The organism is Streptomyces sp. NPDC048352 (assembly GCF_040651895.1).
In the GTDB taxonomy this organism is placed as follows: Bacteria; Actinomycetota; Actinomycetes; order Streptomycetales; family Streptomycetaceae; genus Streptomyces.
The window spans coordinates 1-55861 of record NZ_JBEZKZ010000047.1 but is presented as its reverse complement, the minus strand read 5'-3'; the positions used below and the strand labels follow the sequence as shown (position 1 = coordinate 55861).

Sequence of the window (55861 nt, the reverse complement as noted above, 5' to 3'; positions counted from 1 at the left end):
CTGCTTCACCCGGGAACGGGCCCTGGCCCTGCGCGCATCCCTGCGGGCCTGGTGCGACGAGAACCACGTCGACTTCGTCGACATGTGGGAGCCCCTGCGCGACAAGCCGGACCTCCTCCTCGACGGCATCCACCCCACCCCGACCGGTCACCAGGCCCTGTACCACCACCTCACCGCCCACACCCGCTGACCGGCCCCTGACCCCTCGCCTCGTCCCTGAGGGACCCGCTCCTCGGACCTGTCCCTGGTGACCGTTCTTTTGGGGGCTTCCCGGCAGTCTTTCGGCTTTCCGGGGCGGGTCGGTCGGTCAAGGGTGGCCGAAGGCCATCGCGTAGCGACGCGACCGAAGGGAGCGCCCTTGAGGGACCGGCCCGACACGGAACGACGATGGGACTGACGGGAAACCCCCACACCAGCTGTGATGCGGTCCAGGGTCAGCCGGCCGCCGTGACGCCGCCGAGGTGTGGGGCTGTTCAGGTCAGGCTTGCCATCTGCCTTCTGATGAGTTCCACACTCTGCTGCGCTGGAAGGGCCTCGCCTTCGAGGTCTCCAAAGGCTCGCACCGCATCTCGCACGTCCTCCGGTTCCGTGATGATCCGTGCCGTGCGGTAAGAGTCGATGCACACGGACTGCACATGCGTCGGGGAAGTCAGGATGGATAGAGGGACATCGATCAACAGGTTCGGTTCCGCGTTCAGCGGCAGGATGCGGATGCTCGTGGTCGGCCGCTCGCTGTGGGAGACGAGGGCTGCGAGTTGCTCCCACATCTCCGGAGCCGGTACGAAGCGTCGGAGGATCACCGACTCGCACAGCACGACGCGGAGGTGGGGCGGGCGGGGACCCTGCAGTATTTCCTGGCGGGCGAGACGGGCGCGGGTCATGGCCGTCAGCTGCTCCTCGTCTGCGACAGGAGCGCCCACCCTGAGCAGGGCGCGGGCGTAACCGCTGGTCTGAAGCAGGCCTGGGACGAGCGTCGGGGACCACTCCCACACGGCGGACGCAGACCGTTCCACTTCCCTCCTTCTGCGGTGGATGGCTCGGGACGACCGGATGGCCATCTCCTCGTCCAGCCGCCTGAACACCCCGTCCGTGCCGAAGATCTGGTCCAGCACCGCCGGCAGCTCCGGTGGGATCGGTCCCTTGCCCGACTCCAGGCGGCTGATCGTGCTCTTCGAGGTGCGCGCCAGGCGGGCCAGGTCCGTCTGGGTCAGGCGGCGTTCCGGGTACAGCTCCCGGGCGCTCTTGAGTTCCTCGGCGAATCGGCGGCGTGGATCCGAGTCCACAGACGCCCCCCTTCCCAGTTCCCATGCTGTTGGTCACGGCCGGATTCCGGGGCGTTCTCGCAGGTCACGCGGGCCGGAATATGCCACGCCGACCAAAGCGCAGATCGGTCCCCCAAGCGCTTTCGATCGTAGCTCCGTCTCCGTAACTCTGGCCTCACGGAAGGTGATTGAGCACTCGAACGAATGGTGGAATGTCATGCATGACGCGACGGGCGCCCCCGCCGACGACGACACGGAGTGGCTCGCCGGTGTACTCCCCCAGCTCGGCCGGGCCTGGGGGGACCTGGTGACCGGGCTGGATGCCGCCCTGCGCGGGTTCGTCTTCGTGCAGCGGTTCAGCGCCACCCCGCGCGGGGCGCGCCTCGCGCGGCATCTGGCCCTCGTGCAGCTGCACGCCTGGGGGGTTCCGCACGGGAGCCGGGACGCCGACGACGTCGGGCTCGTCATCGCCGAGCTGGCCGCGAACGCGGTGACGCACGGGCGGGTGCAGGGGCGGGACTTCGAGCTGCGGGTCACCCGCCTCGGCGAGGTGGTGCGCGTCGAGGTGTCCGACGGGCGGGGGGACCGGCGGCCCCGGGTGCGGGCGGGCGGGTACGGGATGCCCATCCTCGGGGCCGTCGCCGCCGCCTGGGGGGTGGCGGACCGGGTGGTCGGCAAGACCGTGTGGGCCGAGTGCGTCCTCAGGGGGTGAAGGCCTCCCGGGCCGCCGTCAGGAAGGTGCGGATGGTGTCGCGTTCGGTGGGGGAGAGGGCTGCGAGGGCGTCCAGGACGCCGTTCAGCATGGGGCCGAAGAACTCCTGGCCCAGGCGGACCGCCTCCGGGCTGACCCGGAGCAGGACGCGGCGGCGGTCGCCGGGGTCGCGGGTGCGTTCCACGTGGCCGAGGCGCTCCAGGCGGTCGATCGCCGCCGTGGTGCCCGCCGAGTTGAGGCCGAGCCGGGTGCCCAGCAGGCCCGCCGTGGCCGGTTCGCCGGCGCGGGCCGCGTCGAGCAGGCAGACCAGGGCCCGTACGTCGGTCGGGTGCATGCCGTTGGCGGCGGCGAACTCCGCCTGCCGGAGCCCGAATTCGACGGTCACCGCGCGCAGCAGGTGCACCAGTCCAAGGTTGTCGTCCACATCGCCTCCGGCCTAAGATCCCTCGCTCAGCGAGATTATCGCCCAGCGAGGCATTGGAGCCAGCCATGTCCCGGACGTCTTTCCGCGCCGCCTACGACGGGGTCCTCGACCGGTGGCCCGGTCCCGTCGAGGCCGTCGAGGTGCCCACGCCGTACGGAGTCACCCGCGTCAACAGCGTCGGTCCCGCCGGGGCGCCGCCGCTGGTGCTGCTGCCCGGCGGCGGGGCCACCTCCACCGTGTGGGGTGCGTGTGTCGCGGCCGGGCCGGCCCGGAGCCGGCGGGTGCACGCCGTTGACCTGGTGGGAGAGCCCGGGCTCAGCGTCCCCGCGCCCGGGCGGGCGGTGCGGTCGGTGGGGGACCTCGTGGAGTGGTTCGACGCGCTGCTCGACGGCCTCGACGCCCCCGGCGGCGGGCCCGTCACCCTCGCCGGGCACTCGTACGGGGCCTGGATCGCCGCCCACCTCGCCGCGCGGCGGCCCGGGCGGCTGGACCGGCTCGTCCTGCTCGACCCCACGCAGGTGTTCGCCGGGCTGCGCCCCGGCTACGTCCTGCGGGCGCTGCCGATGCTGGTGCGGCCCACCCCGGCGCGGATCCGGTCCTTCCTGGCCTGGGAGACCGGCGGGGTGCCGCTCGACCCCGCCTGGACGCGGCTCCAGGCGGAGACGGCCCGCTTCCCCACCGTCCGGCCGGTCACCGGCCCGCGGCCGGACCTCGCCGGGCTGCGGGAGCTGCCGGTGGAGGTGCTGTTCGCCGGGCGGGCGCGCTGCCACGATCCCGCCCGGGCGGCCCGGGTCGCGCGCGAGGCCCTGCCGGGCGCACGGGTCGGCGTACTGCCCGGCGTCTCGCACCACGCGCTGCCGCTGACGGCGGCCCAGGAGATCGCCCTCCGGCTGGCTCCCTGACCTCCGGCCGCAATTGCCTCGACCGCGCCGCCGCAAGTCCCTAGCCTCGATCTCCATGAGCAACGTGCAGACGATCAACGACGTGCCCGTCCTGCTGTGCGACCCGGAGGGGGAGCCGATCGGCGGTGAGGGTGACGTGACCGACCTGGTGGGCAACGCCGCCTGGTCGGGCGCCCAGTGGGTCGTCATCCCCGTCGAGCGGTTCGGCGACGACTTCTTCCGGCTGCGGACACGGGTCGCCGGCGAGATCGTCCAGAAGTTCGTCACCTATCGCGTGGGGCTCGTGGTCCTCGGCGACATATCCGCCCACGAGGAGGCCAGTCCGGCCCTGCGGGACTTCGTCCGTGAATGCAACCGCGGGCGCCAGACCTGGTTCCTCACCGACCTCCGGCAGCTGCGGGAGCGGCTGGCGGGCTGAAGGCCCGTACCCCCCCGCGGCCGGCCCCGTGCTACGCGGGCCCGGCCGTGCGGGAGAGGGCGTCGCGGACGGCCTCCTCCGAGCGGGCGACCACGGCCGTGCCGTCCTCGGCGGTGATGATCGGGCGCTGGATGAGCTTCGGGTGGGCGGCCAGGTGGGCGATCCAGCGCCCGCGCGCCTCATCCGTCGCCTCGCGCGGCAGGTCCCGTACGCCGGTCTCCTTCGCCAGGGCGTCGGAGGTGCGCGTGATGTCCCACGGCTCCAGCCCGAGGCGGCCCAGCACCGCGCGGATCTCGTCCTCGGACGGTACGTCCTCCAGGTAGCGGCGGACGGTGTACTCGGCGCCCTCCGCGTCCAGCAGGGTCAGCGCGCTCCGGCACTTGGAACAGGCGGGGTTGATCCAGATCTCCATGCCCGCAAGCGTAGCCAGACTCCGTCTGGCCAGGGGCTTCTGTCAGTGCCCCCCGGTAAAATCGAGGGAGAACGACAGGAAGCCAACTACCGTTTGGGAGGCTGTAGATGGCCGCTGCCGCGATCATTTCGATGCCCAAGAAGAAGCCGCTGCCGGCGGGCCTGCCCCGCGAGTGGTACGAGAGCCACAACCGCCGTCTGAAGGCGATGCGGCTGGCGATCTCCCTGCTCGACACGGGGACGTACGACGCCAAGCGCGCCACCAACCGCAAGATACGGACGATGGCGGTGCGCGTGGGGATCCACCGCCCGTCCAACCTCACCTGCCGGATGGTCCGCGCCTTCATCACCGCCCACGCCGGCTGACGCACCGGCAGGACGGCCGGCCGGCCCGCGCGCCGGCCGGCCCCGCTCAGGCCTCGTCGAAGGTGATCTCCTCGACCGGTCGCGTCATCCGCACGGTCTCGCCGTCGGTGACCACGATGCCCTGCAGGCCGGTGAGCCGCTCGGCCGTCCCCTGGAGGTAGTACGTGTCACCGGCGCCGGCGAGGAAGGCGGGCAGGCAGGCCAGGGGCGCGCCCTCCAGGTGCAGGTCCAGGTCCAGGTAGTCCTTCAGTCGGCGGAACAGCTTCGGGAGGATCACGGCACCGTCGTCGGCGGTGAGCGAGGCCATGCCGGTCACCTTGAACCCCGAAGTGGTCACGTCGGCGTCCCAGACGCCCCTCTTCCCGGGCGGGGCGCTCTTCGCCTCCTGAGCGGCGACGGCCAGCGCGTTGCGCAGGTGGTCGGGGAAGCCGCTGTAGAAGGCCGGGTAGGCCAGTCCCTGCCTGACCAGGTGGTGGTTGGCGGTCTTGGTCAGCTGCTCCACGTCCACGTCGATCTCGTAGCCGCCCAGCACCGGCGGCCTGCCGCGGCCGACCAGGGCCACGCACCGGCCGTAGACGTCCGTGCCGCGGGTGAGGATGTAGCCGGGCACGGTCTCGGGAACGCAGAGGACGACGCTTTCCCGGTCGCTCTCCTTCGGCGCCTTCTCGTCACGGTGGAAGTCCTTGAAGTTGAGCCACTTCAGCAGCTCGTCCGCGGCCCGGTGCGCCAGACCCAGGGGCTGGTGCTGGACTCCCGACTCGTCGTCGCCGTAGTGGGTCTCCAGCGCGTCGATGCCCTCCAGGCGGACGGACGCGCGCCCGTCGGCCTTCGGCAGGACCTGGTGGGCGCCCGGGACGAGGCGCCAGTCCGCCACGTCGTCCGGGGTGAAGGCGATGGTGTCGCCGTCCGGCTGGAGGTCCTTTGCCCTGAACGTTCCCCTGATGATCAACATGGACATGATCGCTCCTACGGATCTCGTGCGTCCAGTGACAGCAGCAGCAGCGCCACGTCGTCGCCCGGGCCGCCCCGGGTGAAGGCCGCGAGGTCCCGCCACACCGCCGGGACCAGGCCCTCGGGGTCGTTCGCCAGCACCGGCACCCGGACGGCCAGCGGGTAGAAGTTCCCGGCCGTGTCCCGCGCCTCCGTGACCCCGTCCGTGTGGGCCAGCAGCCGGTCGCCCGGCAGCAGCGGGAGCTCGGCCACGGCCGGAAGGGCGGGCCCCGTCAGCCCCAGACCCAGCGGAGGCCCCGGCTCCACGGCCAGCTCGGTGGCCGCGAAGTCCCGCAGCAGCAGCACCGGCGGATGCCCGCACGACACGACCCGTACGAGGTCCCGCTCCGGCGGGAACTCCAGCAGCAGGGCCGTCGCGAACAGCTCCGGATGCGCCACGGACTCCGCGGCGGCGTCCGCCGCCAGCCTGCGGTCCAGCCGGGCCGCGACCGCCGCCAGCGCCGGGTCGTCCAGCACCGCCTCGCGGAACGCGCCGAGCAGCGAGGCCACCGTCCCGACCGCCGCCAGCCCGTGCCCCTGGACGTCCGCCACCACCGCCCGGACCCCGTACGGCCCGGCCCGTACGTCGAACAGGTCGCCGCCGACCAGCGTGCCCCGCTGGGCCGCCCGGTACAGCCCGGAGCAGCGCACCCGCCCCACCCGCTCCGGGACCGGCGGCAGCACCGCCATCTGGGCCGCCTCGGCGACCGTGCGCACGCTGACCAGCTGGGCGTCCCGGCGCCGCCGTACCCAGGCGATGACCACGCTGAGCAGGCCGACGGTGGCCACGGTGGCCAGGTCGGTCCCGCGGGCGTTGCCCACGCCGAGCTCGGGGATGCCCAGCAGGAGCAGCACGAGCGCCCCGAAGACGGCGGTGCCGGCGGCCCCGTACGAGAAGGCCGCCACGGCGGGCAGGGCGGCCAGGAAGTAGCCCAGCTCCTCCGTGCGGGTGGTCCACTGGGTCAGACACAGCGCCACCATCGCCACCGCGGGCGCGATCCGGGCCCAGCGCGGTGGCGGCGCCCCCTGCAGCCAGCCCGGCTCCTGCCGTCCGCGTCTCACCCCTCCACCCTGGTACGGCGGCCCGGGCCGCGCACGCCGGGTGGCCCCGGCGGCCGCGGACCGCGACAGTGGACCGGTGACGGATACGCAGAGCGCGGCGATCAGCACCCGGCTGAACTGGCTGCGGGCGGGAGTGCTCGGCGCCAACGACGGGATCATCTCCACCGCGGGCCTGGTCGTCGGTGTCGCCGGCGCCACCACCTCGCGCGCCGCGATCCTCACGGCGGGCGTGGCCGGACTGCTCGCGGGATCGCTGTCGATGGCGGCGGGGGAGTACGTGTCGGTCAGCTCCCAGCGCGACTCCGAGCGGGCGGCCCTGGAGCTGGAGCGGCGGGAACTGGCGCAGGAGCCGGAAGCGGAACTGGACGAGCTGACGGAGCTGCTGGCCGCGCGCGGCCTGAGCCGGGACCTGGCCCGGGAGGCCGCCGAACAGCTCACGGAGCGGGACGCGCTGCGGGCGCACGCGCGGGTGGAGCTCGGCATCGAGCCGGACGAGCTGGCGAACCCGTGGCACGCGGCGTTCGCCAGCCTGGTCGCCTTCACGGCGGGGGCGCTGCTGCCGCTGCTGGCGGTGGTGCTGCCGGGGGCGTCGGAGCGGGTGCCCGTGACGGTGGTGGCGGTGCTGGTGGCGCTGGCGCTGTGCGGGGTGGTGAGCGCGAGGCTGGGCGGGGCGCCGCCGCCGAGGGCGGTCCTGCGCAACGTGGTGGGCGGGGCCCTCGCCATGGGGGTCACGTACGCGGTGGGCACCTGGCTCGGCCGCTGACCCCGCCCCGCACCACGAGGGGGAACACTGGCCCCATGCGGATCGCCATCACCGGAGCTTCCGGACTCATCGGACAGGCCCTCGTACGCTCCCTCCACGCCGACGGGCACCACACCGTCCGCTTCGTGCGGCGCGCCCCCGCCGCCCCCGGCGAGGCGCGGTGGGACCCCCGCGCCGGCTACGTCGACCCCGACGGGCTGCGCGGGTGCGACGCCGTCGTGCACCTCGCCGGGGCCGGGGTCGGGGACCACCGGTGGACGGACGCGTACAAGAAGGAGATCCGCGACAGCCGGGTGCTCGGGACCGCCGCCGTCGCCCGGGCGCTCGCCGCCCTCGACGCCCCGCCGCCCGTGCTGGTCTGCGGCTCCGCCGTCGGGTACTACGGCGACACCGGCGACCGGCCCGTCGACGAGTCCGCGCCCGCCGGCACCGGCTTCCTGGCCTCCGTCTGCGTCGAGTGGGAGGCGGCCGCCGCCCCCGCCCGGGAGGCAGGGATCCGGACCGTGTTCGCCCGCACCGGGCTGGTGGTCGCCCCCGGGGGCGGGGCCTGGGGGCGGATGTTCCCCCTCTTCCGGGCCGGCCTCGGCGGCCGGCTGGGCAGCGGCCGCCAGTACTGGTCGTTCATCTCGATCTACGACGAGGTCGCCGCCCTGCGGCACCTCGTCGACACCCCCACCCTCTCCGGCCCCTTCAACCTCACGGCCCCCGAGCCCCTGACGAACCGTGAGGTCACCGCCGCCATGGGCCGCGTGCTGCGCCGCCCGACCCCGTTCGCCGTCCCCGCGCCCGCCCTGCGCCTGGTGCTCGGCGAGCTGTCCCAGGACGTGCTGGGCAGTCAGCGGGCGCGGCCCGCCCGGCTGCTGGAGTCGGGGTTCGCCTTCCGGTACCCGGGCATCGAGGAGTCGATCAGAGCGGCCCTCGCGTAACCGCAGGCGCACCGGATCGACCGTGTGCGACCGTTCGTGACCCGTGTGCGACCGCTGTGCGACCGGAGTTGTGCGCAATCCCCACCCGGACTCGGGTTCTCCCGGAGCCGGTTGGGGGAAGGAGGAACCCCACACAGCCGCGCCGACCTCGGGGAGGGGCACGTGCTCAGCAGCTCACACCATGCCGCACATCACGCGGACGTCGTCATCGTAGGAGCCGGAGTCTCAGGACTCGCGGCAGCGCAGCACCTGATCGCGGCAGGGGTCACCGTCAGCGTCCTGGAGACCGCCGACGACCCCGGCGGCCGCATGGCCACCGCATCCGCCGACGGGTTCCGGCTCGACCGGGTCGGCCAGCTCCTCAACACCTCGTACACCGAACCCGCCCGCACCCCGGGCCTCGGGGGGCTGGCCCTGCGCCCCTTCGCCCCCGGCGTGCTGGTGCACGGCGCCGACGGCAGGCAGCAGCGGGCCGGGGCCCTCACCCCCGCCCGCGCCCTCGCCAGCGGTTCCCTCGACCAGGCCCGCTTCAGCGCCGCGCTCGGCCGGCTCGCGGCGCTGCCCCTGGAACGGGTGCTCGCCCGGCCCGAGCGCACCGCCCTGGCCGCCCTCGGCTCCCGGGGCCTGCCCCCGCGCACCGTGTCCGGCGTCCTGCGCCCCCTGTTGTCCACCCTGCTCCGCGACCCGGACCTCACCACCTCCAGCCGCGTCGCGGACCTCGCCCTGCGCACCTTCGCCCGGGGCCGCCTCGCCGTGCCCGAGGGCGGCGCCGCCACCCTTCCGGACCTGCTCGCGGCCGCCCTGCCGCCCGGCACGATCCGCACCGGCATCCGGGTGCGCTCGGTGGCGACCAACCTCGTCACCACCGAGGAGCACGGGGACTTCGCCTGCCGTTCCGTCGTCCTCGCCACCGGCGCCCGGGCCGCCGCCGAACTCCTCCCGGGGCTGCGGGTGCCGGCCTTCCACGAGGTCACCGTCATCCACCACGCGACCCCCGCGCCCCTGCCCTGGGACGGCTCGCTGCTCCTGGACGCCGATCCGAAGTGGCCGCTGGCCCACACCGCCGTGATGAGCGCGGTCGACCCCACCCGGGCACCCGCCGGCCGCAGCCTGGTCACCACCACCGTGCACGGCCCGCCACCGCCCGCCCGGACGGTCGCGTCCCGCCTGGCCCGGCTCTACGGGACCTCGACGCGGGACTGGGAGCTGCTGGCCGTCCATCACACCCCCGAGGCCGTCCCGGCCATGCCCCCGCCGCACGACCGGCAGCGGGCGGTACGGGTCCTGGCCGGGCTCTACGTCTGCGGGGACCACCGCGACTCCAACACCGTCCAGGGCGCCCTGCACTCCGCCCGCCGCGCCGCCACCGCTCTGCTGCGCGACTTCGGCATCCCGCTCCCGGCCCAACCGGAGGAGGTCCTTCCGGCGGCGGCCTGAACGCCGGGGCCCGGTCCCCGCGGACCGGGCCCCGCCCCTGCCTGCCCGGCGCGCCGGAGCCGCCCGGCTGCGCCCGAGCCGCCCGGCGCCGGAGCAGCCCGAGCCGCCCGGCGCGCCGGCGTCAGCTCAGTGCCGACACCCGGTCCCGGTACGTCCGCACCGCCGCCGCGTCCCGGTACGGCTCCAGCCGCCGCTCGAAGTCCCGTACGTACTCCACCGCGCGCACCGACCGCATCTCCATCGCCTGCTGCGCCGCCTCCGCCCCCAGCGCGCACGCCTGGTCCAGCTCGCCCAGCCCCAGCCGGGCGGTGGCCAGCACCACCCGGCAGAACAGCCGCGAGCGCGCGAAGCCCGGCGCCCGCAGCTGGAGGGAGCGCTCCGCGTGCTGGGCGGAGGCCCGGTACTGCTGGAGGTCGCGGTGGCAGTGCCCGAACTCGTCCGCCAGCTGCCCTTCGTCGAACAGCCGGGCCCAGTGCGGTACGTCGTCGCCCGGCCTGGCCGCGCCCAGCGCCCGCTCGGCCCGCACCAGCGAGGCCGTCGCCGCCCGCACCTCGCCCAGCACCGCGTGCCCCCGCGCCTCCGAGGCGTGCAGCAGCGCCTGCACCACCGGCGGCGGCCCCGAGCCCACGCCCTGCTGGGCGACCCGGGCCAGCTGCACCGCCTCCCGGCCGTGCCCGAGGTAGACGGCCTGGCGGCTCATGGTGATCAGGACGTAGGACCCGTACTGCCGGTCCCCGGCGGCCTGCGCCAGGCGCAGCGCCTGGACGAAGTACCGCTGGGCGAGGCCGTGCGCCGCGATGTCGTACGAGGTCCACCCCGCGAGGCGGGTCAGGTCGGCGGCGGCGGCGAACAGGCGCCGCCCGGTGGTCTCGCCGTAGGTGCCGCGCAGCATCGGCTCCGCCTCGTGCTCCAGGTACCGCACCAGGGCCTGCCGGGCGTGCCCGCCGCCGTAGGTGTGGTCCAGGGTCCGGAACAGGTCGCTCACCGAGCGCAGCGCGGCGATGTCCCCGCTGGTCACCCGCTGCCCCGGCCCCCGGTCGATCTGCCGCTGGCGGGGCACGGTGGCGCGGCCCTGGGCGGGGACCCGGTGGGCGGCGGGGTCGGCGCCGCGCCCCACGCGTTCGTCGGGCCGTCCGATGAGCCAGTCCCGGCTGGGCACCACGAGGCCGGCCGGGGTGAAGGCGATCTTGCGCAGCTCGGCGTGCGAGCCGGAGTCCTTGCGCCACAGCCCGCTCGCGATGTCCACGGCCTCCTCCGGGGTCGCCGCGAACTCCAGCCCCGCGTACACGGGCGCGCACGCGTCGAGGCCCAGATCCTGCGCCGACAGCCGCCGCCCCAGGCGCCGGGTGAAGACCTCCGCGATCAGCGCCGGGGTGGTCCCGCGGGGCTGCTGGCCGCGCAGCCAGCGGGTCACGGACGTCTTGTCGTACCGCAGGTCCAGACCGTGCTCCAGCCCGAGCTGGTCGACACGGCGGGCGAGCCCGGCGTTCGAGAACCCGGCTTCCGCGATCAGTGCCGCGAGCTGCCGGTTGGGGACACGCTGGGCAGGTCGTTCGGTCATCGGCTCCACGGTTTCCGTACGTGACGGACCGGAGTCCCGGCCCTGTGAACGGCGTGAATGTAGCGGCCAACTCCCCTCACACCGCCCTCTCTGCCCCACATTCATCCGATCGTGTGCAGAATGCGTAGGGCTCTTTACGGACCGACCCACCCGGTCCGCGTACGCTGCGCCCCATGACCCGCCGGCCCCAGGGGACCCACGTCCCCCACCCGTACGCGCCGTCCACCGCTCCGCTGCCCGCTCCGGAGCTCACCGAGGCGGAGTGCCGCCGCTGCGGCACCCACATCGCGGGACTCGACGGGCGCTACGCGTGCGGCGTGTGCGGCTGGGTCAACGACCACTCCGAGGGCCACCGCGAGCTGCCGGGGGCCGACCAGGACCCGGACCGGCCGCCCGCCGGCCGCAGGCGCCCCCCGCAGCTGCCGGGGCCGCTCCCGGAGCCGGGCAGGTAGCGGGCTCATGGGCCCGCTGCCGGGGGCCCGGGGGGCCGCGCGCGGGCGGCCGTACTCTTGACCGGGTGCGATACGTGCACACAGCAGGTTCAACGAGGAGGCGCTGCGGTGACTGAGCTTCGGTTTGTCCATCTGGGCTTCGGGCCGGAATCCGTCGAGTACACCGAGGCCTGGGAAGAGCAGCGCCGGGTGCACGCGGCCCGCTTCGCCGACGAGATCGGCGACACCTGCCTGATGGTGGAGCACGAGCCGGTCTACACGGCCGGCCGGCGCACCGACCCCAGCGAGCGCCCCCTCGACGGCACGCCGGTGATCGACGTGGACCGCGGCGGCAAGATCACCTGGCACGGCCCGGGCCAGCTGGTCGGCTACCCGATCATGAAGCTGCCCCGCCCCGTCGACGTGGTCGCCCACGTACGCCGCCTGGAGGACGCCCTCATCCGCACCGCCGCCGACTTCGGTCTGGAGACCACCCGGGTCGAGGGCCGCTCCGGCGTCTGGGTGCTCGGCGACCCCGTGGAGGAGCGGCCGAAGATAGGCGGCCTCTCCCTGGACTTCGACCCCCGCCTGCACGACGAGGAGTTCGACGCCCGACTCAACGGCCCCGAGTACGCCCCGTCCAACGCCGGCCAGCGCCGCGAGGACCGCAAGCTCGCCGCCATCGGCATCCGCGTCGCCAAGGGCGTCACGATGCACGGCTTCTCCCTGAACGTGAACCCGGACGCCACCTGGTTCGACCGGATCATCCCCTGCGGCATCAGGGACGCCGGTGTGACCTCGCTCTCGTACGAACTGGGCCGCGAGGTCACCATCGCGGAGGTGCTGCCGGTCGTGGAACGGCACCTGAAGGACGTGCTGGAGCACGCCGAGCTGAGGCCGCGGGAGATCGAAGCCGCCGGGGCCTAGCCGCGCGCGGGAATGCGTCCGGCCGGCCCCCGGTTGGCGGACGTAAGAGCGTACGAATTTACGGGCGTACCCTGGTGGACGCCGAAGAATCGAAGTCACAGGGAGCCGGTCGTGTCCGCAGTCGCACCCGACGGACGCAAGATGCTGCGCCTGGAGGTCCGCAACAGCCAGACCCCCATCGAGCGCAAGCCCGAGTGGATCAAGACCCGGGCGAAGATGGGTCCCGAGTACACCAAGATGCAGGCCCTGGTGAAGGGCGAAGGACTGCACACGGTGTGCCAGGAAGCCGGCTGTCCGAACATCTACGAATGCTGGGAGGACCGCGAGGCCACCTTCCTCATCGGTGGCGACCAGTGCACCCGGCGCTGTGACTTCTGCCAGATCGACACGGGCAAGCCCGAGGCCCTGGACCGGGACGAGCCCCGCCGCGTCGGCGAGTCCGTGGTCACCATGGACCTGAACTACGCCACCATCACCGGCGTCGCCCGCGACGACCTGGCGGACGGCGGCGCCTGGCTGTACGCGGAGACCGTGCGCCAGATCCACCAGCAGACGGCCGGCCGCGAGGGCGGCCACACCAAGGTCGAGCTGCTGGCCCCCGACTTCAACGCGGTCCCGGAGCTGCTGGAGGAGGTCTTCGCCTCCCGGCCCGAGGTCTTCGCGCACAACGTCGAGACCGTGCCCCGGATCTTCAAGCGGATCCGCCCCGGCTTCCGCTACGAGCGCTCCCTCGAGGTGATCACCAAGGCCCGCGCGTACGGGCTGGTCACCAAGTCGAACCTGATCCTCGGCATGGGCGAGGAGCGCGAGGAGGTCTCGCAGGCCCTGAAGGACCTGCACGAGGCCGGCTGCGAGCTCATCACCATCACCCAGTACCTGCGGCCCTCGCCCCGCCACCACCCCGTGGAGCGCTGGGTGAAGCCGGCGGAGTTCGTGGAGCTGGCGAAGGAGGCCGAGGAGATCGGCTACTCCGGCGTGATGTCCGGCCCGCTGGTCCGCTCCTCGTACCGGGCCGGACGCCTGTACAACCAGGCCATGGAGAAGCGCGCCGCCCTCGGGTCCGGCGCCGCCGGCTGACTCTGTGTGCGTGTGAAGTCACGCACAATACCTACCAATCGGTAACACCGCGTCGACGCGGCCCCTAGGCTCTTTTCGTGTGAGGAGCCCGGCGGGCCGCGCCGTTGTTTGCAACGTGTCCATCACATTTGACCGACCGGCCACACCCTGGTAACACCAGTCAGTGACGCTGGATCCACGCACCGCACACGTCCTTGATGCGAGCAGTGAGAGTAGGGGTCGACATCATGCAGGCCGCGCCAGTCCGCGCCATCGCCATCCCGTCCTTCAGTGAGGCCTTCCGCGGCCTGGAATCGCTGCTCATGAGCGGTGCCCGGCGCAACGCCTGGACGGCCGTCCTGGAGGACCGCCGCCGGGCGAAGGACCGCGTGGAAACCGAGCACGTACTCGAGGCCGCGGCGACCCGGACCCCGCAGGACACGTAAACTTCGCCCTATGGCGAGGAAGTCAAACGCAGAGACTGCTGCGAACCCCGGGCGACTGAAGCAGATCGCCCTGACGTACAAGATGACGCGCAAGGCCGACCCGAAGGTCGGTCTGATCGTCGCGGGCGTGGGAATCGTCGCTTTCGGCGTACTCCTTGCGATCGGCTTCCTGATCGGCCACCCGGTCTACCTGGGCATCCTGGGCCTCCTGGTGGCGTTCCTCGCGATGGCGATCGTCTTCGGGCGGCGGGCCGAGCGGGCTGCCTTCGGGCAGATGGAGGGGCAGCCGGGCGCGGCCGCGGCCGTACTGGACAACGTGGGACGGGGCTGGACGACCACCCCGGCCGTCGCGATGAACCGGAACCAGGACATCGTCCACCGGGCCGTCGGCAAGGCGGGCGTCGTCCTGATCGCGGAGGGCAACCCGAACCGGGTCAAGACCCTGCTCGCGGCCGAGAAGAAGAAGCTGGCCCGGATCATGCCCGACATCCCGGTCCACACCTTCATCGTGGGCACCGGCGAGGGCGAGGTGCCGCTGAAGAAGGTCCGCACGACGCTGCTGAAGCTGCCGCGCGTCCTGACCGGCCCGCAGATCACCCAGGTCAACGACAAGCTCCGGGCCATGGGCGACCTCATGAGCAACATGCCGGTCCCGAAGGGCCCGATGCCCAAGGGCATGCGCATGCCGCGCGGCGGAAAGATGCGCTGACCGCACTCCTCGTACGCACCAGGGGCGCCCCCGATGCCATCCGGCTCGGGGGCGCCCCTGTGCGTATACGGAGTGGGTGTGCACGCGCATGTGTATACGAGACGGGGTGCGCGGGACGGCTTCCGCCTCCGGTGCCCGTCCGTACGCCCAGCCGCTCGCGGGCCGCTAGAGCCGGACCTGCACCGCGCCCGCCAGGCGGTCGTGCAGCCCGCGCCCGTCGCGGTCCCAGACCAGCGCGGGGACGACCAGGGCCAGCAGCAGGGTGCGGAGCATCACGCGCAGGATCCCGAGGCGCCCGCCGTCCTGCGCGATCACCCGGAGGCCGAGGATCCGCTTGCCGGGGGTGAAGCCCACGGTGCCCACGGTCAGCAGGGTCAGGGACAGGAACAGCACCAGCGTCCAGTTCCCGGCCGCGGCCAGGTCGCCGTGGGTGATGAGCCCGTACGCGATCAGCTGGCAGCCGATCCAGTCGATGACGACGGCGCCGAGCCGGCGTCCGAAGCGGGCCGCGGAGCCCGGGCCCGACCGGGGCAGGCCGAGCCGCTGGCCCGGATAGCCGAAGTCGACGCCCATCTCCTCGGCGGCCGCGCGGGGCCCGGAGAGCCAGGAACCGATTGCTTGCCTGTTGTCCACTCCACCACGGTACCGGTGCTCCTCCACGGCACCTGGACCGGACCCTGGTTAACTTGTGCGAAACAAATGGGTCATGCTTGGGAAATCCCGTCTGCTTATGGTCGGGTCAGCGTGCGGCACCGCACTGACGCACCACGAGCTATAAAGCCCGTCCCTGCCCCGGGACCGGGAGTAGGAGGAGTTGGATGTTCAAGAACGCCGACGAAGTGAAGCAGTACATCGAGGAGAACGACGTCAAGTTCGTCGACGTCCGCTTCTGCGACCTGCCTGGTGTGATGCAGCACTTCACCATCCCGGCGCGAGCGTTCGACCCGGCGGAGGAGCTCGCCTTCGACGGTTCCTCGATCCGCGGCTTCCAGGCGATCCACGAGTCCGACATGGCGCTGCGTGCCGACATCACCACCGCGCGCCTGGACCCGTTCCGCAAGGACAAGACGCTCAACATCAACTTCTTCATCCACGACCCGATCACGGGTGAGGCCTACAGCCGCGACCCGCGCAACATCGCGAAGAAGGCCGAGGCCTACCTCGCCTCCACCGGCATCGCCGACACCGCGTTCTTCGGCCCCGAGGCCGAGTTCTACGTGTTCGACAGCGTGCGCTTCGCGACCTCCGCGAACGAGGGCTTCTACCACATCGACTCCGAGGCCGGCGCCTGGAACACCGGTTCCGAGGAGAACAACCGCGGCTACAAGGTCCGCTACAAGGGTGGTTACTTCCCCGTAGCCCCGGTCGACCACTTCGCCGACCTGCGCGCCGAGATCTCCCTCGAGCTGGACGCCCAGGGCCTCCAGGTCGAGCGCCAGCACCACGAGGTCGGCACCGGTGGCCAGGCCGAGATCAACTACAAGTTCAACACGCTGCTCGCCGCGGCCGACGACCTGATGCTCTTCAAGTACATCGTGAAGAACGTCGCCTGGCGCAACGGCAAGACCGCGACCTTCATGCCGAAGCCGATCTTCGGTGACAACGGCTCGGGCATGCACGTCCACCAGTCCCTGTGGGCCGGCGGCGAGCCGCTCTTCTACGACGAGGCCGGTTACGCGGGCCTGTCGGACACCGCCCGCTACTACATCGGCGGCATCCTCAAGCACGCCCCGTCGCTGCTCGCCTTCACCAACCCGACGGTGAACTCGTACCACCGCCTGGTGCCGGGCTTCGAGGCGCCGGTCAACATGGTGTACTCGCAGCGCAACCGCTCCGCCGCCATGCGCATCCCGATCACGGGCTCGAACCCGAAGGCCAAGCGCGTCGAGTTCCGCGCGCCGGACCCGTCCTCGAACCCGTACCTGGCCTTCTCGGCCCTGCTCCTCGCGGGCCTCGACGGCATCAAGAACAAGATCGAGCCGATGGAGCCGATCGACAAGGACCTCTACGAGCTCTCGCCCGACGAGCACGCGAGCGTCCCGCAGGTCCCGACCAGCCTCGAGGACGTCCTCAAGGCCCTGGAGGAGGACCACGAGTACCTCCTCGCCGGCGGTGTCTTCACCCCGGACCTGATCGAGACCTGGATCGACTACAAGCGGACCCACGAGATCGCCCCGATCGCGCAGCGCCCGCACCCGCACGAGTTCGAGCTGTACTTCGACCTGTAAGAAGTCCAGGTCAGCACAGGCAGGGGAGGCCCCCGCCGCTCTCTTCGGAGAGGGGCGGGGGCCTTCTGCTTTTGACAGCCCGGGTTGGCCGCGCAACGGTTGATAGGGAAGTAAATGCCCGATAAGCCAGACATGTTCGGAGGTGCATGGAAATGCGCCGTAGGATCGTTGGAGCTGTTGTCGCCGGAGCCGCGGGGCTCACGCTGGGTCTGCTGCCGGTCGCCAACGCCTCCGCCCACGATGGCGGCGGCGGCTGGGACTCGCGCTCGGACCACCGGCACTCCAGCAACTGGAACCACGACGACGACTGCGGTGGGAACGGTCGTTGGCACGACCACGACCACGGCTGGAACGACAGCGACTGGGGCAACTGGGACAACGCCGGCTGGCACGACCACGGCGACTGGGGCGGTTGGCGCTGACCCGCCGCACCTCAGGCCCTCCACCGATGCCCCTGCCCCGCGTCTCAGCGGAGCAGGGGCATCGCGCCGGTGAGCTCGCGCAGGGCGCGGACGGCGAGGTCCGCGGGGGAGCCGGGACCCGAGACCGGGCCCTCGCCGGCGGACCACAGCTCCAGTGAGACGCGGATCGCGTCCGTGGCGGCCGCCGCGAGCAGGCGTACCGACATGGGGTCCGCCTCCGGGCCGGCCAGCCGGGCCACCACCGGGACCAGCCGCTCCTCGGAGTCCTGGTTCACCCGGTACCAGACGGCCCGCAGGGCCTCGTCCGAAGCGGCCGCGCGCAGCAGGCCGCGGGTGACCTCCAGCCCCTCCTCGACGGCCTTGGAGTCGCTGAGGGAGCGGGTCACCGCGCGCTCCAGGGCCTCCGCGAGCGGTGTGCCGGGGTGCTCCTCGGCGAGCAGGGCGCGCCACGCGTCGCCGCCGCCCGCGAGCAGCGGGGCCACGGCCTCCTGCTTGTTGCGGAAGTAGCGGTAGAACGTGCGCAGTGCGACCCCCGCGCGGTGGGCGATGTCCTCGGCGGTGGTGCCGTCGGGTCCGTGCGCGGCGAAGAGCTCGCAGGCGGCGCGGGCGATGTCCAGCTGGGTGGCGGCCTTGCGGCGCTCGGTCAGCGACTGGGTTCCGGGGCCGCTCTGCGGGGAGTACGGGCGAGGTGATCTCACGGGGGAAGCCTACCGCCAGGGCTCGCTGGCGATTGCAATTGATGCCAGTCTGGCAAAACGTGTCACGTACTCGGTACGCTCCCCCCATGAACCGTTACGAAGGACGTCGCGTCCTCATCACCGGTGCCGGCTCGGGCATCGGCCGGGCCACGGCCCACCGCATTCTCTCCGAGGGCGGCCGCGTCCACGCCGTCGACGTGAACGAGGCCGGCCTGAAGGCCACGGCCGAGCAGGCGGCCGCCGACGGCCATGGCGCCCGCCTGACCACCGCCGCCCTGGACATATCCGACGAGGCAGCGGTCAAGGCGGGAGTCGCCGCCGCCGTCGACGCCCTCACCGGCATCGACGTGCTGGTCAACGCCGCGGGCATCCTGCGCTCCGGGCACACCCACCGGACCACGCTCGACCTGTGGAACCAGGTCATCGCGGTCAACCTGACCGGCACCTTCCTGATGATCCGCGAGTCGCTCCCCGCGCTGCTGGCCGGCGAGCAGCCCGTCGTCGTCAACTTCAGCTCCACCTCGGCCAGCTTCGCGCACCCCTACATGTCCGCCTACGCGGCCAGCAAGGGCGGCATCCAGTCCATGACCCACGCGCTGGCCGCCGAGTACAGCAAGCAGGGCCTGCGCTTCGTGGCCGTGGCCCCCGGCTCCATCGAGAGCGGCATGACCACCGGCACCGGCCCCGGCCTGCCCGAGGACACCGACTGGAGCCTGTTCGCCAAGCTCGCCCCCGCCCTGGGCCAGGGGTTCGCCGGCCCGCAGACCGTGGCCGGAGTCGTCGCCATGCTGGGCTCCGAGGACGGCGCCTTCATCACCGGCACCGAGATCCGCATCGACGGCGGCACGCACTACTGACGGAACCGCTCCCAGAGCCGGGGGAAGCGCTCCGCCAGCACGGCTTCGTTCTCGAAGTCCAGCGGGGTGCCCTCCGGCTCCTCCGCCTGCAGCGGGACGCCCAGATCCGGGGCCACCGCCCCGGTCAGCTGCTCGTACGCCTCGTCGGCCGCGTATCCCAGCTCCTCGCCGTCCCCGTCGATCTCCTCGTCGAACTCCCCCAGCAGCTCCGCCAGCTGGTCCGGGTCGTGGACCCCGCCCTCGAAGACCTCCCGGCCCTGCCCGATCAGCCAGCACCGGAAGTAGTCGAACGCGTCGTCGCTCGCGCCGTCGAGCAGCACCCACGCGGCGCCCCACAGGTCCCAGGTGTACGCCCGGTTGTACCGGGACTCGAAGTGTCGCGCGAAGTCCAGCACGGAGTCGGGGTCGAGCTGCGCCAGCCGCTCCACGAGCAGCTCGGCGTGCTCCTCGGGGTCGCCCTCGGCGGCCTCGCGGGTACGGTCGACGATCTCCCAGAACTCCGTCTCGTCCATCACCGCTCCAGCATCACGGGTCGCCCCCCGCGCCGCCACCGCTCATACGGCCAAAGGCCGGTGTCCGACCCCTTTGGGGGGTGGGCACCGGCCTTCGGCGGGTTCGGTCGGTCGCGTACGGCTCAGAGGCCGTAGCGCTCCCGGGCCTCCTTGACGGCGGACGCCGGGACCTCGCCGCGGCGGGCGAGCTGGGCCAGCGCGGCCACCACGATCGACTGGGCGTCGACACCGAAGTGGCGGCGGGCGCCCTCGCGGGTGTCGGAGAGGCCGAAGCCGTCGGTGCCCAGCGAGGTGTAGTCCTGCTCGACCCACTGGCTGATCTGGTCCGGGACCTGGCGCATCCAGTCGGAGACGGCCAGCACCGGGCTGGTGACGCCCTCCAGCGCACGCGTGACGTACGGGGTGCGCACCTCGCCGCGCAGCAGCGCCTCGTCGCACTCCAGCGCGTCCCGGCGCAGCTCGCCCCAGGACGTGGCGGACCAGACGTCGGCGGCCACGTTCCAGTCGGCGGCGAGCAGCTGCTGCGCCTCCAGGATCCAGTGGATCGCCGTGCCGGAGGCCATCAGCTGGATCTTCGGGGCGTCGGCGGCCGGGGCCGCCTCCGCCAGGTCCGCCGCCGTGTTGAAGCGGTACAGGCCCTTGAGGATGCCTTCCTCGACGCCCTCGGGCATCGCGGGCTGCGGCTTCGGCTCGTTGTAGACCGTCAGGTAGTAGAAGACGTCTTCCGGCTTCTCGCCGTACATCCGGCGCAGACCGTCCTTGACGATCACCGCGATCTCGTACGCGAAGGCCGGGTCGTAGTTGAGCGACGCCGGGTTCGTGGACGCGATCAGGTGCGAGTGGCCGTCCGCGTGCTGGAGGCCCTCACCGGTCAGGGTCGTGCGGCCGGCGGTGGCGCCGACGATGAAGCCCTTGCCGAGCTGGTCGGCGAGCTGCCACATCTGGTCGGCGGTGCGCTGCCAGCCGAACATCGAGTAGAAGATGTAGAACGGGATCATCGGCTCGCCGTGCGTCGCGTACGACGTGCAGGCGGCGATGAAGTCGGCCATGGCGCCGGCCTCGGTGATCCCCTCGTTGAGGATCTGGCCGTCCTTGGCTTCCTTGTAGTACATGAGCTGGTCGCGGTCGACCGGCTCGTACGTCTGCCCCAGCGGCGAGTAGATGCCGGCCGACGGGAAGAGGGACTCCATGCCGAAGGTGCGGGCCTCGTCGGGGACGATCGGCACCCAGCGCTTGCCGGTCTCCTTGTCCCGCATCAGGTCCTTGACGAGGCGGACGAAGGCCATGGTGGTGGCCATCTCCTGCTTGCCGGAGCCCTTGAGCAGCGGGGCGAAGGAGCGGTCCGCGGGGGCGGGCAGGGCCACGTGGTGGACCTTGCGGGCCGGCGCGGGGCCGCCGAGGGCCGCGCGGCGCTCGTTCAGGTACTGCACCTCGGGGCTGTCCGCGCCCGGGTGGCCGTACGGGACCTGGCCGTCGGCGAAGGCGCTGTCCGGGATCGGGAGGCCGAGGAGGTCGCGCATGTCCTTGAACTCGTCGATCGTCAGCTTCTTCATCTGGTGGTTCGCGTTCTTCGACTCGAACCCGGCGCCCAGCGTGTAGCCCTTGACGGTCTGCGCGAGGATGACCGTCGGCGCGCCCTTGTGCTCCAGGGCGGCCTTGTACGCGGCGTAGACCTTGCGGGGCTCGTGGCCGCCGCGGGAGGTGTGGAAGCACTCGGCGATCTTCGCGTCGGAGAGCACGCCGGCCAGCTGCACCAGCTCGGCGTTGACGCCGAAGAAGTGCTGGCGGATGTAGGCCACGTCGCGGGTCGCGTACGTCTGGAACTGCGCGTCCGGTACCTCGCGCAGGCGGCGTACCAGGGCGCCCGTGGTGTCGAGCTGGAACAGCTCGTCCCAGGCGGAGCCCCACAGGGTCTTGATGACGTTCCAGCCGGCGCCGCGGAACTGCGCTTCCAGCTCCTGGACCACGCGGAAGTTCGCGCGGACCGGGCCGTCGAGGCGCTGCAGGTTGCAGTTGATGACGAAGGTCAGGTTGTCGAGCTGCTCGCGGGAGGCCAGGGCCAGGGCGGCGGTCGACTCGGGCTCGTCCATCTCGCCGTCGCCGAGGAAGGCCCAGACGTGCGAGTTGGCCGTGTCCTTGATGCTGCGGTTCTGCAGGTAGCGGTTGAAGCGCGCCTGGTAGATCGCGGAGAGCGGGCCGAGGCCCATGGAGACGGTCGGGAACTCCCACAGCCACGGCAGGCGCCGCGGGTGCGGGTAGGACGGCAGGCCGTTACCGCCGGACTCCTGGCGGAAGTTGTCGAGCTGCTGCTCGGAGATCCGGCCGTCGAGGAAGGCGCGGGCGTAGATGCCGGGGGAGGCGTGGCCCTGGATGTAGAGCTGGTCGCCCGATCCGTCGGCCTCCTTCCCGCGGAAGAAGTGCTGGAAGCCGGTCTCGTACAGCCACGCGGCGGAGGCGAAGGTGGCGATGTGGCCGCCGACGCCGTACTTGGAGCCGCGGGTCACCATGGCGGCCGCGTTCCAGCGGTTCCAGGCGGTGATCTTCGCTTCCATCTCCTCGTCACCGGGGAAGGCCGGCTCGGCGGAGGTGGGGATGGTGTTGACGTAGTCCGTCTCCAGCAGCTTCGGCAGGGCGAGGCCGGCGGCCTCGGCGTGCTGGAGGGTGCGGCGGAGCAGGTATTCGGCGCGGCGCGTACCGGCGGCCTTGGCGACGGCGTCGAGGGAGGCCGCCCATTCGGCGGTCTCTTCGGTGTCGCGGTCCGGGAGCTGGTCGAGCTCGCTCGGAAGCTTTCCTACGGGGTCGGACATCGGTGTGCGCCGCCTTCCGGACAAAGGAGAGGAGGTGGTGAAGAGAACCCTGACGGGCAGGACAGGGTCATTGGACCCGGGTGGGGTCCGCAGTGACTGTAAATCGCTGATCGATGATCGATCAAATAAAAGTGACGAATATTCGACGCCAGGGCGAAAGTCGGCACCCGGTGCCATGAACCCAGGCACCCGGTGCCTGCTTCATCAGTACACGCCAATACCCTGGCGATCCCCTGGAGGATCGCTCAAAACCGCAGGTCAGACACTACGCGGGGCGCAGCCCAGGACATGGCGCTTCACCAGCACCCCGATATCGGGGTCCTGGCTGCGGAACGCCGCGACCAGGGCCTCGTGCTCCTCCGCGTAGGACTTCTGGACCGTGCCCAGCCACCGGATGGACAGGGCGGTGAACACCTCGATGCCCAGGCTCTCCCAGGTGTGCAGCAGCACGCTGTTGCCCGCGGCCCGCACCAGCTCCCGGTGGAAGCCCACCGTGTGCCGCACCTGCGCCGTGCCGTCCTGGACGCGGTCGGCCTCCCACAGGGCCGCCACGTGCGGTTCCAGGGCCGAGCAGTCGGCCGCCAGCCGCGGGGCGGCCAGCTCGGCCGCGATCTGCTCCAGGCCGGCCCGGACGGGGTAGATCTCCTCCAGGTCGGCCGCCGAGAGGTTCCGGACGCGCACGCCCTTGTTCGGGGCCGACTCGATCAGCCGCAGCGTCTCCAGCTCGCGCAGCGCCTCGCGCACGGGCGTCTGGCTGACCTCCAGCTCCACGGCGATCCGGCGCTCCACGATCCGCTCGCCGGGCTTCCAGCGCCCGCTGACGATCCCCTCCACGATGTGCTCGCGGATCTGCTCGCGCAGCGAGTGCACGACGGGTGGGGTGATCATCGGCGCTTCAACTCCTGTGGGGGCGGGCACGCGGGGGCCTGATGCGTAACAATACGGCGGTCGTGGCCTGCTGCGATGGGTTCCGAGTCAGGGACCCAGGGTGAGGCTCGTTACAACGACGGCGCCCCCGCCCGGACGGATCCGGACGGGGGCGCCGCAGGCGGCAGCCGGGGCTGCGCGCGGGGCCTTACAGGCCGAGCTCGACCTCGAACTCGCCGGCCTCGAGGATCGCCTTGACCGCGCCGAGGTACCGGGCCGCGTCCGCGCCGTCCACCAGGCGGTGGTCGTAGGACAGGGTCAGGTACGTCATGTCGCGGATGCCGATGTTCGTGCCCTCGGCGGTCTCGATGACCACCGGGCGCTTGACCGTGGCACCGATGCCCAGGATGGCGACCTGGTTCGGCGGCACGATCACCGTGTCGAACAGCGCGCCGCGCGAGCCGGTGTTGCTGATGGTGAAGGTCGCGCCGGACAGCTCGTCCGGGGTGATCTTGTTGCCGCGGACCTTGGCGGCCAGGTCGGCGGTCGCCTTGGAGATGCCCGCCAGGTTGAGGTCACCGGCACCCTTGATGACCGGGGTCATCAGGCCCTTCTCGGAGTCCACGGCGATGCCGATGTTCTCCGAGTCGAAGTAGGTGATGGTGCCCTCGTCGTCGTTGATCCGGGCGTTGACGACCGCGTGGGCCTTCAGCGCCTGGGCGGCGGCCTTGACGAAGAACGGCATCGGGGACAGCTTGACGCCCTCGCGGGCGAGGAAGCCGGCCTTGGCCTTCTCGCGCAGCTTCATGATCTTGGTGATGTCCACCTCGACCACGGAGCTGAGCTGCGCCTGCGAGTGCAGGGCCTTCATCATGTTGTCGCCGATGACCTTGCGCATGCGGGTCATCTTGACCGTCTGGCCGCGCAGCTCCGACACCGCGGCCGGAGCCTTGGCGGCGGCCGGGGCGGCAGCGGCGGCGGGAGCCGGGGCGGCAGCGGCGGCCTTGGCGGCCTCGGCGGCGGCCAGGACGTCCTGCTTGCGGATACGGCCGCCGACGCCGGTGCCGGTGACCGCGGACAGGTCGACGCCGGACTCCGAGGCGAGCTTGCGCACCAGCGGGGTCACGTACGCGCCCTCGTCGCCGGAGACGGCGGCGGGAGAGGGAGCGGCGGCGACGGGAGCGGGAGCGGCGGCCGGAGCCGGAGCGGCCGGAGCCGGAGCGGCGACCGGGGCCGGAGCGGCGACCGGGGCCGGAGCGGCCACGGGGGCCGCCGGAGCCGGAGCAGCCGGAGCCGGGGCAGCGGCGGCCGGGGCGGCGGCGGCCGGAGCCGGAGCGGCGGCAGCAGGGGCCGCGGCCGGAGCCGCGCCCGCGACGCCGATGACGGCCAGACGGGCGCCGACCTCGGCGGTCTCGTCCTCGCCGACCAGGATCTCCAGCAGGGTGCCGGAAACCGGCGCGGGGATCTCGGTGTCGACCTTGTCCGTGGAGACCTCGAGCAGCGGCTCGTCGGCCTCGACGGACTCGCCGACCTCCTTCAGCCAGCGGGTGACGGTGCCCTCGGTGACGGACTCGCCCAGCGCGGGCAGCACGACGTCCGTGCCGGAGGCGGCGCCCGCCGGAGCGGCGGCCGGGGCAGCCGGGGTCTCGGCCGGTGCGGGGGCGGCCGGGGCCTCGGCGGCAGCGGGCTCGGCCGCCGGGGCGGCAGCGGGCTCGGCGGCCGGGGCGGCGGCCTCGGCCGGAGCGCCGGAGCCGTCGTCGATCACGGCCAGCTCGGCGCCGACCTCGACGGTCTCGTCCTCGGCGACCTTGATGGAGGCCAGGATGCCGGAGACGGGCGAGGGGATCTCGGTGTCGACCTTGTCGGTCGAGACCTCGAGCAGCGGCTCGTCGGCCTCGACGCGCTCGCCCTCGGCCTTCAGCCAACGGGTGACAGTTCCCTCGGTGACGCTCTCGCCGAGCGCCGGAAGGGTTACGGAAACCGACATGGTTTCAGTTGCTCCTAACGGAAGTGCGGAAGTGGTCGTCGCGCCCGTGACGATCAGTCGTGGTTGTGCAGCGGCTTGCCGGCCAGAGCCAGGTGGGCCTCGCCGAGGGCTTCGTTCTGGGTCGGGTGCGCGTGGATGAGCTGCGCGACCTCGGCCGGCAGGGCTTCCCAGTTGTAGATCAGCTGGGCTTCGCCCACCTGCTCGCCCATGCGGTCACCGACCATGTGGATACCGACCACGGCACCGTCCTTGACCTGGACGAGCTTGATCTCGCCCGCGGTCTTCAGGATCTTGCTCTTGCCGTTGCCCGCGAGGTTGAACTTCGCGGCGATGACCTTGTCCGCACCGTAGATCTCCTTGGCCTTGGCCTCGGTGATACCGACGGAGGCGACCTCGGGGTGGCAGTACGTGACGCGCGGGACACCGTCGTAGTCGATCGGAACGGTCTTCAGACCGGCCAGACGCTCCGCGACCAGGATGCCCTCGGCGAAGCCGACGTGCGCGAGCTGGAGGGTGGGGACGAGGTCGCCCACGGCCGAGATCGTCGGCACGTTGGTCTGCATGTACTCGTCGACCAGGACGTAGCCGCGGTCCATCGCGACGCCCTGCTCCTCGTAGCCCAGGCCCTGGGAGACCGGACCGCGGCCGATGGCGACCAGCAGCACCTCGGCCTCGAAGGTCTTGCCGTCGGCCAGCGTCACGCGGACGCCGTTCTCGGTGTACTCGGCCTTGTCGAAGAAGGTGCCGAGGTTGAACTTGATACCGCGCTTGCGGAAGGCGCGCTCGAGGATCTTCGAGCTGTTCTCGTCCTCGACCGGGACGAGGTGCTTGAGGCCCTCGATGACGGTCACGTCGGTGCCGAAGGACTTCCACGCCGAGGCGAACTCGACGCCGATGACGCCGCCGCCCAGGATGATCGCGGACTGCGGCACGCGGTCCAGGACCAGCGCGTGGTCCGAGGAGATGATGCGGTTGCCGTCGATGTCCAGGCCCGGCAGCGACTTCGGCACGGAGCCGGTCGCCAGCAGCACGTGGCGGCCCTGGACCCGCTGGCCGTTCACGTCGACGGAAGTCGGCGAGGAGAGGCGTCCCTCACCCTCGATGTAGGTCACCTTGCGGGAGGCGACCAGCCCCTGCAGGCCCTTGTACAGGCCGGAGATGACATCGTCCTTGTACTTGTGCACACCGGCGATGTCCACGCCCTCGAAAGAGGCCTTGATGCCGAACTGTCCGGCTTCGCGCGCCTGGTCGGCGATCTCACCGGCGTGCAGCAGAGCCTTTGTGGGGATGCAGCCGTTGTGCAGGCAGGTGCCGCCGAGCTTGTTCTTCTCGATCAGCGCAACGTCGAGACCCAGCTGGGATGCGCGCAGCGCCGCGGCGTAACCGCCACTGCCACCGCCGAGGATCACTAGGTCGAAAACGGTGCTGGCGTCGTTCGCCACGTCACGTCCTCCATGCATGTGCGCCGGGCACCGGTCCTCTGTGACCGGGCGGCGGCTGGTAATCGGCCGCTTGTTTCTTCGGCCCTGTGGTGGGGGCCCTGTCCTGCCGAGAACCCATCTTCGCATTTGTCGGGGGAACGCGGGACGCCGGGCCCCGGCTGTGCACCGTCGTTCTGCCCGAGATCCGGGTTACCCGTGCGTAGAAACCTACTGATTCCCGAGGTTTCTTCCAGGGCGAACGCGCCCCGGGACCCTGTCCGGGGTCCCGGGGCGCGGCGTGCGTCACAGAGGGCGTCTCACGGAGTGGTACGTGCGGCGCCGGTGCGAGGCGGGCGGTACGTCAGCCGAGGTCGCCGGTGGCGGTGCGCTCGGCCAGCCGCACCAGGGTGCGCACGGCGGAGCCGGTGCCGCCCTTGGGGGTGTAGCCGTACGGGGCGCCCTCGTGGAAGGCGGGGCCCGCGATGTCCAGGTGCGCCCAGGTGATGCCCTCGCCGACGAACTCCTGGAGGAAGAGGCCGGCCACCAGGCCGCCGCCCATCCGCACGCCCATGTTGGCGATGTCGGCGGTGGGGGAGTCCATGGTCTTGCGCAGCTCCTCGGGGAGCGGCATCGGCCAGGAGGACTCGCCGACCTCCTCCGCGATCTCGTGGATCGAGGTGCGGAAGGCGTCGTCGTTGGCCATGATCCCGAAGGTCCGGTCGCCGAGCGCCAGCACCATCGCACCGGTCAGGGTGGCGACGTCGACGATCGCGTCCGGGTTCTCCTCGGAGGCCTTGGTCAGGGCGTCGCCCAGGACCAGGCGGCCCTCGGCGTCCGTGTTCAGCACCTCGACGGTCTTGCCGCTGTACATGCGCAGCACGTCGCCGGGCTTGGTGGCGGAGCCGGAGGGCATGTTCTCGGCGAGCGCGAGCCAGCCGGTGACGTTGACCTTCAGGCCCAGCTTGGCGGCGGCGATGACGGCGGCGAAGACGGCGGCGGCGCCGGACATGTCGCACTTCATCGTCTCGTTGTGGCCGGCCGGCTTCAGGGAGATGCCGCCCGAGTCGTAGGTGATGCCCTTGCCGACGAAGGCGAGCGTCTTCTCCGCCTCGGCGTGGGTGTAGGAGAGCCTCACCAGGCGCGGCGGGTTCTCGGAGCCCTTGCCGACGCCCATGATGCCGCCGTAGCCGCCCTTGACCAGCGCCTTCTCGTCGAGGATCTGGACCTTGACGCCGTTCTCCTTGGCGGTCGCGGAGGCGACGGCGGCGAAGGCCTCGGGGGTGAGGTCGTTCGGCGGGGTGTTGATCAGGTCGCGGGCGACGTTGACCTCGGTGGCGACGACGACGGCGCGCTCGGCGGCGGCCTTGTGCTCCTTGTCGCGCGGCTTGGCACCGAGCAGGACCACGTCGGCCAGCGGCTGCTTGGGGCCGCCCTGCTTGTCGCCCTTGCCGTTCTTCTTCTCGCCGCCCTGGTACGCGGTGAAGGCGTACGCGCCCAGCAGCGCGCCCTCGGCGACGGCGGTGACGGCGGAGGCGTCGTCCACGGGGAGGGCGAAGGCGGCCTTCTTGGAGCCGTGCAGGGCGCGGGCGGCGGAGCCGGCGGCGCGGCGCAGGGCCTCCTCGTCGAAGGACTCGTCCTGCTCCGGGGCCGCTCCCAGGCCGACCACCAGCACGACCGGGGCCTTGAGGCCGGCCGGGGCGGGCAGCTTGGTGGTCTCGCCCTCGGCGCCCGTGGCGCCGAGCGAGTCGAGCACGGCGGCGAGCTTTCCGTCGAACGCCTTGTCCACGGCCTCGGCGCCGGCGGCCACGACGAGGCCCTTCGGGCCCTTCGCCACGCCGACCACGAGGGCGTCGGCGCGCAGCGTCGCAGCGCCGGCAGTGCTGAGAGTCAGAGCAGTCACGGTGGTGAAGTCTCGCTTCCGTTTGTGTTAGTGGGCGCTTGGGTCGCGTCGGGGTCACCGGCCGCTCCGCAGCGATCGTATTAGGGCCCGGCGGCCGCCGGAAATGAGCCTACGCGCACGTACTCGTCCGGACGCCACTCGAAGGTTTGTCAAGCTGTTCGATCAATGCGCGGCCAGGTTCACCCATCTGTGGACTCTGCTCCAGGTTTGCCCCTTAGACCGGACGAGGTCCGAGAGACTCGGGTCACTCTCGCAAGGGGACGTGGGGTCCTTTTGCATGAATTTCCACAGCGCCTCCCCGGCCCGGCCGTCCGCCAAGGGCCGCTGTCGAGGGATGCCTGCGGGGGGAAAGGCCGAAATGGTCAACAGGAACCGGATGAACAGGGTCGCCGCCGCGATGGCCGCAGCAGCCCTGATGTCCGTGGCAGTACCCGCCGCGACCGCCCAAGCGGCGGTCGTGACACCGCGCGTCGACCTGAAGGTGCTGGTCGTGGACGACGGCGGCAGCTCGGTCGGGGCGATCACCGCCCAGCTCAAGGACACCGGGGTCCCCTACACCCGGGTCGATCTGGCCAGTGCCGGCCGCCCCGTCATCGACGCGGCGTTCCTCGCCGACACCGTCGACGGCCGGCCCCGGGCCAAGTACCAGGGGGTCGTCCTCCCCAACGAGAACCCCTTCGGCGAGGGCTCCGCCGAGATGGCGGCGCTCACCGCGTACGAGACGGCGTACGGGATCCGCCAGGTCGACGCCTACACCTGGGCCCACCCGGGAGTCGGGCTCGAGTACACGGACAACGGCGGCTACAGCGGCCAGCTCGACGGCACCCAGGCCGCCGTCACCGCGGCCGGCAAGGCCGGCCCCTTCGGCTACCTCGGCGGTCAGGTCGCCTTCGAGGACAACTCCGCCGTGGTTCCGGAGAGCTTCGGGTTCATGGGCAAGCCGCGCACCGGCTACACCAGCTACCTGGACGCCCCCGTCACCGGCGGACGGGCCTCGCTCGTCGGCGAGTACGCCCACGACGGGCGCAGCGAGCTCGTCGTCACCTTCGGCTACAACCAGTACCAGCAGCAGTTCCGGCTGCTGGCCCGAGGGATCGTCGAGTGGCTGACCCAGGGCGTCCACCTCGGGCAGGAGCGCAGCTACTTCGCGGTCCACGTGGACGACGTCTTCGCGCCGGACGCCCGCTGGAGCAAGGAGCTCGACTGCACGCCCGGCGACTACGCCTGCGCGGGCGGCGAGGGCAAGGAGAGCACCATCCGGATGACCGCCGCCGACGCCCAGTACGCGGCGCAGTGGCAGACGTCCAAGAACTTCAAGCTGGACATGCTCTTCAACGCGGGCGCCGGCGAGGAGTGGAAGGCCGAGAACGGCGGCACCGACGCGCTGACCGCCCAGCTCGTCGCCGACCGCGCCAAGTACCGCTGGATGAACCACACCTACTCCCACCCCTTCCTCGGCTGCGTCCAGGACACCAGCACCAACCCCTGGACCTGCACCAAGAACGCCCAGGGCGCCGTCAACTGGATGAGCCGCGCCGAGATCTCCGCGCAGATCCGCGACAACAACAACTGGGCGCTCTCCAAGGGCATCACCACCGACCGCACCGAGCTCGTCACCGGCGAGCACTCCGGCCTCAAGACCCTCCCGCAACAGCCCCAGGACAACCCCAACCTGGCCGGCGCCCTCGCCGACAACGGCGTCAAGTGGGCCGGCAGCGACAACTCCCGCGAGCCCGACCAGCGGGCGGTCGGCGCCGCCCTGACCGTCCCCCGCTACCCGATGAACGTGTACTACAACACGGGCACCAACGCGGAGATGGCCGACGAGTACAACTGGATCTACACCAGCCGCGCCGACGGCGGCAGCGGCATCTGCGAGGACAACCCGGCGACCTCCACCTGCCTGCCGGCCCCGCTGGACACCGCCACCGGCTACCTCGACCACATCGTCCCGGCCGAGGCGCGGACCGCCCTGCGCCACGTGCTGGCCAACGACCCGCGCCCGCACTACGTCCACCAGTCCAACCTCGCCGAGGACCGCACCCTCTACCCGGTGCTCAACCAGGTCCTCGACACCTACCGGTCCCTCTACGCGCCCAGCGCGCCGATCGTCAACCAGAGCATGAAGGACACCGGCGTCGAGCTCCAGCGCCGCGCCGCCTGGGACAAGGCGCTCGCCGCCGGCAAGGTGACCGCCTACAGGATCGGCAAGGACGTCGTCGTCAAGGCGCCCTCCGGAGTCGTCGCCCCGGTCACCGCACCCAACGGGACGAAGAAGCAGATGCTGCTCGGCACCACCGACTTCGGCACCGCCTACGCCGGCACCCGCTCCGCCTGGACGGCTCCCGAGCTGCTCCAGTCCGCGGTCACGCTCAAGCTCCTCTGACCGCACCGCACCGCATGCACGGGTGAGTGAGCCGAAGGGGGCGCGTCGGCGAAGGAGGGCGAGCGCCCGGAGGAAACCGCGAGGCACGAGCGGTTCCGAGGACGCACGCCCTCCTGGAGCCGGCTGAAGCGCCCCCGGAGGCGAACGAGCCCCAAAAGAAGAGAGTCCTGGGGGGACACACCGCATGAGCCATGGGCGCCATGTCACCATGCTCACCGAAGGCACCTACCCGCACGTCCACGGGGGCGTCAGCACCTGGTGCGACCAGCTGGTACGCGGTATGCCGGAGGTCGACTTCAACGTCATAGCCCTGACCGGCTCCGGACGCGAGCCGGTCACCTGGGAGCTGCCGCGCAACGTCTACCGGCACACCGCCGTCCCGCTCTGGGGCCCGCCGCCCCACCGGACCCGCCGGTCGGCCCTGCGGGGCAAGGCCCGCCGCCGCTTCACCGACACCTACGAAGCCTTCCTGCTCTCCCTGATCGATCCTCCCCCAGCTACCGCCGGGGGGACCCCCGAACACGGCGGCTTCTCCGAGGCGCTGGGCGAACTCGCCCGCCTCGCCCGCGCCGGCCGGCTCGCCCCGGCCCTGCGCTCCGAGTCGGTCCTGCGCCTGCTGATGGCCGTATGGACCCGCCCCGGCCTCGTCACCGCCGCGGCCCGGCCCACCATCCACGACGCGCTCACCGCCACCGACCTGCTGGAACACGCCCTGCGGCCGCTGTCCGTACGCATCCCGCCCGACAGCGTCGCCCACGCCGTCAGCAGCGGCCTCGCCACCCTCCCCGCCCTCGCCGCCAAACACCTGGACGGGGTGCCCTTCCTCCTCACCGAGCACGGCATCTACCTGCGCGAGCGCTACCTCGGCTACCGCAGCGCCGCCCAGCGCTGGCCCGTCAAGGCCCTGATGCTGGGCTTCTACCGCGAGCTGAACTCCGAGGGCTACCGGCAGGCCGACCTGATCACCCCCTGCAACCAGTACAACCGCCGCTGGGAGGAACGCGGAGGCGCCGACTCCGAACGGATCCGCACCGTCTACAACGGCGTCGACCCGCACGTCTTCCCCGAGGCCGGCCCCGAACCGGAGGTGCCCACCCTCAGCTGGTGCGGCCGCATCGACCCGATCAAGGACCTCGAAACCCTCATCCGCGCCTACGCGTTCATGCGCGAGGAGCTCCCCGCCCTGCGCCTGCGCCTCTTCGGCCCGGTCCCCGCCGGCTGCGAGGACTACAAGCTGCGCCTGGAGAAGCTCGCCGCCGAACTCGGCGTCAGCGACGGCATCACGTACGAGGGCCGCATCGACCAGGTCGCCAAGGCCTACGCGGTGGGCTCCGTCGTCATGCTCTCCAGCATCAGCGAGGGCTTCCCCTTCAGCATCATCGAGGCCATGTCCTGCGGCCGCACCACCGTCTCCACCGACGTCGGAGGCGTGCGCGAGGCCGTCGGCGACACCGGTCTCGTCGTCCCGCCCCGCGAGCCCGAGACCATGGCCCGCGCCACCCTCGCCCTGCTCCGCGACGACGAACGCCGCGCCGAACTCGGCCGGATGTCCCGCAAACGGGTCGTCGAGAAGTTCACCCTCCACCAGTCCGTCGACGGCTTCCGGCACATCTACCGCGAACTCGCCGACCGGACGCGGGCCGGCCGGCCGGTCCTGCCCCCGCACACCGGCGACTGGAGCGGGCACCTCGCCGACCCCTGGTCCAAGGACCCCTGGCACAAGGAACTGGCCGCCGACGGGAGCGTGTGGTGAGCGGATCCCTCTGGCTCAAGCCGCCCGGCCCGGACGGCTCCTGGGTCCACGTCGGCCACCCGGCACCCGCCGGCCGCACCGACACCCTGCCCGACCTGCCCCGGCCCCGCCCCGGCCGGCCCGGGGCCCCGGCCGCCGATCCCATGGACGAACTCGCCGAACGACTTGGCGTGTTCGTCGCCGCGGCCGTCCACCCCGACGAGATCGCCGCCATCCTCGAATCCGACGGGATGACCGACGAGTACATCCGCCTCACCTACGGCCGCCAGGACTCCTTCGCCCTCGCCGAGGAGCTCTACGCCCGCGTCCCCCGCTCCTTCCCCGAGCCCGACCGGCTCCCCGACCCCTGGAAGGTCTCCCTCACCGCCTGCCTGCTCCGCGGGGTGATCTTCGCCCTGCCCGGCCTCGCCTACGTCCTCGGCGCCCCCCTGCTGGAAGGCCCCCCGGACCGGCTCGGACTGCCCGCCGGCACCCTGACCCTGCTCGCCGGCGCCCTCATCGGCTGGGTCTGGGACCAGAGCCTGTCCCACCGCGCCTACTCCTGGCTCGGCCTCGGCGACCGGGCCGCCGCCGGGCGGACCCTGCTCGTCGGAGCCCCCGCCGGGGCGCTGCTCGGCACGGCCGCCGCCTTCGCCGTCCCCGGCGGGCCGCCGTTCTCGTACGCCTTCGCCGCCGGGCAGGCCGTGTACGTCGGCGCCGCCACCGTGCTGCTGGTGCTGGGCCGCGAACGGGTGCTGCTGGCCGCACTCGGCCCCATGGCCGCCGGCGCGGTCCTCGCACTCTCCACCGGCCTGCCCGTACCCGTACGGATCACCCTGCTCGTGGTGTCCCTGCTGGCGGCGTGCACTCTCGCCCTGCGGGAGCTGCCGCTGGCCGAGGGCGTACGGGCGGGCGTGCGCAGGATCCTCCGCTGGGCGGAGCGCCGCCCGGGCGAAGGCGGCCCGGTGCGCTGGCGGATGCTGCGCGGCCCCGAGGAGGACCACGCCCGGCGCGGGCCCCGCCTCGGCGACTCCGCGCCCTACGGGGTCTTCGGCCTCGGCACCGGCCTGCTGGTGCTGTACGCCGCCCTGGGGGAGGTGCTCAGCGGCGGCCCCGCCGAGGCGGTCGCCGCGCCCTCCGCCGTGGCGCTCACCCTCAGCATGGGCCCCGCCGAATGGCTGCTCCACCGCTTCCGCAGCGGCAGCCTCGCCGGGCTGCGCGCGGCCCGCTCGCCCGGGGCGTTCTGGCGCAGGATGCTCGTCACCCTGGCCCGGTGCCTCTGCGTTTACCTGGCGGTGCTGCTCGCCCTGGGCGTCACCGGCACCCTGCTGTGGCCGCACGCGCCCGGCCTGACCGCACTGCGCGTCGCCACCCTGCTGCTGCTCGGCGCCGTGATGTGGACCGGGCTGCTGCTCCAGTCCTTCGGCGCCGTCCGGCCCGCCGCGGTGGTCTGCGCCGGGGCCGCCTGCGCGCAGAGCCTGGCCCTGCTGGCCGGGATCGGGCAGCCGCGCCTGGTCCAGCTGGCGGTCGCCGGCACCGCCGCGGCCGCCCTGGCCGTGCTGGTCTGCCTGCTCCTCGGCCGGGCCACGGCACACCGCTGACCCGCCGCGGGCCCGCCCGCGACCCCCCGACCCGTGACCCCGCACGAGAAGACGAAGGACCCCATGCTGCTGGTGCCGCTCTACGAGCACCCCGCCGACCGGCCCGACGCCTGGGAGCGGCTCATCCGCTCCGCCGGGCAGCTGCACTCGGTGGTGCTCAACCCCGACAGCGGGCCCGGGCGGGCCCCCGACGAGCGGTTCGCCGCCGTCTCCGCACGGCTGCGCGACGCGGGCGTGCCCGTCCTCGGCTACACCGACACCGACTACGGGCGGCGCCCGCACGCCGCCGTCGTCCAGGACCTGCTGCGCCACCGCGACTGGTACGGCGTCGACGGGGCGTTCCTCGACCAGGCCGCCGCCGACCGGGAACTGCTCGGGCACTACGGCCGGCTCGCCGTCGCGGCCCGCGCGGCGGGCGCCCGTACCCTCGTCCTGAACCACGGCGTCCACCCGCACCCCGGGTACGCCCGCATCGCCGACCTGCTCGTCACCTTCGAGGGCCCCTGGGACGCCTACCGCGACACGGCCGCGGCGCCGCCGCCGTGGACGGCCGACCACCCCGCGCAGCGCTTCTGCCACCTCGTGTACGCGGTCCCGCCGGGCGCGCCCGCCGCCGAACTCGCGGCGCAGCGGCACGCCGGGGTGCACTGCGCCGTCCCCGGCACCGGAGCGCACCCGTGGGGAACCCTCCCGAACGCCCTGGAGGCCGCCGGATGAAGCGTTCCACCACCGCCCTCGCCGCGGGCTGCGCCGCCGCGCTGCTGCTGCTCACCGCCTGCACCGCCGACCCGGACGACGACGAGAGCCCGGGGCCCGCCCCGTCCTGGCCCTCCCAGGCGCCGGGGGAGCGGTGGCAGCCCCGCCCGGGCACGGGCTGGCAGTGGCAGCTCAGCGGCGAGCTCGACACGTCGGTGGACGTGCCGGTGTACGACATCGACGGGTTCAACACCACCAAGGAGCAGGTCGCCGCCCTGAAGAAGGACGGCCGCCGGACCATCTGCTACATCTCCGCCAGCGCCTGGGAGGACTTCCGCCCGGACGCCGGGGACTTCCCCGAGTCGATGCTCGGCAAGGGCAACGGCTGGGAGGGCGAGCGCTGGCTCGACATCCGGCGGGTGGCCGAACTGGAACCGCTGATGGCGAAGCGGTTCGACATGTGCCGCGACAAGGGCTTCGACGCGGTGGAGCCGGACAACATGGACGCCTACCGCAACACCTCCGGCTTCCCGGTCACCGCCGACGACCAGCTGAAGTTCAACCGGTTCGTCGCGAAGCTCGCCCACGACCGGGGCATGGCGGTCGGACTCAAGAACGACCTCGACCAGATCCCGGAGCTGGTCGGCGACTTCGACTTCGCCGTCAACGAGCAGTGCGCCGAATACGACGAGTGCGAGGAGCTGACCCCCTTCATCAAGGCGGGCAAGGCCGTCTTCCACGCGGAGTACGACCTCCCGCCGTCCCGCTTCTGCAAGCAGTCCCGCCGACTGAAACTGAGCTCCTTGCAGAAGAAACTCGAACTGGGCCCCTGGCGCAAGTCCTGCTGACGCGGGCGGCCGGGGGCGGGGGCGGGGGCGGTGAGCGGTAGTCCCTTGGGCGGTCTCACAGTTGGTTTGGGGGTTTCCCGTCAGTCCCATCGTCGTTCCGTGTCGTGCCGGCCTGTCAAGGGCGTTCACTTCGTTCGCGTCACTGCGTGATCGCCTTCGGCGACCCTTGACAGCCCGTCCCGCCCCGGAAAGCCGAAAGACTGCCGGGAAGCCCCCAAAAGAACGGTCACCAGGGAGGACAGGCAGGAGCGGGTCCCTCAGGGATGAGGCGAGGGGTCAGGGGCCAGGGGCCATGGCCTGCCGGGCATCCGGCGGCCTTGATCCCGGGGCCGGGGGCCCGGCCACCCGCACGAAAGGCTGACCACAGCCCCCCGCGGAGCCCCCAGACGCGTCAGATCGCTACGCGCTCCTCACATCTCAGCGTCCGGTCCCCGTTTGGCTTGACGACCAGGGGCGCTCACTGGTGGCTTGCCAGGCGGGATCAAGCTCTTCGGGCCTCGAAGCACGCGCGCGACGCTCGTGCAACCAACGCCAGATCACGTGCACGACCAGAGCACACGCGACAGCAACAGCGATGAACCGGATGGTGTGCCAGGTGTGCACGACAACCGAACTCGCCCCGCGAGACTCCCCGTCCAGGCGCATGGAGGTCTCATAGAAGGCGACGACCGGAATGAGGAGCCGAAAGAAGAGGCCGCCGACACCCGGAATGCGCGCCACGTTGCCGAGGAACCCGACGGGTGCCCCGAACGCAAACGCCAGCGTTCCCCACACCAGGATTTTGGACAGCGACCCCCCGCCTGATGTGCCGAACCCCTCCGGGGTGGCGGGGCTGAGGTCCTTGAACAGGTAGTAGGCGGTCACTCCGATGGCCAGCCCGAAAGGTGCCAGCAAGGCCGACTCGATTTTGGACCGACGGAGGTAGCCCACCAGGAACGCATAACAGGCCCACGACCACCCACCGGCGAAGATGGCGTTCACGACCACGCTGACGGGATTGTCCGACTTCTCGGAAAGAGGGCCCAGCAGGCCGAGTGCCAGACCGATCCCGAGTGGCCCTGCCAGCGACGCGGCGCGTGTGAGCGTAGAGCTTGTGATGTCTCTTCTCCGTCCATTCCGAACCCAAGCGGAGATCCTGAGTCAAGCCGTCTCGGCGCAGGACCAGTCAGTCCAGGGGGAGGGACTGCGTCAGGACCGTCGGTACGCCCACATCGGCTCCCCTTGCCAACCGGCGCGAGGATCTCGACGAGGTCCCGGGCTACGGGTGCATCGTGTCATGGGCCCATGGCACGCTCCAGGGTGAGTAGTTCGCGGACCATGCGTGCGGACTTGGGTCTGGTCAACATGTGGTGCAGGTATCAGCCCAAGACGGCCGCCGGGCGCTGAGCAAAGAGGAGCGCGTAGCGATCTGTCGCGCCGGGGCGCTCCCCCTGCTGTCCTGGTCGGCGTTTCGTGCAGGTAGCCATGCCCCCAACCCCTCGCCTCGTCCCTGAGGGGGCCGCTCCTGCCTGTCCTCCCTGGTGACCGTTCTTTTGGGGGGTTCCCGGCAGTCTTTCGGCTTTCCGGGGCGGGCTGGTCTGTCAAGGGTGGCCGAAGGCCATCGCGAAGCGACGCGACGAAGGAGCGCCCTTGACGGGCCGGCACGACACGGAACGACGATGGGACTGACGGGAAACCCCCAAGCCAACTGTGAGACCGCCCCAGGGGCTACCGCTCACCCGGCCCCGCCCCGCCCCCCTCACGCCGGCAGGATCGCGTGGACGCGGAAGCCGCCGCCGTAGCGGGGGCCCGCGAAGCAGGAGCCGCCCAGGGCGCCGGTCCGTTCGCGCATGCCGAGCAGGCCGTGTCCGCCGCCCGGGTCGCTCTGGCCCGGCGCCGAGTCCGCCGAGTCGCCCCCGTCGTCCAGCACCGTCACCTCCACCGAGGGCCCCACCCGCACCACGCTCACCTCGGCCCGCGCCCCCGGGCCCGCGTGCTTGCGGACGTTGGTCAGCGCCTCCTGGATCACCCGGTACGCCGCCAGGTCCACGGCCGCCGGCAGCGGCTCGGTGCCGGTGCCCAGCTGGACGGTCGCCGCCACCGGCAGCCCGGCGTGCCGGAAGGTGTCCAGCAGCTCGTCCAGCAGGGCCAGCCCCGGCGCGGGCTCGGTCGGCGCCTCCGGGTCGCCGGACTGCCGCAGCAGCCCGACGGTGGCGCGCAGCTCGTTCAGCGCGCTGCGGCTGGCGTCCCGTACGTGCGCGAGGGCCTCCTTCGCCTGGTCGGGCCGCTTGTCCATGACGTGCGCGGCCACCCCCGCCTGCACGTTGACCAGGGCGATGTGGTGGGCCACCACGTCGTGCAGGTCCCGCGCGATGCGCAGCCGCTCCTCCGCGACGCGGCGCCGGGCCTCCTCCTCACGGGTCCGTTCGGCCCGCTCGGCCCGCTCCCGTATCGCGTCGACGAAGGCCCGCCTGCTGCGCACCGCGTCTCCGGCGGCCGCGGCCATCCCGGTCCAGGCGAAGATGCCGATGTTCTCCTGCGCGTACCAGGGCATCGGGCCGGCCAGCATCGCCACCCCGGTCAGCCCCGCCATCGTCAGCAGCCCGGTCCGCCAGGTGGTCGGCCGGTCGGTGGACGCGGCCACCGTGTACAGGGCGATCACCGCGCTCATGGCGACGGGCGCCCGCGGCTCCGCGGTGGTCAGCTCCAGCAGCGACAGCCCGCAGGTGACGGCGAGCACGGTACGGGGCCGGCGGCGCCGCAGCACCAGGGCGGCCGCGCCGAGCAGCATCAGCAGCAGGGAGAACGCGTCGGGCGTACGGGTGCCGAAGGTGGGCCCGTGCGGCCCGTGCGGCTCGGCGAAGGAGCCGACGACCATGGACACCAGCGCCCCGAACGCGAGGACGGCGTCGGTGGCGAGCGGATGCGCCCGCATCCACTGCCGGGTGCGGGAGAAGGGACCGTGGTCTGTCGTCACCCCGATACGGTACGGGCTCGTCCTAGAGCCGCGCGGGCCCCCGGGGAGGGGGACCGGCGGGGGGCGACGGCGGCCGGGGGCCGAGCGGGGTCCGCGAGCGGGCCGGCCCCCACCTGGCGCGCACCACGCACACGGCCATCACGGCGGCGAGGGCCGCCAAGTGCTCCTTGCCGGCCAGGTTGTTCTTGACCAGCACCTCGCCGGTCATCACCAGGATCACCAGGGCCCCGGTGAGGTACGCCCGGTAGCGCCAGCAGACGTAGACGGCCAGGCCCACCACCGCCGCGGACGGCCCGGTGTCGTTGACGACCCGGTCGGTCACCGGCAGGCCGAAGGGGTGGTCGGGGCCCACCGAGAGCCCGATCCGGGCGTAGGTGGTCCCGGCGAGGGTGGCCACGTACCCGACGAGCAGGGTGCGCCACCAGCCGATGCAGATCTCCGCGATCCCGAAGACCAGCAGGATCTGCGCGAGCGCCCCCCACACGGGCAGGTCGAGGGCCGGTACGAACAGGGACAGCGGGGTGCGCAGCAGCGCGAGCCACAGGGGGTCCGCGGCCTTGACGGAGCCCAGGTTCTGGACCGGCTGGAAACCCCAGGCGGTGTTCTGCACGACCTGGAAGACGGAGGTCAGGCAGACCGCCCCGAGGGTCATCGGGGCGGCCCGCCACCGGTCGCGGGCCAGTGCGTCCCGCACGGTCCCGGAGAGGGGACCCCACTCGCGGCGGGCGAACTGCCGGACCTCCGTCTTCCAGGACGTCAACGAATCGTCTCCAGGTGTTTGCGGTGCAGCCACTTGGGCAGGCCGGGTGCTTCCAGGAAGCCCTCGGCCCGGCCCGCGGCGATACCGATCCGCAGCAGGTCCGAACTCTTCTCGAAGAGCATGAACCGCGGCTCCCAGATCGGGCGGTATTTGGCGTTGGCCCGGTAGAGGGACTCGATCTGCCACCAGCGGGAGAAGAAGCTCAGCAGCGAGCGCCACATGCGCAGCACCGGACCCGCGCCGAGCTTGGACCCCCGCTCGAAGACGGAGCGGAACATCGCGAAGTTGAGCGAGACCTGTGTGACGCCGATCTCCTTCGAGCGTTCCAGCAGCTCGATGACCATGAACTCCATCAGGCCGTTCTCGGAATCCCGGTCACGACGCATCAGGTCCAGGGACAGGCCCTTGGGGCCCCACGGCACGAAGGACAGCACGGCGCGCAGGTCGCCGTTGCCGTCGGTGCACTCGAGCATCACGCACTGCCCGTCGTCCGGGTCGCCCAGGCGGCCCAGCGCCATGGAGAAGCCGCGCTCGGTCGCACCGTCGCGCCAGTCGTCGGCACGCTCCAGCAGGACGGCCATCTCCTCGGACGGGATCTCGGCGTGGCGGCGGATGCGGACCGTGTAGCCGGCCCGCTTGACCCGGTTGTAGGCCTGCCGGACGGTGCGCATGGCGCGGCCCTCCAGCGTGAACTCGTCGGTCTCCACGATGGCCTCGTCGCCGAGTTCCAGGGCGTCCAGGCCGTGCCGGGCGTAGATCTGCCCGGCCTCCTCACTGGCGCCCATCACGGCCGGCACCCAGCCGTGCTCGCGGGCCTCGGCCAGCCACGGCTCGATCGCCCCCGGCCAGGCCTCGGGGTCGCCGATGGGGTCGCCCGAGGCGAGCGAGACCCCGCCGACGACGCGGTAGGTGACGGCGGCCTTGCCGGTCGGGGACCAGATCACGGACTTCTCGCGGCGCAGCGCGAAGTAGCCGAGCGAGTCGCGGTCGCCCTGCTTGGCGAGCAGCGCCCGCAGCCGCTCCTCGTCCTCGGGGGTGAGCGGGTCGACGGCGCGCCGCGAGCGGAACGCCGCGAACAGCACGGCGAGCAGCAGCAGCATCGACATCACGTTGATGAACACGTCCACCCAGGCGGGCGTGGTGATCGCGCGGTAGGCCTTGTCGTCGGGCGCCAGCGTGATCAGCCGCATCACGCCGTAGCGCCAGCGCGCCAGGAACGTGGCGTCGGCGCGGTCGGCGTCGGTGTTGGTGGCGCCGACCAGGAGGGCGGCGATCAGCGAGGTGAGCAGCAGGCCGACGGCGGCCACCGCGGTGGCGAGCTTCGGGTTGGAGCGGTCGCCCTTCGCGTAGAACTCGTGGCGGCCCAGCAGCAGGGCGCCCACGAACGCCGCCGTCAGGACGAGCGAGACCCAGTTCTGCGCGTGCTCACGGAACTCCGGGTAGCACATGTTGAGTTCGCCGCCCGTGCAGGGGGCGAAGGCGGCGACCGCGAAGGCCAGCAGCAGCATCCCGCCGACCACCAGGTTCAGGATCCAGGCGGCCCGCTTGCGGCGGCCCATGGTGACCGCGAGCAGCAGCGAGAACAGCCCGGAGGCGAAGCCGGCCGTCAGCAGGTACGGGGTGTAGAAGTCGGCGGTGTTGTGCCGGCGCAGGTCCTGCCCGAGCGAAAGCCACACCGCGCTGAGGAAGTTCACGAAGGTGACGGCCCGCAGGTACCAGACCGCGAAGGCGGCACTGCGCCGCGACCTGGGAGTGCCCCTGCGGCTCTCCGGCTTCGCGGCCGCTTCCCCTCCCTGCTCCTTCTCCTTCTTGTTGTTGGAACCCTTGCCGGAAGCCTGATCGAGGCTCCGGTCGGTGTCTACGCTGGTCAAGCGGACCTCTCCCATGAAAAGCGATGATATGGGGCGTCGCCGGTCCGCAGCGCAGTGGGAGCACTGCGGACTGGCCAGGCCCGTAGTGCCCGTTGTCTCAGTCCGTCGGCTGTTGCGCGGCAGCCCTCTCCGGGAGGTCCGCCGCGAGCGCGGCGGCCGCCTGGACCAGGGGGAGCGCCAGCAGGGCCCCGGTTCCCTCTCCTACGGTGACGCCGTGGTCGAGCACCGGGTTGAGTGCCATCCGGTCCAGGGCCTTGGCCTGGCCCGGCTCCCCGCTGGACTGCCCGGCCAGCCACCAGTCGGGGGCGCGGAAGGCGGCCCGCTGGGCCACCAGTCCGCAGGCCGCCGAGACGACCCCGTCGAGGATGACCGGCGTACGGCGCACCGCGCTCTGGAGCAGGAAACCGGTGATCGCGGCGACGTCCGCGCCGCCCACCGCCGCCAGCAGCGCCATCTGGTCCCCGAGCACCGGGCGGGCCCGGCGCAGGGAGTCGCGGATGGCGGCGCACTTGCGCATCCAGGCCAGGTCGTCGATGGGCAGCCCGCCGCGGCCGGTGACCACGGACGCGTCCGTCCCGCAGAGCGCGGCCACCAGCGTGGCCGCCACCGTGGTGCCGCCCACGCTCAGATCGCCGAGGACGACGAGGTCCGTACCGGAGTCGGCCTCCTCGTCGGCGACCTGGATGCCGAGCCGCAGCGCGTCCTCGGCCTCCTCGGCCGTCAGCGCGTCCTCCACGTCGATCCGGCCGCTGCCCCGCCGTACGCGGGTGCGCACCACGTCCTCGGGCAGCAGCTCCGGTTCGCAGTCCAGGCCCGCGTCCACGACGCGTACGCCCGCCCCGAACCGGCCCGCCAGCACCGCCACCGGGCTGGTCCCGTCCAGTACCGCGCGCACCAGCTCGTGGGCGCTGCCCGCGGGCCGGGCGGAGACGCCCTGGGAGGCGATCCCGTGGTCGGCGGCGAACAGCACGACCCGCGGCCGCTCGATCGGCCTGACCGGTACCCGGCCCTGCGCGGCGGCCAGCCATTCGGCGAGCTCGTCGAGCCGGCCCAGGGCGCCGGGCGGCACGGCCAGCCGCTCACGGCGCTCCTCGGCGTCACGTCGCACGCCCCCGTCGGGGCGTTCGATCAGATCGGAGAAGTCGTCGAGATTCAGCGTGGTCATCTGCCAGAGATTACAGCCGTCCCGACACTCCCTCAGGGGGTGTGCCGGGTCCGCTTCACCGCGGTGGTGCCTTGAGGACGAGCGCCTGCCCCGCGACCACCAGGAGCACGTGCTCGCACTCGCCCGCGATCGCGTTGTTGAGGCGGCCCAGCTCGTCGCGGAACCGCCGCCCCGACGCGGTCGCCGGAACCACCCCGGAGCCCACCTCGTTGCTGACGAGGACCACGGTGCGGCGCGCGGCGCGGACCGCCGCGCCCAGTTCCGCGGTCCGCTCCCGCAGGGCCTTGCGGCCGGTGGCCGCCCACACCGCGTCGTCCCACGCCCCGGCCCGGTCCATGGCGTCGGTGAGCCACAGCGCGAGGCAGTCGATCAGCAGGGGCGGCCCCGACTGCTCCAGCAGCGGCACCAGTTCGCAGGTCTCCACCGTCCGCCAGGTGGCCGGGCGCCGCTCCCGGTGCAGGCCGACGCGCTGGGCCCATTCCGCGTCGCCGTCGCGGGTGCCGCCGGTGGCGACGTAGACGACCTCGGGGAAGGCGGCCAGGCGCCGCTCCGCCTCGAAGGACTTGCCGGAGCGGGCCCCGCCCAGCACCAGGGTGCGGCGCGGCACGTCCGGTGCCGCGTCGTGGTCGCCGGCCACCACGGTGGTGCCGTCCGGCACGGCCCGCGCCCCGGCCGCCGCGCACCGGCGCTCCAGCTCCGGGCCGGGCGGGGTGTCGTGGTCCAGGTGTACGGCGATCACGTCGGTGGCGGGGCCGACGGCGCCGCTCGCGCGCAGCCGGGCCAGTGCCTCGGGCCGGCCGAGGACGTCCGCGAGGACCAGGTCGTACGGGCGCTGCGCGGCGCCGCCGTCGGTTCCGGCCGGCGCTCCGCCCGGGGGCAGGTACAGCAGCCGGCTCCCGTCGGGGCCCGTGACCTCGTACCCGGTCCCCGGCGCGTCCATCGGCACCGCCCGCACCCGGTGACCGCTGATCACCGCGAGCTCCCGCCCGTCCGGGACCCGTCCGGCGGCGGGCAGCCCCGGCGGCAGCTCGACGGCCGGCCCGTCGTGGGGGTGCGTCAGCAGCACCTGCCGTACGCCGGCCAGCGAATGCCCCGCGCGGGCACCGGCCAGCACCGCCCCGGGGGTCAGGTCGAGCAGCAGCGCCCCGTCCACCAGGACGGAGGTCGCCGCGCGGGCCCGGGTGCCCACGGAGACCGCGCAGGCGGCGCAGGGACAGCCGGGGCGGGGCAGTCCTTCAGGGGTACCGGTGCCGAGCAGAGTGAGTTCCACACGGAGATCCTCCCGCGTCGCCGGTAGTGGTGCGCGCCCGGCTACTCTGCGGGCACACTCAAGGCGAGAAGCGTGAGATCGCGGACGAACAACGGAGGCGGACATGGCGTGGACGTGGCGGTTCGAAGCGGCCGACGGCAGCGAGGTGGCCCCGGCGGTGGAGCCGGAGGAGTTCCCCACGCAGGGGGACGCCGAGACCTGGATCGGCGAGGTCTGGAAGGAGCTCCTGGACGGCGGCGCGGAGCGGGTGACCCTCTTCGAGGACGGCACGGAGATCTACCCGATGAGCCTGAGCGCGGCCACGGAGGCCTGACCTCTGGCCGGGGGTGGGTGGGGGTCCTGTGCCGTGCGGTGCCGGGCCGTGCCGGTGGGCCGCTGCGCGGAGCGGGGTCCCCTCCCCGCCCTTCGCCCGTTCCCCGGGCTGCGCCCGGACCCCCCTGGGGGCTCCGCCCCCAGACCCCCGCGCCTCAAACGCCGGCGGGGCTGGATTTCGCGCAGCGAAATTCCAGCCCGCGCGGCGTTTGAGCGCAACGGGTCAAGGGGCGGAGCCCCTGGGAGCGGTGGAAGGGCGGGTGGACACGGCCCCGCGCAGCGGTGGCCCCGGCCCGCGACGGGGTCGAGCGGTGCTCGGGGAATGGCGGAGCCCCGGGGGAGTGGTCCCCCGGGGCTCCGCAATCCAGGCGGGCTATCCCCGCACTCCGCACAGGTGCAGCAGCGCCGCCACCCCCCGGTAGGGATCGGTGCGGCCGGCCCGCTCCTCGGCGGCCAGTAGCCGCTCCAGTTCGTCGTCCGGCGGCAGCTCCGCCGCCGCCTCGGTCCCGTCCGTGAAGACCCGCACCCCGTACCAGGTGTGCAGCGGCGCGCCGATCCCCGACAGCGTCGCCGTCAGGTCGGCGAGCCGGTCGGCCCGTACGTCCAGGCCCAGCCGGTTCGTGTAGTCGACGGTGTCGAAGGCGGCCAGCGCCCCCGACCAGTCCCCGGAGAGCCCCGGCCGCAGCGCGAGCGCGTCGCCGTTGCGCACCAGCAGGGACAGCAGCCCGCCCGGGGCGAGCATCCTGGCCAGCCCCGCGAGCATGGCGTCGGGTTCCGACACGTACATCAGCACTCCGTGGCACAGCACCACGTCGAAGCTGCCCGGTTCGAAGTGCGCGCCGGTCTCCCGGCCGTCACCCTCCACCAGCTCGACCCGGTCGCGGATCCCGGCCGGTTCCGCGGCCAGCGCCGCGTGGGCGACCGCCAGCATGGCGGCGTCCTGCTCCAGGCCGGTGACCCGGTGTCCCGCCCGGGCCAGGCGCAGCGCCTGGGTGCCCTGGCCCATGCCGACGTCGAGGACCCGCAGCCGCCGCCCGACCGGGAAACGGTGCGTGATCTGTTCCTCGACCTGCCGGCCAACGAGTTCCTGGCGGACGGCGTTGCGCAGTCCGCCCAGGCCCTCCAGCCACAGCCGGGCTCCCCCTGAGAAGCCCTCCCCCCGCGATGCCCCCGGTGCTCCGGGCGCCGCTCCGGTCAGGGCCGCTCTCCGCGCTTGACCTGCGGCTTGGGCAGGCGCAGGCGGCGCATCTGGAGGGTGCGCATCAGGCCGTACGCGACGGCGCCGCGGCGCGGCTCGTCCGCGAAGCGCTCGTTCAGCGCCTTGCGCAGCCGGAACCACAGGCCGACGGAGTCGAGGATGATCAGGACGATCACGCCGAGCCACAGCATCAGTGCGACGTTCTGGATCGAGGGGACCCGGATCATGCTCAGCACCAGGATGATCACGGCCAGCGGCAGGAACATCTCGGCGACCGAGAAGCGGGAGTCCACGAAGTCGCGGACGAACCGGCGCACCGGGCCCTTGTCACGGGCGGGCAGATAGCGCTCGTCGCCGTTGGCCAGCGCCTCGCGCTGCCTGGCCATCTCTTCGCGGCGGCGCTCGCGGGCTCGCTTGGCGTCCTCCTTGCGGTTGCCGGTCGAGGCCACCACGGCCTTGCGCTGCGACTGGGCCACAGCACGCTTCGGCGTCGGGCGGCCCTTCGGGGCCTGCGGGTCACGGGGCTGCGAAGGGCCGGCGCTCACCTTGTCGGTGGCGGAGGCCTTCTCTTCCTTGGAGGAGCGGCTACCAAACACAAAACCCAAGCCTACGTGGTCGGGGCCACCCGCCCCACCCCGGCGGGGAACGATCCGGCAACGGCGGGCGTCTACCCAGTGCGCACCTCCCGCGTCCCGGCGTTCGCGGGCCCGCGGGGCTCGGGGACCACCTACTCCTCACGCCTGACACGGCGGCGGGGGTACTCGTCCTCGAGGAGGAGCGCATCCGTACTCGAACAGTGCGGTAATGGAGACAGGGCCCGTACTGTGGGTCCTGTCGGTGACCTGGAACACAGTCCGTCCAGAAGGGGGCGCGCGAAGCCCATGAGCGGTGTCATGAAGCGTATGGGGATGATCTTCCGCGCGAAGGCGAACAAGGCCCTTGACCGGGCCGAGGACCCGCGCGAGACCCTCGACTACTCGTACCAGAAGCAGCTCGAGCTGCTGCAGAAGGTGCGCCGCGGCGTCGCCGACGTGGCGACCTCCCGCAAGCGCCTGGAGCTCCAGCTGAACCAGCTCCAGAGCCAGTCCGCCAAGCTGGAGGACCAGGGCCGCAAGGCCCTCGCCCTCGGCCGCGAGGACCTGGCCCGCGAGGCCCTGTCCCGCCGTGCCTCCCTCCAGCAGCAGGTCAGCGACCTGGAGGTGCAGCACCAGACCCTCCAGGGCGAGGAGGAGAAGCTGACGCTGGCCTCGCAGCGCCTCCAGGCCAAGGTGGACGCCTTCCGTACGAAGAAGGAGACCATCAAGGCCACGTACACGGCCGCCCAGGCGCAGACCCGCATCGCGGAGTCCTTCTCCGGCATCTCCGAGGAGATGAGCGACGTCGGCCTGGCCATCCAGCGGGCCGAGGACAAGACGGCCCAGCTCCAGGCCCGGGCGGGCGCGATCGACGAGCTGCTGGCCTCCGGGGCCCTGGACGACCAGAGCGGTCTCGGCTCCAAGGACGACATCCAGGCCGAGCTCGACCGCCTCTCCGGCGGCAGCGACGTCGAGCTGGAGCTCCAGCGGATGAAGGCCGAGCTGGCCGGCGGCCCGTCCGCCCAGCAGCAGGCCCTCGAGGGCGGCGCCCCGGGCACCGCCCAGCCGCAGCAGACCCAGCACCGGTTCGACAAGCAGTAGGACAGGGGCCCGACATGATTGTCCGCATCATGGGGGAAGGGCAGGTCAGGCTCGGGGACGAGCACCTGGCCGAGCTCAACAAGCTGGACGACGAGCTGCTCGCGGAGATGGAGAGCGGCGAACAGGACGCCTTCCGGCGCACGCTGGGCGCGCTGCTCGACGCCGTACGGCGGCTCGGCAGCCCGCTGCCGGACGACGCGCTGGAGCCGTCCGAGCTGATCCTGCCCGGACCGGACGCCACGCTCGACGAGGTGCGGGCGATGCTCAGGGACGACGGCCTGATCCCGGGCTGACGCGGCCCCGGGTACACCGACGGCGAAGGGCCCGCCCCCGTACGCGGGGGCGGGCCCTTCGTGCCGCCCGCCCCGCCCCCGGCGTCACTCGCCCTTCCCGGCGCCGGCCCCGTGCTTCTCCGCCGAGGCCTTCTCCGGGTCGGAGAGCCCGCTGATGAAGTTCTCGAACTTGCGCCGGGGCCGCGCCCAGCGCCGGTCGTGGTGGAAGGCCCGCAGCCCCGCCTTGGCCCGGGCGCGCGGCCGCTTCGCGTAGAAGCGCCTGGCGTACGGGGAGCCGGGCCGGGCCAGGCGCACCGCGCCGATCAGCGCCACGAAGGGGATCACCAGGCCGAATATCGCGGTGCGCGGCTTCCCCTTCCACAGGGCGATCAGGGCCAGGAAGAAGTTGGTGGCGGTGTTCATGACGACGAGCCCGCGGCTGTGCCGTTCCTCCGGTGACAGCTCGTTGACCCCGAGGGGCAGGAAGCCGCCCAGGACCAGCGCCACCAGCGCGGCCGTCAGCACCACGACCTCGACGCTCTTGCGTCCCTGTTCGCTCCAGTAGACGTCGTCCAGGTGCAGGATCAGCGCGAACTCGTCCAGCACCAGGCCCGCCCCCAGCCCGAAGAGGACCGCCGACAGGCACGCGCCGAAGCTGTGCCCGCCGCTGCCGATCGCGCCGAACCCGCCGACGATCACCAGCACCACGCCGGGGACGACGTGGTGGACGTGCAGCCCGCCCGGGGTGATGTTCTTGAAGGGGCCCCGGCCGGCCCGGATCAGCCGCGTGATCACGCGTGTGACCAGGAACGACAGCACGAAGGACACCAGGGCGAGCAGCAGCGGGAGCTTGCCCGGCTCGACGATGTTCCGTTCCCACCAGTGACCCACGACACCCGCTCCCGAAATGGCATGTATTGAGCAATTTACCGTCCACCGTAAGCGGGTAGCGTTCCCGCCGATGACAGATTCGACCGATGATCCACTGCCGCCGCCTCCCCAGGGGCGCGCCTCGCTGCCCGACGGGATCCGCTTCGCCTTCGGCACCCTGACCGTGCTGCCCGCCCGCATCACGCGCTGGGACCGTCCCGCCGCCCGCACCGGCATGGCCTGCGCCCCGCTCGCCGGTCTCGTCGTCGGACTGCTCGCCGCCGTGCCCGGAACGCTCCTGCTGCTCCTCGGCGGCGGCTCCCTGCTCGCCGCCGCCGTCACCGTCGCCGTCCCGGCGGCGCTGACCCGCGGGCTCCACCTGGACGGCCTGGCCGACACGGCCGACGGCCTGGGCAGCGCCAAGCCCGCCGAGGAGGCCCTGCGGATCATGAAGCAGTCCGACATCGGCCCCTTCGGCGTCATCTCCCTGCTGGTCGTCTTCCTGGTGCAGGCGGCCGCCCTCGCCGACGCGTACGCCGACAGCTGGATCCGGGGCGCGCTGGCCGCCGTACTCGCCGCCGTCACCGCCCGCTTGGTGATGACGCTCGCCTCCCGCGAAGGGGTCCCCGCCGCACGGCCCGAGGGGCTCGGCGCGGCGGTGGCCGGCGTGGTCCCGCGCAGCGCGGCCGCCGCCGTGGCCGCCGCCGTCGCCGGGGCGGCCGCCTTGGCCGCCCTCCCGGCGGGCCCGCTCGCCGCCGCCCAGCACGCCGCGGCGGTCCTCGCCGCCGTGGCTGCCGCCGAACTCCTGCTGCGCCGCTGCACGCACCGCTTCGGCGGGGTCACCGGGGACGTCTTCGGCGCCCTCAGCGAGGTCGGCGCGACCACGGTGCTGCTGGTCCTCGCCCTCGGCTGAACCCCGGCCGAGGGACGGGGCGGACGCCACCGCCCCGGGCCGCCCCCCCGCGGCCCCGCCTCGTCGGCCGGCGCGCGGGAGCGGCCGCCTACCCTGACCCGTATGACCGACCCCGCCGACGCCGGCCCCGCCCGCATCCGAGTCCTGCTCGCCGACGACCAGGCGCTGCTGCGCAGCGCGTTCAAGGTGCTCGTCGACTCGGAGCCCGACATGGAGGTCGTCGGTGAGGCCACCGACGGCGCCCAGGCCTACGCCCTCGCCCGCGAGCGGCGGGCCGACGTGGTCCTGATGGACATCCGGATGCCCGGCACCGACGGGCTCGCCGCCACCCGCATGATCAGCGCCGACCCGGAGCTGTCGGACGTCCGCGTCGTCATGCTCACCACCTTCGAGGTGGACGAGTACGTGGCCGCGGCCCTGCGCGCCGGAGCCTCCGGCTTCCTCGGCAAGGGCGCCGAGCCGGAGGAACTCCTCACCGCCATCCGCGTCGCCGCCGCCGGCGAGGCGCTGCTCTCCCCGGCCGCCACCAAGGGGCTCATCGCCAGCTTCCTCGCCCAGGGCGGCCGCGCCGACGCCCCCGCCCCCGGTTCGGCCCACGCCGAACGGCTCGCCGCGCTGACCGGCCGCGAGCGCGAGGTCCTCGTACAGGTCGCCGGCGGCCTCTCCAACGACGGCATCGCCGCCCGGCTCGAGGTCAGCCCGCTCACCGTGAAGACCCACGTCAACCGGGCCATGGCCAAGCTCGGGGCCCGGGACCGGGCGCAATTGGTGGTCATCGCGTACGAATCGGGACTGGTCCGGCCGCGCGCCGAATGACCGGCGGCGGGCCGCAGTAGGACGGAGTACTGCGGACGCGGTATGCCGCACACGAGGACGGCACCTGGGAGCGACGCACCGGCGCCCCGGCGTGCGAAAGGCTGGGGGCCCTCGCGAACGACACTGCAGAGAGATCCCACACCATGTCCTGGCTGTCCCGCTTCAGCCTCGCCCAGAGAGCGCTGGTCGGCCTCGTGTCGATCGTCGCGCTCGTCTTCGGGGCCATAGCCATCCCGCAGCTCAAGCAGCAGCTGCTGCCGTCCATCGAACTCCCGATGGTCTCCGTGCTCGCCCCGTACCAGGGCGCCTCGCCCGACGTGGTCGAGAAGCAGGTCGTCGAACCGATCGAGAACACCCTCAAGGGCGTCGACGGCATCACCGGCATCACCTCGACCGCCAGCGAGGGCAACGCCCTCATCCGCGCCACCTTCGACTACGGCGACGAGGGCACCAAGCAGCTCGTCGCCGACGTCCAGCAGGCCGTCAACCGGGCCCGCGTCCGGCTGCCCGCCGAGGTGGACCCGCAGGTGGTGGCCGGCTCCACCGACGACATCCCCACCGTCGTCCTCGCCGTCACCTCGGACAAGGACCAGCAGGCGCTCGCCGACCAGCTGAACCGTTCCGTCGTCCCCGTCCTGGAGGACGTCGAGGGCGTCGGCCAGGTCAGCGTGGACGGTGTGCGCGACCTCCAGGTCACCGTCACCCCCGACAACGCCAAGCTCGCCGCGGCCGGCCTGGACGGGGCCGCGCTCGCCGAAGGCCTCAAGGCGGGCGGTACGACCGTCCCCGCCGGCTCCTTCGACGAGGAGGGCAAGAACCGCACCGTCCGCGTGGGCTCCGGCTACACCTCCCTCGCCCAGCTGGAGGACCTCCGCCTGACGGCGGGCCCCGGCAAGCCCGCCGTCCGCCTCGGCGACGTGGCCGCCGTCAGGCAGGAGCCGGCCCGCGCCGACTCCCTCACCCGCACCAACGGCAAGCCCAGCCTGGCCCTGGTCCTCACCATGGACAAGGACGGCAGCGCCGTCGCCATCTCCGACGCCGTGAAGGACAAGCTCCCCGAGCTGCGTTCGGCCCTCGGCCCCGGCGCGGAGCTGACCGTCGTCAGCGACCAGGGCCCGGCCGTCGCCCGCTCCATCTCGGGCCTCACCACCGAAGGCCTGCTCGGTCTCGCCTTCGCCGTCGTCGTGATCCTGGTCTTCCTGGCCTCGATCCGCTCGACGCTGGTCACCGCGGTCTCCATCCCGCTGTCCGTGGTCCTCGCCCTGATCGTGCTGTGGACCCGCGACCTGTCCCTCAACATGCTGACGCTCGGCGCCCTCACCATCGCCATCGGCCGGGTCGTCGACGACTCGATCGTGGTCCTGGAGAACATCAAGCGCCACCTCGGCTACGGCGAGGAGCGCGAGGCCGCGATCACCACCGCGGTCAAGGAGGTGGCCGGCGCGGTCACCTCGTCCACGCTCACCACCGTCGCCGTCTTCCTGCCGATCGGCCTCGTCGGCGGCATGATCGGCGAGCTGTTCGGCTCCTTCTCGCTCACCGTCACCGCCGCCCTGCTGGCCTCGCTGCTGGTGTCCCTGACGGTCGTCCCGGTGCTGTCCTTCTGGTTCCTGCGCGCCCCCAAGGGCACCTCGCAGGACCCCGGGGAGGCGCGCCGCGCGGCCGAGGAGAAGGAGGCCAACAGCCGCCTCCAGCGCTTCTACGTACGAGTCCTGGGCTTCGCCACCCGCCGCCGCCTGACCAGCGTGGCGATCGCGGTCCTCGTCCTCGTCGTCACCTTCGGGATGACCCCGCTGCTGAAGACGAACTTCTTCGACCAGGGCGACCAGGACGTCCTGACGGTCAAGCAGCAACTGCCCGCCGGTACCTCCCTGGCCGCCTCCGACGAGGCGAGCCGCAAGGTGGAGAAGGCGCTCGCCTCCATCGAGGGCGTCAAGGACCAGCAGGTCACCGTCGGCTCCTCCGGCTTCCTCGCGGCCTTCGGCGGCGGCACCGGAACCAACCAGGCCTCTTTCCAGGTCACCCTGGACGACGCCGGCCAGTCCGACGCCGTCAAGCAGCGCATCCAGGACGCCCTCGGCAAGCTCGACGGCATCGGCGACACCTCCGTCTCGGCGGGCGGCGGCTTCGGCAGCCAGAACCTGAGCGTGGTCGTCAAGGCCGGTGACGCGGGCGTGCTCGCCAAGGCCGCCGAACAGGTCCGCGCCGAGGTGGCCACCCTCGAGGACGTCACCGACGTACAGAGCGACCTGGCCCAGTCCGTTCCCCGCATCTCGGTCACCGCCACCCCGAAGACCGCCGAGGCGGGCCTGAACCAGGCCGCCCTGGGCGCACTCGTCGCACAGGCCGTCCGCGGCAACCCGGTGGGCAAGGCCGTCCTGGACGACACCGAGCGGGACGTCGTCGTCCGCTCCGCGCAGCCGGCCACCACCCTCGCCGAACTCCAGGCCCTGCCGGTCGGCCCGGCCAGGCTCGGCGACATCGCCGAGGTGAAGGTCGTCCCCGGCCCGGTCGCCATGACCCGGATCGACGGCGCCCGCGCCGCCACCATCACCGCCAAGCCGGTCGGCGACAACACGGGCGCGGTCAGCGCCGCGCTCCAGAGCAAGCTCAAGGGCCTGGACCTGCCCGAGGGGGCCACGGCCACCATCGGCGGCGTCTCCGAGGACCAGGACGAGGCCTTCGCCTCGCTGGGCCTGGCCATGTTCGCGGCCGTCGCGATCGTGTTCATGCTGCTGGTCGCGACGTTCCGCTCGCTGGTCCAGCCGCTGATCCTGCTGGTCTCCATCCCCTTCGCCGCCACCGGCGCGCTCGGCCTGCTCATCGCCACCGACACCCCCATGGGCGTCCCGGCGATGATCGGCATGCTGATGCTCATCGGCATCGTCGTGACCAACGCGATCGTCCTCATCGACCTGGTCAACCAGTACCGGGCGCAGGGCCTCGGCGTCGTGGAGGCGGTCGTCGAGGGCGGCCGCCACCGCCTGCGGCCGATCCTGATGACGGCCCTGGCGACGATCTTCGCCCTGCTGCCGATGGCGCTGGGCGTCACCGGCGAGGGCGGCTTCATCTCACAGCCGCTCGCGGTGGTCGTCATCGGCGGCCTGGTCAGCTCCACCCTGCTGACCCTGCTCCTGGTGCCGACCCTCTACACGATGGTCGAGCTGCGCCGGGAGCGCCGCCGCGCGAAGAGGCGCGCCCGCCTGACGGTGGTCCCGCCCCGCCCGGCGCCCGACACCCCGGCCAAGGCCTGACCCTCCGCCCCGAGGCCCCCGGCAGCCACCGCCGCCGGGGGCCTCAGCCGAACCAGTGGTAGCAGCCGCCCTCCTCATGGCCCGGAACGTCCCTGCGGAACTCGTACCAGCCCTCTTGCGAGGGGTTCTTCAGGAGCGTGACGTCCGGGGGGCGCAGCACCAGGCAGAACGTCTGCTCGACCGGCGCCCGCGTGCTCGCCCGGTGCACGGACAGGGTGCCTTCGTAGGTTCCCGGCGACAGGTTCCAGTTGTTCGTCCGGAACCGGATGGAGTGCTGCTGGGGCTGGGTCTGCGTCACGGTGAAGGGCGCGGGGTCCGCGAGGAACTCGTACACGATCTCGCCCTTGCCCCCCGCACCGGGTTTGAACAACCACTTCACGGTCCGCGCCCAGTAGAAGTCGGGTGACGGAGACTTCCCGCCCGTGCGTCGCATCGTCAGCCGGAGGTCGGTCACCATCTCCACGTCCTCGGTGTCGAAGCGGGTGGAGACCGTGGGCTGGCGGAAGAGGGAGATTCCGGTGGGGTCGTACTCCAGTCGCAGGACCTTGGGCAGGGTGAGATCGATCCGCGGATCCTCCTGGAGCTGAGAGAAGTTGTAGCCCGAGAAGGCCAGGGCCACGACCGACGCGACGCTGGCGACCCAGGTGTGCCCCGTGCGCAGGCGCTGCTTCAGGAAGTCACCCATGGTCTCCAGCCTGCGCCGCACGGCGACGCGGCGCCCGCCCGCCTGGGCCGGCCGGAGGACGAAACGCCGAGGGCGCCCGGCGTGAGCCGGGCGCCCTCGGTGCGCGGGGGAGGAGCCGCTACGGGAGTGCCAGCATCCGTTCCAGGGCGAGCTTGGCGAAGCTCTCCGTCTCCTTGTCGACCTCGATCCGGTTGACGAGGTTGCCCTCGGCCAGGGACTCCAGGGTCCACACCAGGTGGGGGAGGTCGATGCGGTTCATGGTCGAGCAGAAGCAGACCGTCTTGTCGAGGAAGACGACCTCCTTGTCCTCCGCGGCGAATCGATTCGCCAGGCGGCGGACCAGGTTCAGCTCGGTGCCGATGGCCCACTTGGAGCCGGCCGGGGCCGCCTCCAGCGTCTTGATGATGTACTCCGTGGAGCCGACGTAGTCCGCGGCGGCCACGACCTCGTGCTTGCACTCGGGGTGCACCAGCACGTTCACGCCGGGGATGCGCGCGCGGACGTCGTTGACCGAGTCCACCGAGAACCGGCCGTGCACCGAGCAGTGGCCGCGCCACAGGATCATCTTGGCGTCGCGCAGCTGCTCGGCGGTCAGGCCGCCGTTCGGCTTGTGCGGGTTGTAGAGCACGCAGTCGTCCAGCGACATGCCCATGTCGCGGACGGCGGTGTTGCGGCCCAGGTGCTGGTCCGGGAGGAAGAGCACCTTCTCGCCCTGCTCGAAGGCCCACTCCAGGGCCTTCTTCGCGTTGGACGAGGTGCAGATCGTGCCGCCGTGCTTGCCGGTGAAGGCCTTGATGTCGGCGGAGGAGTTCATGTACGAGACGGGGACCGTCGTCCCGGCGATCCCGGCCTCGGTCAGCACGTCCCAGCACTCGGCGACCTGCTCGGCGGTGGCCATGTCGGCCATCGAGCAGCCGGCCGCGAGGTCGGGCAGGACGACCTTCTGGTCGTCCGACGTCAGGATGTCCGCGGACTCGGCCATGAAGTGCACGCCGCAGAAGACGATGTACTCGGCCTCCGGCTTGGCGGCGGCGTCCTTGGCGAGCTTGAAGGAGTCGCCGGTGACGTCCGCGAACTCGATGACCTCGTCACGCTGGTAGTGGTGGCCGAGGATGAAGACCTTGTCGCCGAGCTTCTCCTTGGCGGCGCGGGCGCGGTCCACCAGGTCCGGGTCGGACGGCGAGGGCAGGTCGCCGGGGCACTCCACCCCGCGCTCGCTCTTGGGGTCGGCCTCACGGCCGAGCAGCAGCAGGGCAAGGGGCGTCGGCTGGACGTCCAAAGGCTGGGCGGTGGTCACGACACGCACCCTTTCTGTTCTGCGACAAGGATTTCCGGGACTGCGGGGTGTGGCCCGCCACTTCTCGTCTATTTGACGCTATCTATCATAACTGCTTCACGTCACTTTGACGATGCCGATAGTGTCGATGTGACGCATTCGCCCCGTCCGGGACGCGCCGCTCCACCGGTCCTCGTCGCGGGGTCCACCCGCCCGCCCGGGTGTGCGAGCATGAATTGAGAAACAAGGCGCCGGACCCCGGAATGAAACCGCGGTCCCGCTGGTTGCCACCGACGGCAAGAGTCCGACGTTTCCCCAGCCATCGCCGGGGAGCCGCCCACTTCGGGAGTGAATGCAGATGTCCGTACAGGACGACAAGACCACTGTGAGCGACGGCATCCTCCTGTCCGACGCCGCCGCCGAGAAGGTCAGGACCCTGCTGGAGCAGGAAGGCCGCGATGACCTCGCGCTGCGCGTCGCCGTCCAGCCCGGCGGCTGCTCCGGCCTGCGCTACCAGCTCTTCTTCGACGAGCGCTCCCTCGACGGCGACGTCGTCAAGGACTTCGACGGTGTCAAGGTCGTCACCGACCGCATGAGCGCCCCGTACCTGGGCGGCGCCTCCATCGACTTCGTCGACACCATCGAGAAGCAGGGCTTCACGATCGACAACCCGAACGCCACCGGCTCCTGCGCCTGCGGCGACTCGTTCAGCTAAGCCGTACGGCGAAGGGCCCGGGCCCCGGGGGGGAACTGCCCGGGCGCCGGGCCCTCGGGGCGGGGGGGGGCCGCCCCCCCGACGGGC

At 72.4% G+C, this 55861-nt stretch carries 53 protein-coding genes (1 of these 53 cut by a window edge); 28 read left to right on the top strand and 25 right to left on the bottom strand.

Going from position 1 to position 55861, the window contains the following annotated elements; all coding sequences use genetic code 11:
- A protein-coding gene (locus tag AB0D45_RS23090) for a GDSL-type esterase/lipase family protein (RefSeq protein ID WP_362462012.1) crosses the window boundary here: on the top strand, positions 1–190 show its 3' end. 725 nt of this gene lie to the left of the window's left edge; the window shows 190 of its 915 coding nt (coding positions 726–915); the start codon falls outside the window, past its left edge; the stop codon is at positions 188–190.
- 283 nt (positions 191–473) lie between these two features.
- On the opposite strand, the gene AB0D45_RS23085 is transcribed toward AB0D45_RS23090, so the two are convergent.
- Positions 474–1283, bottom strand: a complete 810-nt coding sequence (locus AB0D45_RS23085) for a helix-turn-helix transcriptional regulator (protein WP_362462009.1) — start codon at positions 1281–1283, stop codon at positions 474–476.
- Between the two features lie 196 nt (positions 1284–1479).
- Between AB0D45_RS23085 and AB0D45_RS23080 the strand changes: the two genes are divergently transcribed.
- Positions 1480–1974, top strand: coding sequence for an ATP-binding protein (locus AB0D45_RS23080; RefSeq protein ID WP_362462006.1), 495 nt, complete (start codon positions 1480–1482; stop codon positions 1972–1974).
- Here the strand turns inward: AB0D45_RS23080 and AB0D45_RS23075 are convergent.
- Positions 1964–2398: a MarR family transcriptional regulator gene (locus AB0D45_RS23075; RefSeq protein ID WP_361599849.1), complete on the bottom strand. Its 435-nt coding sequence runs from the start codon at positions 2396–2398 to the stop codon at positions 1964–1966. The two genes, AB0D45_RS23080 and AB0D45_RS23075, sit on opposite strands and share 11 nt — an antisense overlap.
- 65 nt (positions 2399–2463) lie before the next feature.
- Here AB0D45_RS23075 and AB0D45_RS23070 point away from each other — a divergent pair, with 65 nt between their 5' ends.
- Entirely contained in the window at positions 2464–3300 is an 837-nt protein-coding gene (locus tag AB0D45_RS23070) for an alpha/beta hydrolase (protein ID WP_362462002.1), read from the top strand.
- A gap of 55 nt (positions 3301–3355) precedes the next feature.
- A complete protein-coding gene (locus AB0D45_RS23065; protein ID WP_362462000.1) occupies positions 3356–3718 on the top strand; it encodes a DUF4180 domain-containing protein in 363 nt (120 codons plus the stop codon).
- A gap of 31 nt (positions 3719–3749) precedes the next feature.
- Here the strand turns inward: AB0D45_RS23065 and AB0D45_RS23060 are convergent, their stop codons facing one another.
- The gene (locus AB0D45_RS23060) at positions 3750–4130 is read right to left on the bottom strand and encodes an ArsC/Spx/MgsR family protein (protein WP_362461997.1); all 381 of its coding nucleotides are present in this window, start codon (positions 4128–4130) and stop codon (positions 3750–3752) included.
- Positions 4131–4237: 107 nt separating this feature from the next.
- Here AB0D45_RS23060 and AB0D45_RS23055 point away from each other — a divergent pair, with 107 nt between their 5' ends.
- The gene (locus AB0D45_RS23055) at positions 4238–4495 is read left to right on the top strand and encodes a hypothetical protein (protein ID WP_361599861.1); all 258 of its coding nucleotides are present in this window, start codon (positions 4238–4240) and stop codon (positions 4493–4495) included.
- A 46-nt stretch (positions 4496–4541) separates the two neighbouring features.
- Here AB0D45_RS23055 and AB0D45_RS23050 read toward each other — a convergent pair whose 3' ends face one another.
- Both AB0D45_RS23050 and AB0D45_RS23045 read right to left on the bottom strand, forming a co-directional pair.
- The gene (locus AB0D45_RS23050; RefSeq protein WP_362461994.1) at positions 4542–5453 is read right to left on the bottom strand and encodes a nuclease; all 912 of its coding nucleotides are present in this window, start codon (positions 5451–5453) and stop codon (positions 4542–4544) included.
- An 8-nt stretch (positions 5454–5461) separates the two neighbouring features.
- On the bottom strand, positions 5462–6547 hold the full coding sequence (locus tag AB0D45_RS23045; RefSeq protein WP_362461991.1) for a PP2C family protein-serine/threonine phosphatase: 1086 nt from the start codon (positions 6545–6547) through the stop codon (positions 5462–5464).
- A 76-nt stretch (positions 6548–6623) separates the two neighbouring features.
- Here AB0D45_RS23045 and AB0D45_RS23040 point away from each other — a divergent pair, with 76 nt between their 5' ends.
- The 3 genes from AB0D45_RS23040 to AB0D45_RS23030 all read left to right on the top strand — a co-directional run bounded on the left by AB0D45_RS23040 (position 6624) and on the right by AB0D45_RS23030 (position 9673).
- Entirely contained in the window at positions 6624–7310 is a 687-nt protein-coding gene (locus AB0D45_RS23040; protein WP_361599870.1) for a VIT family protein, read from the top strand.
- A gap of 35 nt (positions 7311–7345) precedes the next feature.
- Positions 7346–8236 (top strand): TIGR01777 family oxidoreductase, encoded by an 891-nt coding sequence (locus tag AB0D45_RS23035; protein WP_362461988.1) that lies wholly within the window; start codon positions 7346–7348, stop codon positions 8234–8236.
- A gap of 162 nt (positions 8237–8398) precedes the next feature.
- Entirely contained in the window at positions 8399–9673 is a 1275-nt protein-coding gene (locus AB0D45_RS23030; protein WP_361599875.1) for an NAD(P)/FAD-dependent oxidoreductase, read from the top strand.
- Positions 9674–9794: 121 nt separating this feature from the next.
- On the opposite strand, the gene AB0D45_RS23025 is transcribed toward AB0D45_RS23030, so the two are convergent.
- Positions 9795–11234, bottom strand: a complete 1440-nt coding sequence (locus AB0D45_RS23025; protein WP_361599878.1) for a regulator — start codon at positions 11232–11234, stop codon at positions 9795–9797.
- A gap of 233 nt (positions 11235–11467) precedes the next feature.
- Between AB0D45_RS23025 and AB0D45_RS23020 the strand changes: the two genes are divergently transcribed.
- The 5 genes from AB0D45_RS23020 (at position 11468) to AB0D45_RS23000 (ending at position 14803) form a co-directional block, all read left to right on the top strand.
- The gene (locus AB0D45_RS23020; RefSeq protein WP_361599946.1) at positions 11468–11686 is read left to right on the top strand and encodes a hypothetical protein; all 219 of its coding nucleotides are present in this window, start codon (positions 11468–11470) and stop codon (positions 11684–11686) included.
- A 108-nt stretch (positions 11687–11794) separates the two neighbouring features.
- Positions 11795–12592: a lipoyl(octanoyl) transferase LipB gene (gene lipB / locus AB0D45_RS23015; RefSeq protein WP_361599881.1), complete on the top strand. Its 798-nt coding sequence runs from the start codon at positions 11795–11797 to the stop codon at positions 12590–12592.
- Between the two features lie 111 nt (positions 12593–12703).
- Complete coding sequence (gene lipA, locus AB0D45_RS23010; RefSeq protein WP_361599884.1) at positions 12704–13669, top strand: lipoyl synthase; 966 nt, start codon at positions 12704–12706, stop codon at positions 13667–13669.
- A 227-nt stretch (positions 13670–13896) separates the two neighbouring features.
- Positions 13897–14094 carry a hypothetical protein gene (locus AB0D45_RS23005; RefSeq protein ID WP_267035224.1) on the top strand — a complete coding sequence of 66 codons (198 nt, stop codon included), beginning with the start codon at positions 13897–13899 and terminating at the stop codon, positions 14092–14094.
- Between the two features lie 10 nt (positions 14095–14104).
- Entirely contained in the window at positions 14105–14803 is a 699-nt protein-coding gene (locus AB0D45_RS23000) for a DUF4191 domain-containing protein (protein ID WP_361599888.1), read from the top strand.
- A 165-nt stretch (positions 14804–14968) separates the two neighbouring features.
- Here the strand turns inward: AB0D45_RS23000 and AB0D45_RS22995 are convergent, their stop codons facing one another.
- Positions 14969–15436 carry an RDD family protein gene (locus AB0D45_RS22995; RefSeq protein ID WP_361599891.1) on the bottom strand — a complete coding sequence of 156 codons (468 nt, stop codon included), beginning with the start codon at positions 15434–15436 and terminating at the stop codon, positions 14969–14971.
- Between the two features lie 185 nt (positions 15437–15621).
- Between AB0D45_RS22995 and glnA the strand changes: the two genes are divergently transcribed.
- Complete coding sequence (gene glnA / locus AB0D45_RS22990) at positions 15622–17031, top strand: type I glutamate--ammonia ligase (protein ID WP_007263729.1); 1410 nt, start codon at positions 15622–15624, stop codon at positions 17029–17031.
- A gap of 152 nt (positions 17032–17183) precedes the next feature.
- Complete coding sequence (locus AB0D45_RS22985) at positions 17184–17453, top strand: hypothetical protein (protein WP_361599895.1); 270 nt, start codon at positions 17184–17186, stop codon at positions 17451–17453.
- A 44-nt stretch (positions 17454–17497) separates the two neighbouring features.
- On the opposite strand, the gene AB0D45_RS22980 is transcribed toward AB0D45_RS22985, so the two are convergent.
- Positions 17498–18151, bottom strand: coding sequence for a TetR family transcriptional regulator (locus AB0D45_RS22980; RefSeq protein WP_361599898.1), 654 nt, complete (start codon positions 18149–18151; stop codon positions 17498–17500).
- An 86-nt stretch (positions 18152–18237) separates the two neighbouring features.
- On the opposite strand from AB0D45_RS22980, the gene AB0D45_RS22975 reads away from it, so the two are divergent.
- Positions 18238–19008, top strand: coding sequence for an SDR family oxidoreductase (locus tag AB0D45_RS22975; protein ID WP_361599901.1), 771 nt, complete (start codon positions 18238–18240; stop codon positions 19006–19008).
- Here AB0D45_RS22975 and AB0D45_RS22970 read toward each other — a convergent pair.
- The 6 genes from AB0D45_RS22970 to AB0D45_RS22945 all read right to left on the bottom strand — a co-directional run bounded on the left by AB0D45_RS22970 (position 19002) and on the right by AB0D45_RS22945 (position 28502).
- Complete coding sequence (locus AB0D45_RS22970) at positions 19002–19523, bottom strand: DUF4240 domain-containing protein (protein ID WP_361599904.1); 522 nt, start codon at positions 19521–19523, stop codon at positions 19002–19004. The two genes, AB0D45_RS22975 and AB0D45_RS22970, sit on opposite strands and share 7 nt — an antisense overlap.
- 119 nt (positions 19524–19642) lie before the next feature.
- Positions 19643–22327: a pyruvate dehydrogenase (acetyl-transferring), homodimeric type gene (gene aceE / locus AB0D45_RS22965; RefSeq protein ID WP_361599907.1), complete on the bottom strand. Its 2685-nt coding sequence runs from the start codon at positions 22325–22327 to the stop codon at positions 19643–19645.
- A gap of 258 nt (positions 22328–22585) precedes the next feature.
- Complete coding sequence (locus tag AB0D45_RS22960; protein ID WP_361599949.1) at positions 22586–23212, bottom strand: GntR family transcriptional regulator; 627 nt, start codon at positions 23210–23212, stop codon at positions 22586–22588.
- A 190-nt stretch (positions 23213–23402) separates the two neighbouring features.
- Complete coding sequence (gene sucB / locus AB0D45_RS22955; protein ID WP_362461980.1) at positions 23403–25181, bottom strand: 2-oxoglutarate dehydrogenase, E2 component, dihydrolipoamide succinyltransferase; 1779 nt, start codon at positions 25179–25181, stop codon at positions 23403–23405.
- Between the two features lie 53 nt (positions 25182–25234).
- Positions 25235–26623, bottom strand: a complete 1389-nt coding sequence (lpdA, locus tag AB0D45_RS22950) for a dihydrolipoyl dehydrogenase (RefSeq protein ID WP_361599913.1) — start codon at positions 26621–26623, stop codon at positions 25235–25237.
- Between the two features lie 340 nt (positions 26624–26963).
- The gene (locus AB0D45_RS22945) at positions 26964–28502 is read right to left on the bottom strand and encodes a leucyl aminopeptidase (protein ID WP_361599916.1); all 1539 of its coding nucleotides are present in this window, start codon (positions 28500–28502) and stop codon (positions 26964–26966) included.
- Between the two features lie 376 nt (positions 28503–28878).
- On the opposite strand from AB0D45_RS22945, the gene AB0D45_RS22940 reads away from it, so the two are divergent.
- From AB0D45_RS22940 to AB0D45_RS22920, 5 genes are all read left to right on the top strand, one after another.
- Positions 28879–30888: a hypothetical protein gene (locus tag AB0D45_RS22940; protein ID WP_362461977.1), complete on the top strand. Its 2010-nt coding sequence runs from the start codon at positions 28879–28881 to the stop codon at positions 30886–30888.
- 184 nt (positions 30889–31072) lie between these two features.
- The gene (pelF, locus tag AB0D45_RS22935) at positions 31073–32641 is read left to right on the top strand and encodes a GT4 family glycosyltransferase PelF (protein ID WP_362461974.1); all 1569 of its coding nucleotides are present in this window, start codon (positions 31073–31075) and stop codon (positions 32639–32641) included.
- Positions 32638–34221: a hypothetical protein gene (locus tag AB0D45_RS22930; protein ID WP_362461971.1), complete on the top strand. Its 1584-nt coding sequence runs from the start codon at positions 32638–32640 to the stop codon at positions 34219–34221. The genes pelF and AB0D45_RS22930 overlap by 4 nt, the downstream gene beginning before the upstream one ends.
- A 63-nt stretch (positions 34222–34284) precedes the next feature.
- Positions 34285–34938: a spherulation-specific family 4 protein gene (locus tag AB0D45_RS22925; protein WP_362462020.1), complete on the top strand. Its 654-nt coding sequence runs from the start codon at positions 34285–34287 to the stop codon at positions 34936–34938.
- Entirely contained in the window at positions 34935–35765 is an 831-nt protein-coding gene (locus AB0D45_RS22920; RefSeq protein ID WP_362461968.1) for an endo alpha-1,4 polygalactosaminidase, read from the top strand. The genes AB0D45_RS22925 and AB0D45_RS22920 overlap by 4 nt, the downstream gene beginning before the upstream one ends.
- Positions 35766–36182: 417 nt before the next feature.
- Here the strand turns inward: AB0D45_RS22920 and AB0D45_RS22915 are convergent, their stop codons facing one another.
- From AB0D45_RS22915 to AB0D45_RS22890, 6 genes are all read right to left on the bottom strand, one after another.
- Positions 36183–36752, bottom strand: a complete 570-nt coding sequence (locus AB0D45_RS22915) for a hypothetical protein (protein WP_362461966.1) — start codon at positions 36750–36752, stop codon at positions 36183–36185.
- 751 nt (positions 36753–37503) lie between these two features.
- Complete coding sequence (locus AB0D45_RS22910; RefSeq protein ID WP_362462017.1) at positions 37504–38679, bottom strand: histidine kinase; 1176 nt, start codon at positions 38677–38679, stop codon at positions 37504–37506.
- A gap of 64 nt (positions 38680–38743) precedes the next feature.
- Positions 38744–39481, bottom strand: a complete 738-nt coding sequence (locus AB0D45_RS22905; protein ID WP_362461963.1) for a hypothetical protein — start codon at positions 39479–39481, stop codon at positions 38744–38746.
- Positions 39478–41367: a phosphatidylglycerol lysyltransferase domain-containing protein gene (locus AB0D45_RS22900; protein WP_362461960.1), complete on the bottom strand. Its 1890-nt coding sequence runs from the start codon at positions 41365–41367 to the stop codon at positions 39478–39480. The genes AB0D45_RS22905 and AB0D45_RS22900 overlap by 4 nt, the downstream gene beginning before the upstream one ends.
- Before the next feature lie 82 nt (positions 41368–41449).
- Positions 41450–42517: a nicotinate-nucleotide--dimethylbenzimidazole phosphoribosyltransferase gene (cobT, locus tag AB0D45_RS22895; protein ID WP_362461957.1), complete on the bottom strand. Its 1068-nt coding sequence runs from the start codon at positions 42515–42517 to the stop codon at positions 41450–41452.
- Between the two features lie 55 nt (positions 42518–42572).
- Positions 42573–43787: a bifunctional adenosylcobinamide kinase/adenosylcobinamide-phosphate guanylyltransferase gene (locus tag AB0D45_RS22890; protein ID WP_362461955.1), complete on the bottom strand. Its 1215-nt coding sequence runs from the start codon at positions 43785–43787 to the stop codon at positions 42573–42575.
- 103 nt (positions 43788–43890) lie between these two features.
- Here AB0D45_RS22890 and AB0D45_RS22885 point away from each other — a divergent pair, with 103 nt between their 5' ends.
- Positions 43891–44100, top strand: a complete 210-nt coding sequence (locus tag AB0D45_RS22885; RefSeq protein ID WP_361599943.1) for a hypothetical protein — start codon at positions 43891–43893, stop codon at positions 44098–44100.
- A gap of 372 nt (positions 44101–44472) precedes the next feature.
- Here the strand turns inward: AB0D45_RS22885 and AB0D45_RS22880 are convergent, their stop codons facing one another.
- Both AB0D45_RS22880 and AB0D45_RS22875 read right to left on the bottom strand, forming a co-directional pair.
- Positions 44473–45156 carry a methyltransferase domain-containing protein gene (locus AB0D45_RS22880; RefSeq protein WP_362462014.1) on the bottom strand — a complete coding sequence of 228 codons (684 nt, stop codon included), beginning with the start codon at positions 45154–45156 and terminating at the stop codon, positions 44473–44475.
- A 137-nt stretch (positions 45157–45293) separates the two neighbouring features.
- Entirely contained in the window at positions 45294–45893 is a 600-nt protein-coding gene (locus AB0D45_RS22875) for a DUF3043 domain-containing protein (RefSeq protein WP_361605400.1), read from the bottom strand.
- Between the two features lie 285 nt (positions 45894–46178).
- Between AB0D45_RS22875 and AB0D45_RS22870 the strand changes: the two genes are divergently transcribed.
- Together AB0D45_RS22870 and AB0D45_RS22865 are read left to right on the top strand one after the other, a co-directional pair.
- Positions 46179–46973 (top strand): PspA/IM30 family protein, encoded by a 795-nt coding sequence (locus AB0D45_RS22870; protein WP_361605397.1) that lies wholly within the window; start codon positions 46179–46181, stop codon positions 46971–46973.
- A 14-nt stretch (positions 46974–46987) separates the two neighbouring features.
- Positions 46988–47266 (top strand): hypothetical protein, encoded by a 279-nt coding sequence (locus tag AB0D45_RS22865; RefSeq protein ID WP_361605394.1) that lies wholly within the window; start codon positions 46988–46990, stop codon positions 47264–47266.
- Between the two features lie 84 nt (positions 47267–47350).
- Here AB0D45_RS22865 and AB0D45_RS22860 read toward each other — a convergent pair whose 3' ends face one another.
- Positions 47351–48136: a hypothetical protein gene (locus tag AB0D45_RS22860; RefSeq protein ID WP_361605391.1), complete on the bottom strand. Its 786-nt coding sequence runs from the start codon at positions 48134–48136 to the stop codon at positions 47351–47353.
- A gap of 70 nt (positions 48137–48206) precedes the next feature.
- Between AB0D45_RS22860 and cobS the strand changes: the two genes are divergently transcribed.
- The 3 genes from cobS to AB0D45_RS22845 all read left to right on the top strand — a co-directional run bounded on the left by cobS (position 48207) and on the right by AB0D45_RS22845 (position 53098).
- Positions 48207–49028 (top strand): adenosylcobinamide-GDP ribazoletransferase, encoded by an 822-nt coding sequence (cobS, locus tag AB0D45_RS22855; protein WP_362461950.1) that lies wholly within the window; start codon positions 48207–48209, stop codon positions 49026–49028.
- 102 nt (positions 49029–49130) lie between these two features.
- A complete protein-coding gene (locus AB0D45_RS22850; RefSeq protein ID WP_362461947.1) occupies positions 49131–49844 on the top strand; it encodes a response regulator transcription factor in 714 nt (237 codons plus the stop codon).
- A 143-nt stretch (positions 49845–49987) separates the two neighbouring features.
- Positions 49988–53098: an efflux RND transporter permease subunit gene (locus AB0D45_RS22845; RefSeq protein WP_362461944.1), complete on the top strand. Its 3111-nt coding sequence runs from the start codon at positions 49988–49990 to the stop codon at positions 53096–53098.
- A gap of 43 nt (positions 53099–53141) precedes the next feature.
- Here AB0D45_RS22845 and AB0D45_RS22840 read toward each other — a convergent pair whose 3' ends face one another.
- Both AB0D45_RS22840 and nadA read right to left on the bottom strand, forming a co-directional pair.
- Positions 53142–53783: a hypothetical protein gene (locus AB0D45_RS22840; RefSeq protein WP_362461941.1), complete on the bottom strand. Its 642-nt coding sequence runs from the start codon at positions 53781–53783 to the stop codon at positions 53142–53144.
- 118 nt (positions 53784–53901) lie between these two features.
- Positions 53902–55089: a quinolinate synthase NadA gene (gene nadA / locus AB0D45_RS22835; RefSeq protein ID WP_361605376.1), complete on the bottom strand. Its 1188-nt coding sequence runs from the start codon at positions 55087–55089 to the stop codon at positions 53902–53904.
- A 328-nt stretch (positions 55090–55417) separates the two neighbouring features.
- Between nadA and AB0D45_RS22830 the strand changes: the two genes are divergently transcribed.
- Positions 55418–55774 carry an iron-sulfur cluster assembly accessory protein gene (locus tag AB0D45_RS22830; protein ID WP_030029080.1) on the top strand — a complete coding sequence of 119 codons (357 nt, stop codon included), beginning with the start codon at positions 55418–55420 and terminating at the stop codon, positions 55772–55774.
- Positions 55775–55861 lie beyond the last annotated feature (87 nt).

What these genes read in the sequence shown, in the direction of transcription:
- AB0D45_RS23080 (WP_362462006.1), top strand. Translation starts at nt 1,480, where the DNA reads ATGCATGACGCGACGGGCGCCCCCGCCGACGACGACACGGAGTGGCTC.
- AB0D45_RS23070 (WP_362462002.1), top strand. Translation starts at nt 2,464, where the DNA reads ATGTCCCGGACGTCTTTCCGCGCCGCCTACGACGGGGTCCTCGACCGG.
- AB0D45_RS23065 (WP_362462000.1), top strand. Translation starts at nt 3,356, where the DNA reads ATGAGCAACGTGCAGACGATCAACGACGTGCCCGTCCTGCTGTGCGAC.
- AB0D45_RS23060 (WP_362461997.1), bottom strand. Translation starts at nt 4,130, where the DNA reads ATGGAGATCTGGATCAACCCCGCCTGTTCCAAGTGCCGGAGCGCGCTG.
- AB0D45_RS23055 (WP_361599861.1), top strand. Translation starts at nt 4,238, where the DNA reads ATGGCCGCTGCCGCGATCATTTCGATGCCCAAGAAGAAGCCGCTGCCG.
- AB0D45_RS23050 (WP_362461994.1), bottom strand. Translation starts at nt 5,453, where the DNA reads ATGTCCATGTTGATCATCAGGGGAACGTTCAGGGCAAAGGACCTCCAG.
- AB0D45_RS23035 (WP_362461988.1), top strand. Translation starts at nt 7,346, where the DNA reads ATGCGGATCGCCATCACCGGAGCTTCCGGACTCATCGGACAGGCCCTC.
- AB0D45_RS23025 (WP_361599878.1), bottom strand. Translation starts at nt 11,234, where the DNA reads ATGACCGAACGACCTGCCCAGCGTGTCCCCAACCGGCAGCTCGCGGCA.
- AB0D45_RS23005 (WP_267035224.1), top strand. Translation starts at nt 13,897, where the DNA reads ATGCAGGCCGCGCCAGTCCGCGCCATCGCCATCCCGTCCTTCAGTGAG.
- AB0D45_RS23000 (WP_361599888.1), top strand. Translation starts at nt 14,105, where the DNA reads ATGGCGAGGAAGTCAAACGCAGAGACTGCTGCGAACCCCGGGCGACTG.
- glnA (WP_007263729.1), top strand. Translation starts at nt 15,622, where the DNA reads ATGTTCAAGAACGCCGACGAAGTGAAGCAGTACATCGAGGAGAACGAC.
- AB0D45_RS22985 (WP_361599895.1), top strand. Translation starts at nt 17,184, where the DNA reads ATGCGCCGTAGGATCGTTGGAGCTGTTGTCGCCGGAGCCGCGGGGCTC.
- AB0D45_RS22975 (WP_361599901.1), top strand. Translation starts at nt 18,238, where the DNA reads ATGAACCGTTACGAAGGACGTCGCGTCCTCATCACCGGTGCCGGCTCG.
- aceE (WP_361599907.1), bottom strand. Translation starts at nt 22,327, where the DNA reads ATGTCCGACCCCGTAGGAAAGCTTCCGAGCGAGCTCGACCAGCTCCCG.
- sucB (WP_362461980.1), bottom strand. Translation starts at nt 25,181, where the DNA reads ATGTCGGTTTCCGTAACCCTTCCGGCGCTCGGCGAGAGCGTCACCGAG.
- AB0D45_RS22940 (WP_362461977.1), top strand. Translation starts at nt 28,879, where the DNA reads ATGAACAGGGTCGCCGCCGCGATGGCCGCAGCAGCCCTGATGTCCGTG.
- pelF (WP_362461974.1), top strand. Translation starts at nt 31,073, where the DNA reads ATGAGCCATGGGCGCCATGTCACCATGCTCACCGAAGGCACCTACCCG.
- AB0D45_RS22925 (WP_362462020.1), top strand. Translation starts at nt 34,285, where the DNA reads ATGCTGCTGGTGCCGCTCTACGAGCACCCCGCCGACCGGCCCGACGCC.
- AB0D45_RS22920 (WP_362461968.1), top strand. Translation starts at nt 34,935, where the DNA reads ATGAAGCGTTCCACCACCGCCCTCGCCGCGGGCTGCGCCGCCGCGCTG.
- AB0D45_RS22910 (WP_362462017.1), bottom strand. Translation starts at nt 38,679, where the DNA reads ATGCGGGCGCATCCGCTCGCCACCGACGCCGTCCTCGCGTTCGGGGCG.
- AB0D45_RS22900 (WP_362461960.1), bottom strand. Translation starts at nt 41,367, where the DNA reads ATGGGAGAGGTCCGCTTGACCAGCGTAGACACCGACCGGAGCCTCGAT.
- cobT (WP_362461957.1), bottom strand. Translation starts at nt 42,517, where the DNA reads ATGACCACGCTGAATCTCGACGACTTCTCCGATCTGATCGAACGCCCC.
- AB0D45_RS22885 (WP_361599943.1), top strand. Translation starts at nt 43,891, where the DNA reads ATGGCGTGGACGTGGCGGTTCGAAGCGGCCGACGGCAGCGAGGTGGCC.
- AB0D45_RS22870 (WP_361605397.1), top strand. Translation starts at nt 46,179, where the DNA reads ATGAGCGGTGTCATGAAGCGTATGGGGATGATCTTCCGCGCGAAGGCG.
- AB0D45_RS22865 (WP_361605394.1), top strand. Translation starts at nt 46,988, where the DNA reads ATGATTGTCCGCATCATGGGGGAAGGGCAGGTCAGGCTCGGGGACGAG.
- cobS (WP_362461950.1), top strand. Translation starts at nt 48,207, where the DNA reads ATGACAGATTCGACCGATGATCCACTGCCGCCGCCTCCCCAGGGGCGC.
- AB0D45_RS22850 (WP_362461947.1), top strand. Translation starts at nt 49,131, where the DNA reads ATGACCGACCCCGCCGACGCCGGCCCCGCCCGCATCCGAGTCCTGCTC.
- AB0D45_RS22845 (WP_362461944.1), top strand. Translation starts at nt 49,988, where the DNA reads ATGTCCTGGCTGTCCCGCTTCAGCCTCGCCCAGAGAGCGCTGGTCGGC.
- AB0D45_RS22840 (WP_362461941.1), bottom strand. Translation starts at nt 53,783, where the DNA reads ATGGGTGACTTCCTGAAGCAGCGCCTGCGCACGGGGCACACCTGGGTC.
- AB0D45_RS22830 (WP_030029080.1), top strand. Translation starts at nt 55,418, where the DNA reads ATGTCCGTACAGGACGACAAGACCACTGTGAGCGACGGCATCCTCCTG.